57 protein-coding genes and 1 tRNA gene (2 of these 58 cut by a window edge) are annotated in these 54908 nt (G+C 66.0%); 23 read left to right on the top strand and 35 right to left on the bottom strand.

What is annotated here, in order from left to right:
• The 3 genes in view from ACV22V_RS23355 to ACV22V_RS23345 are tightly spaced (at most 13 nt apart) and all read left to right on the top strand, a layout consistent with a single transcriptional unit that may run on beyond the window.
• A protein-coding gene (locus tag ACV22V_RS23355; RefSeq protein WP_448015680.1) for a sugar ABC transporter crosses the window boundary here: on the top strand, window positions 1-137 show its final stretch. 394 nt of this gene lie to the left of the window's left edge; only the last 137 of its 531 coding nucleotides appear in the window; its start codon lies beyond the left edge, outside the window; the stop codon is at window positions 135-137.
• Window positions 138-150: 13 nt separating this feature from the next.
• A complete protein-coding gene (locus ACV22V_RS23350) occupies window positions 151-477 on the top strand; it encodes a hypothetical protein (protein ID WP_448015679.1) in 327 nt (108 codons plus the stop codon).
• Window positions 478-480: 3 nt separating this feature from the next.
• Entirely contained in the window at window positions 481-1347 is an 867-nt protein-coding gene (locus ACV22V_RS23345) for an MBL fold metallo-hydrolase (protein ID WP_448015678.1), read from the top strand.
• A gap of 161 nt (window positions 1348-1508) precedes the next feature.
• On the opposite strand, the gene ACV22V_RS23340 is transcribed toward ACV22V_RS23345, so the two are convergent.
• Complete coding sequence (locus tag ACV22V_RS23340) at window positions 1509-1796, bottom strand: DUF1488 family protein (protein ID WP_014898618.1); 288 nt, start codon at window positions 1794-1796, stop codon at window positions 1509-1511.
• Between the two features lie 243 nt (window positions 1797-2039).
• Window positions 2040-2231 (bottom strand): DUF2964 family protein, encoded by a 192-nt coding sequence (locus tag ACV22V_RS23335; protein WP_059527249.1) that lies wholly within the window; start codon window positions 2229-2231, stop codon window positions 2040-2042.
• A gap of 428 nt (window positions 2232-2659) precedes the next feature.
• Between ACV22V_RS23335 and ACV22V_RS23330 the strand changes: the two genes are divergently transcribed.
• The 9 genes from ACV22V_RS23330 (at window position 2660) to ACV22V_RS23290 (ending at window position 8006) form a co-directional block, all read left to right on the top strand.
• The gene (locus ACV22V_RS23330; RefSeq protein ID WP_448015677.1) at window positions 2660-4549 is read left to right on the top strand and encodes a sigma-54-dependent Fis family transcriptional regulator; all 1890 of its coding nucleotides are present in this window, start codon (window positions 2660-2662) and stop codon (window positions 4547-4549) included.
• Between the two features lie 99 nt (window positions 4550-4648).
• Window positions 4649-4951, top strand: coding sequence for a 2Fe-2S iron-sulfur cluster-binding protein (locus tag ACV22V_RS23325; RefSeq protein WP_059527056.1), 303 nt, complete (start codon window positions 4649-4651; stop codon window positions 4949-4951).
• Window positions 4952-5007: 56 nt separating this feature from the next.
• Window positions 5008-5502 (top strand): SRPBCC family protein, encoded by a 495-nt coding sequence (locus tag ACV22V_RS23320; protein ID WP_059527059.1) that lies wholly within the window; start codon window positions 5008-5010, stop codon window positions 5500-5502.
• Window positions 5503-5606: 104 nt separating this feature from the next.
• The gene (locus ACV22V_RS23315; protein ID WP_175915974.1) at window positions 5607-5984 is read left to right on the top strand and encodes a DUF2946 domain-containing protein; all 378 of its coding nucleotides are present in this window, start codon (window positions 5607-5609) and stop codon (window positions 5982-5984) included.
• A 92-nt stretch (window positions 5985-6076) separates the two neighbouring features.
• Window positions 6077-6214 carry a hypothetical protein gene (locus ACV22V_RS23310; RefSeq protein WP_448015676.1) on the top strand — a complete coding sequence of 46 codons (138 nt, stop codon included), beginning with the start codon at window positions 6077-6079 and terminating at the stop codon, window positions 6212-6214.
• Window positions 6211-6576, top strand: a complete 366-nt coding sequence (gene copC, locus ACV22V_RS23305; protein WP_448015675.1) for a copper homeostasis periplasmic binding protein CopC — start codon at window positions 6211-6213, stop codon at window positions 6574-6576. The genes ACV22V_RS23310 and copC overlap by 4 nt, the downstream gene beginning before the upstream one ends.
• Window positions 6577-6628: 52 nt before the next feature.
• Entirely contained in the window at window positions 6629-7075 is a 447-nt protein-coding gene (locus tag ACV22V_RS23300; protein WP_448015674.1) for a copper chaperone PCu(A)C, read from the top strand.
• Window positions 7076-7107: 32 nt separating this feature from the next.
• A complete protein-coding gene (locus ACV22V_RS23295; RefSeq protein WP_179949258.1) occupies window positions 7108-7284 on the top strand; it encodes a hypothetical protein in 177 nt (58 codons plus the stop codon).
• A gap of 92 nt (window positions 7285-7376) precedes the next feature.
• Entirely contained in the window at window positions 7377-8006 is a 630-nt protein-coding gene (locus ACV22V_RS23290) for a LysE family translocator (RefSeq protein WP_448015673.1), read from the top strand.
• 44 nt (window positions 8007-8050) lie between these two features.
• Here the strand turns inward: ACV22V_RS23290 and ACV22V_RS23285 are convergent, their stop codons facing one another.
• Window positions 8051-9376 carry a leucine-rich repeat-containing protein kinase family protein gene (locus ACV22V_RS23285; RefSeq protein WP_448015672.1) on the bottom strand — a complete coding sequence of 442 codons (1326 nt, stop codon included), beginning with the start codon at window positions 9374-9376 and terminating at the stop codon, window positions 8051-8053.
• A gap of 140 nt (window positions 9377-9516) precedes the next feature.
• Here ACV22V_RS23285 and ACV22V_RS23280 point away from each other — a divergent pair.
• Window positions 9517-9601 (top strand) — tRNA-Leu (locus ACV22V_RS23280).
• A 264-nt stretch (window positions 9602-9865) separates the two neighbouring features.
• On the opposite strand, the gene ACV22V_RS23275 is transcribed toward ACV22V_RS23280, so the two are convergent.
• From ACV22V_RS23275 to ACV22V_RS23235, 9 genes are all read right to left on the bottom strand, one after another.
• The gene (locus ACV22V_RS23275; protein ID WP_082722022.1) at window positions 9866-10807 is read right to left on the bottom strand and encodes a fimbrial protein; all 942 of its coding nucleotides are present in this window, start codon (window positions 10805-10807) and stop codon (window positions 9866-9868) included.
• Between the two features lie 8 nt (window positions 10808-10815).
• Entirely contained in the window at window positions 10816-13377 is a 2562-nt protein-coding gene (locus tag ACV22V_RS23270) for a fimbria/pilus outer membrane usher protein (RefSeq protein WP_448015671.1), read from the bottom strand.
• Between the two features lie 162 nt (window positions 13378-13539).
• Complete coding sequence (locus ACV22V_RS23265) at window positions 13540-14268, bottom strand: fimbrial biogenesis chaperone (protein ID WP_448015697.1); 729 nt, start codon at window positions 14266-14268, stop codon at window positions 13540-13542.
• 154 nt (window positions 14269-14422) lie between these two features.
• Window positions 14423-14977 (bottom strand): fimbrial protein, encoded by a 555-nt coding sequence (locus tag ACV22V_RS23260; RefSeq protein ID WP_448015670.1) that lies wholly within the window; start codon window positions 14975-14977, stop codon window positions 14423-14425.
• 1110 nt (window positions 14978-16087) lie between these two features.
• Window positions 16088-16789, bottom strand: coding sequence for an ABC transporter ATP-binding protein (locus tag ACV22V_RS23255; RefSeq protein WP_006484776.1), 702 nt, complete (start codon window positions 16787-16789; stop codon window positions 16088-16090).
• On the bottom strand, window positions 16789-17562 hold the full coding sequence (livG, locus tag ACV22V_RS23250; RefSeq protein ID WP_059534291.1) for a high-affinity branched-chain amino acid ABC transporter ATP-binding protein LivG: 774 nt from the start codon (window positions 17560-17562) through the stop codon (window positions 16789-16791). The genes ACV22V_RS23255 and livG overlap by 1 nt, the downstream gene beginning before the upstream one ends.
• Window positions 17559-18830, bottom strand: a complete 1272-nt coding sequence (locus ACV22V_RS23245; RefSeq protein WP_448015669.1) for a high-affinity branched-chain amino acid ABC transporter permease LivM — start codon at window positions 18828-18830, stop codon at window positions 17559-17561. The genes livG and ACV22V_RS23245 overlap by 4 nt, the downstream gene beginning before the upstream one ends.
• Before the next feature lie 11 nt (window positions 18831-18841).
• The gene (gene livH, locus ACV22V_RS23240) at window positions 18842-19768 is read right to left on the bottom strand and encodes a high-affinity branched-chain amino acid ABC transporter permease LivH (RefSeq protein ID WP_006484734.1); all 927 of its coding nucleotides are present in this window, start codon (window positions 19766-19768) and stop codon (window positions 18842-18844) included.
• A 173-nt stretch (window positions 19769-19941) separates the two neighbouring features.
• The gene (locus tag ACV22V_RS23235) at window positions 19942-21066 is read right to left on the bottom strand and encodes a branched-chain amino acid ABC transporter substrate-binding protein (protein WP_448015668.1); all 1125 of its coding nucleotides are present in this window, start codon (window positions 21064-21066) and stop codon (window positions 19942-19944) included.
• An 812-nt stretch (window positions 21067-21878) separates the two neighbouring features.
• On the opposite strand from ACV22V_RS23235, the gene ACV22V_RS23230 reads away from it, so the two are divergent.
• Window positions 21879-22499 (top strand): hypothetical protein, encoded by a 621-nt coding sequence (locus ACV22V_RS23230; protein WP_448015667.1) that lies wholly within the window; start codon window positions 21879-21881, stop codon window positions 22497-22499.
• 56 nt (window positions 22500-22555) lie between these two features.
• On the opposite strand, the gene ACV22V_RS23225 is transcribed toward ACV22V_RS23230, so the two are convergent.
• The 3 genes from ACV22V_RS23225 to ACV22V_RS23215 form a co-directional block, all read right to left on the bottom strand.
• Window positions 22556-23065 carry an OmpA family protein gene (locus ACV22V_RS23225; protein ID WP_059534279.1) on the bottom strand — a complete coding sequence of 170 codons (510 nt, stop codon included), beginning with the start codon at window positions 23063-23065 and terminating at the stop codon, window positions 22556-22558.
• 84 nt (window positions 23066-23149) lie between these two features.
• Window positions 23150-24418, bottom strand: a complete 1269-nt coding sequence (locus ACV22V_RS23220) for a diguanylate cyclase domain-containing protein (RefSeq protein WP_448015666.1) — start codon at window positions 24416-24418, stop codon at window positions 23150-23152.
• Window positions 24415-25122, bottom strand: a complete 708-nt coding sequence (locus ACV22V_RS23215; protein ID WP_059702297.1) for a YfiR family protein — start codon at window positions 25120-25122, stop codon at window positions 24415-24417. The genes ACV22V_RS23220 and ACV22V_RS23215 overlap by 4 nt, the downstream gene beginning before the upstream one ends.
• Before the next feature lie 427 nt (window positions 25123-25549).
• Between ACV22V_RS23215 and ACV22V_RS23210 the strand changes: the two genes are divergently transcribed.
• Window positions 25550-26791 carry an NAD(P)/FAD-dependent oxidoreductase gene (locus ACV22V_RS23210; protein ID WP_448015665.1) on the top strand — a complete coding sequence of 414 codons (1242 nt, stop codon included), beginning with the start codon at window positions 25550-25552 and terminating at the stop codon, window positions 26789-26791.
• Window positions 26792-26807: 16 nt separating this feature from the next.
• On the opposite strand, the gene ACV22V_RS23205 is transcribed toward ACV22V_RS23210, so the two are convergent.
• The 9 genes from ACV22V_RS23205 to ACV22V_RS23165 all read right to left on the bottom strand — a co-directional run bounded on the left by ACV22V_RS23205 (window position 26808) and on the right by ACV22V_RS23165 (window position 36113).
• Window positions 26808-27569 carry a FadR/GntR family transcriptional regulator gene (locus ACV22V_RS23205; protein ID WP_448015664.1) on the bottom strand — a complete coding sequence of 254 codons (762 nt, stop codon included), beginning with the start codon at window positions 27567-27569 and terminating at the stop codon, window positions 26808-26810.
• 74 nt (window positions 27570-27643) lie between these two features.
• Window positions 27644-28534, bottom strand: a complete 891-nt coding sequence (locus tag ACV22V_RS23200) for an amidohydrolase family protein (RefSeq protein WP_448015663.1) — start codon at window positions 28532-28534, stop codon at window positions 27644-27646.
• Window positions 28535-28577: 43 nt separating this feature from the next.
• Window positions 28578-29519: an ABC transporter substrate-binding protein gene (locus ACV22V_RS23195; protein WP_059534259.1), complete on the bottom strand. Its 942-nt coding sequence runs from the start codon at window positions 29517-29519 to the stop codon at window positions 28578-28580.
• A 76-nt stretch (window positions 29520-29595) separates the two neighbouring features.
• Entirely contained in the window at window positions 29596-30633 is a 1038-nt protein-coding gene (locus ACV22V_RS23190) for an ABC transporter permease (protein WP_223964866.1), read from the bottom strand.
• Between the two features lie 30 nt (window positions 30634-30663).
• Window positions 30664-32205, bottom strand: coding sequence for a sugar ABC transporter ATP-binding protein (locus tag ACV22V_RS23185; RefSeq protein WP_448015662.1), 1542 nt, complete (start codon window positions 32203-32205; stop codon window positions 30664-30666).
• 12 nt (window positions 32206-32217) lie between these two features.
• Window positions 32218-32994 (bottom strand): SDR family oxidoreductase, encoded by a 777-nt coding sequence (locus tag ACV22V_RS23180; RefSeq protein ID WP_223964867.1) that lies wholly within the window; start codon window positions 32992-32994, stop codon window positions 32218-32220.
• Between the two features lie 88 nt (window positions 32995-33082).
• A complete protein-coding gene (locus ACV22V_RS23175) occupies window positions 33083-34360 on the bottom strand; it encodes an L-fuconate dehydratase (RefSeq protein ID WP_059819518.1) in 1278 nt (425 codons plus the stop codon).
• A gap of 23 nt (window positions 34361-34383) precedes the next feature.
• Window positions 34384-35226 (bottom strand): ureidoglycolate lyase, encoded by an 843-nt coding sequence (locus tag ACV22V_RS23170; protein WP_059534249.1) that lies wholly within the window; start codon window positions 35224-35226, stop codon window positions 34384-34386.
• 122 nt (window positions 35227-35348) lie between these two features.
• Complete coding sequence (locus ACV22V_RS23165; protein WP_448015661.1) at window positions 35349-36113, bottom strand: SDR family oxidoreductase; 765 nt, start codon at window positions 36111-36113, stop codon at window positions 35349-35351.
• A 677-nt stretch (window positions 36114-36790) separates the two neighbouring features.
• Between ACV22V_RS23165 and ACV22V_RS23160 the strand changes: the two genes are divergently transcribed.
• The 3 genes from ACV22V_RS23160 (at window position 36791) to ACV22V_RS23150 (ending at window position 38722) form a co-directional block, all read left to right on the top strand.
• A complete protein-coding gene (locus ACV22V_RS23160; protein ID WP_044847789.1) occupies window positions 36791-37081 on the top strand; it encodes a DUF3331 domain-containing protein in 291 nt (96 codons plus the stop codon).
• Window positions 37082-37218: 137 nt separating this feature from the next.
• Window positions 37219-38205, top strand: a complete 987-nt coding sequence (locus tag ACV22V_RS23155) for an oxidoreductase (protein ID WP_059534355.1) — start codon at window positions 37219-37221, stop codon at window positions 38203-38205.
• Window positions 38206-38419: 214 nt separating this feature from the next.
• On the top strand, window positions 38420-38722 hold the full coding sequence (locus tag ACV22V_RS23150) for a DUF4148 domain-containing protein (protein WP_059534248.1): 303 nt from the start codon (window positions 38420-38422) through the stop codon (window positions 38720-38722).
• Between the two features lie 192 nt (window positions 38723-38914).
• Here the strand turns inward: ACV22V_RS23150 and ACV22V_RS23145 are convergent, their stop codons facing one another.
• The 7 genes from ACV22V_RS23145 to ACV22V_RS23115 form a co-directional block, all read right to left on the bottom strand.
• Entirely contained in the window at window positions 38915-40111 is a 1197-nt protein-coding gene (locus ACV22V_RS23145; protein ID WP_448015660.1) for a TauD/TfdA family dioxygenase, read from the bottom strand.
• A gap of 22 nt (window positions 40112-40133) precedes the next feature.
• Window positions 40134-41090, bottom strand: coding sequence for an alpha/beta hydrolase (locus tag ACV22V_RS23140; RefSeq protein WP_448015659.1), 957 nt, complete (start codon window positions 41088-41090; stop codon window positions 40134-40136).
• Window positions 41091-41147: 57 nt separating this feature from the next.
• Complete coding sequence (locus ACV22V_RS23135; RefSeq protein ID WP_059534242.1) at window positions 41148-41636, bottom strand: thioesterase family protein; 489 nt, start codon at window positions 41634-41636, stop codon at window positions 41148-41150.
• Between the two features lie 6 nt (window positions 41637-41642).
• Window positions 41643-42608: an L-carnitine dehydrogenase gene (locus tag ACV22V_RS23130; protein WP_448015658.1), complete on the bottom strand. Its 966-nt coding sequence runs from the start codon at window positions 42606-42608 to the stop codon at window positions 41643-41645.
• An 86-nt stretch (window positions 42609-42694) separates the two neighbouring features.
• Window positions 42695-43624: a BKACE family enzyme gene (locus ACV22V_RS23125; RefSeq protein ID WP_059534240.1), complete on the bottom strand. Its 930-nt coding sequence runs from the start codon at window positions 43622-43624 to the stop codon at window positions 42695-42697.
• Between the two features lie 100 nt (window positions 43625-43724).
• Window positions 43725-44678 (bottom strand): choline ABC transporter substrate-binding protein, encoded by a 954-nt coding sequence (locus tag ACV22V_RS23120; RefSeq protein ID WP_059534238.1) that lies wholly within the window; start codon window positions 44676-44678, stop codon window positions 43725-43727.
• 317 nt (window positions 44679-44995) lie between these two features.
• Window positions 44996-45967, bottom strand: coding sequence for a LysR substrate-binding domain-containing protein (locus ACV22V_RS23115; RefSeq protein ID WP_059534236.1), 972 nt, complete (start codon window positions 45965-45967; stop codon window positions 44996-44998).
• Between the two features lie 135 nt (window positions 45968-46102).
• On the opposite strand from ACV22V_RS23115, the gene ACV22V_RS23110 reads away from it, so the two are divergent.
• On the top strand, window positions 46103-48403 hold the full coding sequence (locus tag ACV22V_RS23110) for an NADP-dependent malic enzyme (RefSeq protein WP_448015657.1): 2301 nt from the start codon (window positions 46103-46105) through the stop codon (window positions 48401-48403).
• Between the two features lie 183 nt (window positions 48404-48586).
• Here ACV22V_RS23110 and ACV22V_RS23105 read toward each other — a convergent pair whose 3' ends face one another.
• The 3 genes from ACV22V_RS23105 to ACV22V_RS23095 form a co-directional block, all read right to left on the bottom strand.
• Window positions 48587-49156 carry a YdeI/OmpD-associated family protein gene (locus ACV22V_RS23105; RefSeq protein ID WP_448015656.1) on the bottom strand — a complete coding sequence of 190 codons (570 nt, stop codon included), beginning with the start codon at window positions 49154-49156 and terminating at the stop codon, window positions 48587-48589.
• Window positions 49157-49241: 85 nt separating this feature from the next.
• Window positions 49242-50369, bottom strand: coding sequence for an aminotransferase class V-fold PLP-dependent enzyme (locus ACV22V_RS23100; RefSeq protein WP_059534351.1), 1128 nt, complete (start codon window positions 50367-50369; stop codon window positions 49242-49244).
• A gap of 172 nt (window positions 50370-50541) precedes the next feature.
• Window positions 50542-51459: a LysR family transcriptional regulator gene (locus ACV22V_RS23095; protein WP_059692046.1), complete on the bottom strand. Its 918-nt coding sequence runs from the start codon at window positions 51457-51459 to the stop codon at window positions 50542-50544.
• 142 nt (window positions 51460-51601) lie between these two features.
• Here ACV22V_RS23095 and ACV22V_RS23090 point away from each other — a divergent pair, with 142 nt between their 5' ends.
• Window positions 51602-52366, top strand: a complete 765-nt coding sequence (locus ACV22V_RS23090) for an SDR family NAD(P)-dependent oxidoreductase (RefSeq protein WP_059702324.1) — start codon at window positions 51602-51604, stop codon at window positions 52364-52366.
• A gap of 167 nt (window positions 52367-52533) precedes the next feature.
• Here ACV22V_RS23090 and ACV22V_RS23085 read toward each other — a convergent pair whose 3' ends face one another.
• Window positions 52534-53571, bottom strand: a complete 1038-nt coding sequence (locus ACV22V_RS23085; protein ID WP_448015655.1) for a GlxA family transcriptional regulator — start codon at window positions 53569-53571, stop codon at window positions 52534-52536.
• 105 nt (window positions 53572-53676) lie between these two features.
• On the opposite strand from ACV22V_RS23085, the gene ACV22V_RS23080 reads away from it, so the two are divergent.
• The 3 genes in view from ACV22V_RS23080 to ACV22V_RS23070 are tightly spaced (at most 14 nt apart) and all read left to right on the top strand, a layout consistent with a single transcriptional unit that may run on beyond the window.
• The gene (locus ACV22V_RS23080; RefSeq protein ID WP_448015654.1) at window positions 53677-54213 is read left to right on the top strand and encodes a tautomerase family protein; all 537 of its coding nucleotides are present in this window, start codon (window positions 53677-53679) and stop codon (window positions 54211-54213) included.
• Between the two features lie 14 nt (window positions 54214-54227).
• On the top strand, window positions 54228-54704 hold the full coding sequence (locus tag ACV22V_RS23075) for a hypothetical protein (protein ID WP_448015653.1): 477 nt from the start codon (window positions 54228-54230) through the stop codon (window positions 54702-54704).
• Window positions 54685-54908: the 5' portion of a muconolactone Delta-isomerase family protein gene (locus tag ACV22V_RS23070; protein WP_448015652.1), read on the top strand. It continues 175 nt past the right edge of the window; 224 of the gene's 399 nt are visible here — the first part of the coding sequence; it begins with the start codon at window positions 54685-54687; its stop codon lies beyond the right edge, outside the window. The genes ACV22V_RS23075 and ACV22V_RS23070 overlap by 20 nt, the downstream gene beginning before the upstream one ends.

Genomic DNA, 54908 nt, shown 5'->3' with positions numbered 1-54908 from the left:
ATCGCCGGCCGGCGGCGCGCTGGCTGGCCGTACTCGCGCACGATCAGGCTCGACTCGCGTCCGATGCCGCGATCCGGCTCTATGCGCCGATGGGTGACCGACTCGTCAGCACGACGACGTCGGCAACCGCACGCTGACCGGAGCCCGATCATGCCCAGCGTCACGATTTCGATCCCCGAAGCGAGCATGCCGACCAGCGCGGCGCTCGACGCGTTGTCGTCGGCGTGCGAGAGGATTTGCACCGACGTGTTGAGCGCCGCACCCGGCACGGTCCATGTCGTATATGTGCCGGTCCGGCACGGCTGCGGACATCCGGTCAGCGCGGAGATCCGCTTTCGCGTCACATCATTTCGCACCACTGAACTGATGGACCGGTTCATGACGGAACTGGATCGCGAGATTCTTCGCCACACCGGATTCGTCGCACGGATCCGCTGCTTCGGCTATGACACCACCCACCTTCACGCCCGACATTGACCCATGAGCGCCTCGGTTCCCCGTCCTTCTTTCCCGTGCCGCCAGGTCGGCGATTTCACGGTGACCGCGATCAGCGACGGCACGCTGACGGCCGGCCTCGACCTGCTGTCGAACATCGACGTCGACGACGCGATCGGCATCATGCACAGGGCCGGCATACACGCGCCGTCCGACGTCAACATCAACTGCTACGTCATACGCGGGCACGGGCGCACCGTGCTCGTCGATACCGGCGCCGGCGGCATCCGGAACTGGGGCGGCTTGCTGCGTCCGTCGCTGTCGCGAGCCGGCATCGATGCACGCGACATCGACACGGTCCTGCTGACGCACGCCCATCCTGACCACATCGGCGGCCTGCTCGACACGGACGGACAGCCGGCCTTTCCGCAAGCGGAGGTGTTCATTCACGAACGGGAACGTGCGTTCTGGCTGGACGACGGCATGTACGAGCGGGCAAGCGAGCGCGCACGCGGCAATTTCCGGATCGCGCGGCGCACGTTCGACGTGTATCGCGCGCAGCTACGCACCATCGAGGCGGCAGGCGACGTGCTGCCCGGCATCGTCGCCGTGCCGCTGCCGGGGCACACGCCCGGCCACACCGGCTATCGCGTCGAATCGCACGGAGAGCGCCTGCTGATCTGGGGCGATCTCGTGCATTTCGCGCCGATTCAGGTTGCTCGCCCCGACGTGTCGATTGCGTTCGATCACGATCCGTCGCAGGCATCGTCGACGCGCGCGGCCACGCTCGACGAAGTCGCTTCGGATAACTTGCTGATTGCGGGCATGCACCTGGCCGACACGGGCTTCGCACGCATCGCGCGCGCGAACGGCGCAACCGGCGACGCGTACGTGCTGAGCGGCGCGGATTGAGCGAAACGGAACCCGGGAACGCACGCACGCCAGCGCGCTGGCACGACGTTCGAATCGTGCCGGGCACCGCCCCGCGCGGGCGCGCTACCGGACGAGCATGCGCCGATATGACACGGGCGCCGGTATCCGACGCCCGCTCCGTCGCTGCCCGGTCGTCCGGTTCAGCGCCAGTTCGCCTCGTAGAAGCGCACGTAGCCGCTGCGCAGCGTCACGCATTGCGCGCGCGTCTCGGACAGCAACCGCCGTGCGGCCGCCTCGATACGCTCGCGGTGCTGATCGTACGCACCGACCATGTCCTCGAAGCGCGGCGATGCCGCACCGAAATGATCCTCCAGCGCCTCGGCGGTGATCTGACATTGGACGCGCTCGCCATTGACCAGCGCCGTAAAACCAAGCATCAGGTCGCGCCCCGAATATTCGGGCTTCTCATTCGTGAAATGGATCTGCATGGGAGCCGCCTTGTCCGGTAGAAAGCAAATGACCGCGTCCGTCGTCCGCTACCGGCCGGACGAAAATTTACGCGGGCTCGCCGGCAGAGGCAGCATCCACGGGGGTATGGCGCAGACAATGCGTGCCGGTTGCATTCCACTGTAGACGGTTTCGCGCAGGAGGCAAAATTTACGATGTGCGTCGTTCCGACGCGCTTTTTCATCAGACCAGCGCGACATCCGGCACCGTTTTGCCGAGCGGCGTCAGTGGGGATCGGTGGGCCAGATGTTCAGTGCGATGGCGGCGGTCGTGGCACCTACCGCGATCGCGGCGGCCCCGTATTGCACCGCATCGCTCAGGTCGAACAGCAGACCGTGGATCGCGACGGCGATGCCGCCCAGCATGATGAAAGTGGCGATGGCCGCCAACACGACTCTCAGTTCCGTCCGAACCATGATGGGTCTCCCGAACGGATGCATGTCACGTCGCATGCATGTTGCGATGCGGAACACGGCGCGTGCGTGCTCCACTTTCATCATTGCAGGCGGACGCTTAAAAGCAAGGGGGTTTTGTACGCAGTCGCACAACGCGCGCGGCGCTTGTATGATGAGGCGATATCGATGGCGGCGGCCCGGGTGGCGGATGGTGCGGTGCAAAGCGTGAGCTGGGGGCGACCGCGGAGCATGGGGCCCTGGCAAGCGCTGAAGTGCTACCTCCGGCCGACCGCGAAGCATGGGACCAAAGTAAGCGCTAAAGCGCTAACTCCGGCCGACCGCGAAGCATGGGACCAGAGTAAGCGCTGAAGCGCTAACTCTGGCCGACCGCGAAGCATGGGACCAGAGTAAGCGCTAAAGCGCTAACTCTGGTCGACAGGAGACAAGACATGCCTCAACCTTTCGTGCTGCCCGCCACCGCGGGCCGCAACGACCTGCTCGCGCAGGCGCATGCCCGTTCGACCGCGGTCGGCCTGCGCGCAAACGAGCGCCCCGATTTCTCGCCGCTGTCGCGGCTCGCGCTGCGCGAACTGCTCGACACGAACCACGCATTGTTCGCGCACGCGCGCCCGGTGATGGAGAACCTCCACGCGCAGATCGCCGACACGCAAAGCCTCGTGCTGCTCACCGACGCCGACGGCGTGATCCTGCACAGCATCGGCGATGCGGACTTCATCGAAAAAGCAAACCGCGTCGCGCTGTGCACCGGCGTGTCGTGGGCCGAAGGCGCACGCGGCACCAACGCGATCGGCACCGCGCTCGCATCGGGCCAGGCGGTCGCCGTGCACGGGGCCGAACACTTCCTGCGCGCGAACCATATCCTCACCTGCTCGTGCGCGCCGATCATCGACCCGTTCGGCCGCACGCTCGGCACGCTCGACGTGAGCGGCGACCCGCGCGGCTTCAGCCCCCATACGCTCGCGCTCGTGCGGATGTCCGCGCAGTTGATCGAGAACCATCTGTTCGCGAACCAGTGCGCAGAAGCACTGCGGCTGCGCTTCCACGCCCACGAGGATTGCGTCGACTCGCTGTTCGCCGGGCTCGTCGCGTTCGGCCCCGACGGCGGGCTGATCGCCGCGAACCGCAGCGCGCAATTCCAGCTCGGCGCGACCTTCGATGCGTTGCAGCATCAAGGCTGCGATGCGCTGTTCGGCATGCACTTCGGACAGCTCGCGCAGCAGGCGGCCCGCGCACCCGGCGCACCGTTCCGCCTCACGCTGTCGACCGGCGTGCGCGTGCTCGCGCGCTGCGAATTCGCGGAAGCGCACAAGACGGCCGTCGCCGTCACGCCACCCGCGCCCGCCGCGCGCACACGGGCGCCGGACCCCGACGCGATCACGTTCGCGACGCTCGACACCGGCGATGCGCGGATGGCCGCCGTGCTCGAACGCGTCGCGAAGATTCGTGGGCGCGACCTGCCGTTGCTGATCCTCGGCCAGACCGGCACCGGCAAGGAATGGCTCGCGCGTGCGCTGCACCAGGCATCGCCGCGCGCGGACGGCCCGTTCGTCGCGGTCAACTGCGCGGCGCTGCCGGATTCGCTGATCGAAGCCGAACTGTTCGGCTACGAGGACGGCGCCTTCACCGGTGCGCGCAAGCGCGGCAGCCCCGGCAAGATCGCGCAGGCCGACGGCGGCACGCTGTTTCTCGACGAAATCGGCGACATGCCGCTCGCGCAGCAGGTCAGGCTGATGCGCGTGCTGCAGGAGCGCGCGGTGATGCCGCTTGGCGGCGCACGCGCGGTGCCGGTCGACGTGCGCGTGGTCTGCGCGACCCACCGCGACCTGCGTGCGATGATCGCCGAAGGCACGTTCCGCGAAGACCTGTTCTACCGGATCAACGGCCTTGCCGTCACGCTGCCGCCGCTCGCCGCGCGCACCGACCTGCCGGCACTGGTCGAGCGGATCCTCGCGCGGCTCGGTCGCAGCGAGCCGATGCCGAACCGCCTCGCGACCGACGTGCTCGACGCGTTCATGCGGCACCGCTGGCCCGGCAACCTGCGGCAAATGACCAACGTGCTGCGCACGGCCGGCATGCTCGCCGAAGACGAAGCCGAAATCACGCTCGCGCACCTGCCCGACGATTTCTGGCTCGACTGCGACGACGCGCCCGTGGCGCAGGCCGCGCCGTCCGACACGCGCGAAGCAACGACCCTGCAGAGCCACCAGGCCGCGGTGATCGACGCGGTGCTCGCGCGGCACGGCGGCAACGTATCGGCCGCCGCGCGGGAGCTCGGGCTCGCGCGCAATACCGTGTACCGCTACCTGCGCCGACACTGACGTCCCGGGCCGGCTGCCCGACGGGCGCCGGCCGCACCGCCTTCGGGTATGCTTGGCGCTTGCCTTGTCTTGCCGCCGCGCCGCCGCCCGCTTCGCCCCATGACCGATCCCGACCACCCGCCTCTCGTACGCATCGAGCCGCTCGGCGCGACGTTCGACGCCCCCGATTCGCTGACGCTCCTCGAGGCCGCCGCGTTCGCGCACGTCAGGCTGCCGCGCTCGTGCCGCAACGGCACGTGCCGAAGCTGCCTGTGCAGGATCGTCAGCGGCAGCGTACGCTATACGATCGAATGGCCGGGCCTGAGCCGCGAGGAAAAGGCCGACGGCTATACGCTGCCGTGCGTGGCCGTCGCGACCTCGGATGTCGTGCTCGACGTGCCCGACGCGGTGATGATCGACTGAACGCGGCGCGCGGCCGTGCGCCGTCCCGCATCAAGCATGCCCGCCAGGAGAACGCGATGACTCAGTCCACCGATCGCATCGAGAAACAAGCCTTGCTCGCCGCGCCGCTGGCGCGCGTCTGGGAAGCCGTCAGCAATGCCGGGGAATTCGGCACCTGGTTCGGCGTGACGTTCGACGGACCGTTCGTCGCCGATCGGCCACTGTTCGGCCGCATCACGCCGACGCGCGTCGACGACGACGTCGCCAGGGCACAGGAGCCGTATGCCGGCACCGTGTTCGAAATCGTCGTCGATCGCGTCGAGCCGAAGCAACGGTTTTCCTTTCGCTGGCACCCGTTCGCGATCGATCCGAACGTCGATTACGCGTCCGAGCCGATGACGCTCGTCACGTTCGCACTCGCCGAAGCGAACGGCGGCACGCTGCTGACGATCACCGAAACGGGTTTCGACCAGTTGATCGCAACGCGTCGCGCGAAGGCGCGCGAGATGAACGATCAGGGCTGGGCCGCGCAGATGATGCTGATCACGAAATATCTCGCGAAGCACGCGTAAGCGTGCCGCGCATCATTCCCGGAATCCGCGTGCCCGCATGCCCTCGCGGCGGGTGCGTGGCATAATCCGCTCCATCGTCGTTCATACGCCGCCCCGCGCATCGCATGCTGAGTCGTCGTTTCCGGAAGATCGTCAGTCTGATCGGGATGCTCGCCATCCTGATGACGGCGCTCGCGCCGACGATCTCGCAAGCGCTGACGACGCAAGACCGCGTCGATTCGCTGCTTGCCGGTTACTGCACGGCCGGGCCGGCGGGCGGCAACCATGCCGGCGATGCGTCGTCGAAAAGCCTGCAGGCCCATCTGCAGGCTTGCGGCTATTGCAGCTTGCTCGCCCATACACCCGCCCTGCCCGCGCCCGAACTGACGTTCGCGGCCAACTTCCAACCGCTCCGGCATCGCGAAGCAACCCGCTTCGAAAGCCTGCGCCGCACGCAGCCGCTTACGGCCGCGCAACCGCGCGCGCCGCCGCTCGCGTCCTGATTCGTCGTCACCGCGCGTGATGCCGTCGCGCATCACGCCGTCCGCACGCGCGCTGCGCGTGCATGCCGTGTCACGTTTCGAAGGACGATCTCATGTTCGACCGTATCGCTCGCGGCGTCGCGCCGTGCGTGCGCTCGCCCGCCTCCGGCGGTTGCGTGTGCACGAACGCGCGGCCGTTCGTCGAATGCATCGTTCTCCTTGTCATTTCCAACCGGATCATCCTGTCATGAAAATCACTGCTTTCGTCCGCGGCGCACTCGTCGCACTCGGCTTCGTCGTCGCCCAGGCCGCTCACGCGCACGCACACGCGAAAAACCTCGAACCGGCCGCCGACGCCACGCTGTCGAGCGCGCCGCACGCGGTCACGATCGACTTCAGCGAAACGCTCGAACCCGCATTCAGTTCGATCGCCGTCACCGACAGCCATGGACAATCGGTCGCCGACGGGAAATCCGCCATCGACGCCGGCAACCGGAAGCGGATGCATGTGGCGCTGGCGAACCTGACGCCTGGTACGTACACGGTCGCATGGGTTGCGGTGGCGAGCGACGGGCACCGCACGCAGGGCCGCTACACGTTCACGGTGAAATAACGCGCACGACGCCCGCGCGGCGACCTTCCCTACCCGATCAGGAACACACTCGATGAAACGCTCGATTCCGACCAGCCTGCTGTTTGCACTGCTGGCGCTGCAGGAGCCCGCCACGTTCGCCGCATCGGCCGTCCAGGCCGATGCATGCTGGATCCGCACGATGCCGGCGACGGTACCGTCGTCCGGTTATTTCACGCTGACGAACGACGGCGACAAGCCCGTCACGCTCACGGGCATCGATACGCCCGCGTTCGGGATGGCGATGATGCACGAAACCCAGACGGCCGGCAGCACCGCGAAGATGGTTCACGTCGAAGCGGTCGACGTGCCCGCGCACGGCACGGTGACGTTCAGGCCGAAGGGCTATCACGTGATGCTGGAGGAACCGCGCCAGCCCGTCGCGCCCGGCGCGAAGGTGCCGCTCCGGCTGCATTTCGCCGACGGCGCGACGGTGTCCGTGACCTGCGACGCGAAAGCGCCCTCCTACACCGGCCAGTAACGCCGCATCCGCAACGACCGAAGGAGATGCACATGAGCAAGGAACGCGTGCCGCTGGCCAATCTGATCGTCCGCTACCGGACGCCGCTGAACGTCGCCGTGCTGATCGCCTGCGGGTTATGGGCGGCGTGGATCGCGTGGATGACGCGGCCGTCCGCGATCGATTCGCCGTCGTCGATCGCCGCATACTGCGCGCGCGACGCACGCTGACGCGCCGCGCCGGTTCCGGCGGCGGTCCGCGTCATTTTGGCGTGGCATCATCGCTTCATCCCGACCGCCGGAACCGCCTCTCGGAGCAACGCATGTCCATTCAGACTTGGATGCTGTTTGCCGCTGCCTATCTCGCGACGACGCTGTCGCCGGGCCCCAACGTGCTGCTCGTCATCCGCAACACGGTGCGCTACGGCTCGCGCGGCACCGCCGCGACGATCGCGGGCAACCTCGTCGCGCAAGGCGCGGTGGTCATGCTCGTCGCGTTCGGCGTCGGCGCGGTGCTGGCCGCGATGCCGCCGCTGTTCGTCGCGATGAAGGTCGTCGGCGCCGCGTACCTGATCTTTCTGGGCATCCGGCAACTGCGCGGCGACCGCAACGCGCCCTCGCCCGAAGGCCGGGCCGCGATCGTCGAGCCCGACCGCAGGAAGCTGTTCCGCGAAGCACTGTTCGTGTCGGGCAGCAACCCGAAGACGATGATCTTCCTGTCGGCGTTCATGCCGCAGTTCATTGCACATGGTCGCCCGCTCGCGATGCAGTTCGTCGTGATGTACATGACGATCGCATGCACCGTCGTCGTCGTGCACAGCGTCTATTCGTTCGGCGTGCACCGGCTCCATCGCGGCATCGGCGTCGGCCCGTGGGTACGCGCGGCCAAGCGCGCCAGCGGGCTGCTGTTCGTCGGCCTCGGGATCAAGCTGCTGACTGCGCGGCAGGCGTAAGCATTCCTGCGGCGACGGCCGGCGCCACGGCGCGGGCGGAACCGTCAGCCCTTCGATGCGGCCAGCACGGCCGCAATCTCGCCGAACGACGGCCGCGCGTCGATCTCCTCGTTCAAGCAGGCGGCCGCCAGCGCATCGAGTGCATGCGAACCTTCCCACGCACGCGGCTCGCATCGCGCCAGCAACTCGCCGAGCAGATAACCGAACGCCCTGACTTCCAGCCGTTCGAGCCGTGCCGCGCGCACGCGGTCGTTCACATCGTAGACCGACGCCGCGCCGAAATCGCCGAGCAGCGCGCCGCCGTTGCCGTCGTGCAGGATGTTGTGCGCGTACAGGTCGCCGTGCATGATGCCGCGCGCGTGCAGATGCGCTGCAACCGACGCGATGCCGAGCGCGATCCGCGATGCCTCGGCCGGCGCGAATCGCGCATCGGCCCCATATACATCGCGCGTGCAGGACGCGAAGCTCGGCGGCCCGGCGAGGTTCGTCAGCGCCGGATCGACCAGTTCCATCACGAGGCCGTGCGCGCCCTCCGGATGGCCGTGCACCTTGCCGATCACCGGAATCATGTTCGGATGACGCCCGGCGTGCAGGCACGCGGCCATTTCGCAATCGGGCAGGCCGTCGCTCGTCACGGCCCCCTTGAACAGCTTGACCGCGACCGCGCGCGGCACCTGGCCGTCCGCCCGCCACTGCGCGCGATAAATGACACCCGATGCGCCTTCGCCGAGCTTCTGTTCGAACGTGAGCGACGTCCAGTCGATGTCCGCGACGCCCGGCTCGGCCGACGCCGCTGCTTCCGGCGCGGCGCCGAACGGATTGCCCGCGGACGCGAGCCACGCAAGGCGCGGCAGGCGCAACAGCCAATCCGGCAGCGCGTCGAGCCGGTTCGCCGACAGCCGCACCAGTTCGAGCGCACGGCACGCGGCCATTTCGGGCGGCAACGCGCGCAGCCGGTTGCCCGCCAGCATCAGCTTCTGCAAGCGCGAACAATCGCCGATCCCGGCGGGCAGCTCATCGATTTCGTTGTCGGTCAGGATCAGCCAGCGCAGCGCGCGCGGCAGCGACCCGCGCGGCACCGTGCGGATCCGATTCGCCTTGAAGCCGATCATGTCGAGCTGCGCGCACGTGCCGAGCACGTCCGGAAATTCGGTGAAGCGATTGCCCGACGCGAACAGGATGCGCAGCCGATGCAGCCGCGACAGGTCGTCCGGCAGCGCCGACAGCGCATTGCCGGACAGGTCGAGCACTTCGAGCGTGTCCGCCAGATCGAAGATCTCGCGCGGAAATTCGGTCAGCCCGCATGCGAGCTTGAGTTGCCGGGCGCCCGACAGCTGGCCGGCCTGCAGTTGTTCGAGGGTGGTGGTCACGGTGGAAAACGGGTAGCCATGGCGATGGTCGTCGGACCGGTCGCCCGAATTCTACCGGGATCGCTTTCGCGTATCCGCTCGCCGTGTCACACCCCCTTCACAAACGCGCAATGTAACGCTACAATTTGCCCCCTTGCAGTGCCGACGTGGTGAAATTGGTAGACACGCTATCTTGAGGGGGTAGTGGCGAAAGCTGTGCGAGTTCGAGTCTCGCCGTCGGCACCAAATACGGGTTTTCCGTGTTTCGTGCATCTGTAAAAAACCCGCGACAGCGCATGGCTTCGCGGGTTTTTTGTTGCCTGCGGCAATACCGTTGCGATCCGGCGATGCGCCGCGATAGTCCGGACGTCCAAGGAGATATCCACGTCGTCGCACGGGGACATCGCCACCGCCACCTCAGACGCGAGTCCCGACTTCCGCTTCCTCAGCCGTCCACCCGGCGCCGCGCTCGCTACTTCCCGGCTTTCCGGGCGCGCGACCGGAAAGCCGTCAGCGATAATCCATCAGCACCTCGACGACGCCCGTCACGGCGCCCACGCCGATTGTCTCGGCTGTCTGGATATATCGTGCAACCAGCGGAACCGTGTACGACCCGCCCGTCGCCGTGTCATACGAGGTGAGGTTCATCGGCGTGTTGAACTGAACCGGCGTGCCGCCCGGGTCCGTCAACTGGATCGCGACACCGGAAGCCGTCGTCCCGGGGCCGTTCGGCAGCACGCCATTGGCGGAAGCCGGAGCCCCACCGGCCGGCGCCAACGTGTAGCCAACATGGTTGTAACCGGCCGGGCACGCTTCCATCTGCAAGTCGAACGGCACTTCGACATTCGTTGTCGTACCAACGCCACCAAATTGATACACGACCGTTTGCGGCAAATTCACTGTCTTGTCCGGAACATTGCACGTTCCGACGATCGGTGTAACCGGCGCCTGACCGGCATTCACGCTGAACGATGATCCGCCGCCGACGCCGAACACCGTCATGCCGGTCGTCGTCAGGTATGAGAGGCCAGTCGTGTACACGGCACTCGAAGTCCTGATCGCGATCAACTCCACACGCGATGGTTTGACGCCGACCGAGCTCGACGTAACCGGCTGACCATCGAACAGCACCTGCATTTTCAAACCCGGGTTTCGCGAACTGATGTCAGGGCCGGCGATCGGAGGGTTGGTGGCAAGACCCTTGTCGTAAAGCGTGACGCTGGTGATCTCGCATGATGGTTGACCGCATAAGGCCATCCAGTCGACCGGTATGAGCGCGCGCAGCACGACGGTCCCTGGCGGCGCGGTGGTCGGAATGGAAAGAGGGGAACCCCACGGGGAATACCACAGCTTGACTGGCGTGACCGTTTGTCCGACACCTGACGGCGAATAGACGAACGCGCCCAACGCGAAAAGCCAGACACAGGCGACCACGCCTCGAATTGTCCTCATACGTTTCCTCACGAGGGTTGAGCCGAATCGCCCGTCGAGAGATTCGGCCGGTAATCCGCGTGCTCCACCGATACACACGGCAACTCGACGCGCTGCGGCAGCCCGCCGGCGCCCCGACCCCGCCTGGCGCGCCGTTCAGGAAGCGCATACGAGACTTTGCAGAGCGACTTTTCGCCACTGCCATTCCACTCCACGAACAGATCGCCGCGCTCCGACAATCCGCGTGCGAAGAGCTTGCCGCCCTGCCCCACCACACCGATATCCGCGCCATCCTGATCGACGACCGACGCGCCGAACGGCACCGGCGCGCCATCCGGCCGATGCATGCGGATCACCGCCGAGCGACCGAACGTCGTCCTGAACTCGAGCAGCGGCACGGCGCCCGCGAGCGGCGCGACGCGCTGGCTCGTTTCCTGCAATTCGACATCCGTCGACAACCCCTTCGGATCGAGCGTGATCTCGTTCATCCTGAACGGCGACAGAAACGGCACGACCGCATAGCCGTTGCGTCCGACGCGCACGCCCGACATGTTCGTGACGCGCGCCCCTTCCGCATGGGGCGCCTTGACGATCGCGAATGTCTCCGACAACGGCTGAGACAACGTGACACCGCCCGGATGCGCGACCATCGCGCCGCGCAAGCCCAGCGAGAATTGCTGAAAATCCGTGCTGACACCGAAACTGCCGCTGACGTCCGCAATCGAGCCGCGATACATCGCGTTCGCGCCGCCGGCGGTTTGTGATCGACCACGACTTGCATCGTGATCGACGTTCACGCCATACGAGAAATTGCCTTCGCGCCCAAGCGCGCCGGACAGACTCGTTTGCGCCCGCGTCGACCCTTGCGTGTCGCGATTGAAGTTGAGCGACAGCATCGCAGGCCGCTTCGATCCGAGCGGAATGGTCAGGCCTGCGTACAGCAACGTGCTCGATCGCCCCCACGCGTCGCGCTGGCGGGTCGCCGACAGGTTGTACGACACATCGCGGAAGCTGTTGTTGTAGCCGATCGTATAGTCGACGTCCGACCCGCCGCGATTCCAGTACGTCATCGCGGACGCGGTCACGTTGAGGCTGCCGCCCTTGCTGCCGAGCTGTTGACTCATCGTGAACGACATGCGATTGCGCTGCCGGTATATTCCCGCCGAGCCCATGAAAACCTTGGCCTGGTCGCGCGCGGACATCGCATCGTTCAGACCGAAAAAACCATCCGTCGAATAGCGGTAAGCCGCAATGGCGATGTTCGTGCCGGTCGCATCGATCTGTTTCGCGTAGTTGATGCGGACGCTTTGTCCCGAATAGCGCCGCTCGCGCGGAATCGACGTCACGGCATGGGTGACGTCCACGCCGAATGCGCCCCAGGACGTGTTGAGCACGCCGCCGAGCATCGCGGCCGCGTAGCCCTCCGCGACCGTCGCGCCGCCATAGCCCGTCAGCATGTTGGTGAAACCGTGCTGCCAGGTTGCCTGCGTGAAGAAAGGCGTCGTCTCGGGAAGGTTGCGCACGAAACCGGCCGTGAAGCTGTAGCGGTTTTGCCCGGGACGCAACGACAACGGAACCGCGGCATACGGCACCGTAAACGAATGCACCGAGCCGTCGGCCTCCATCACGGAGACGTGCAGATCGCCGCCGTAACCGGTCGGATAAAGATCGTCGATGATGAACGCGCCCGGCGCAACGGTCGTTTCGTACAGCTTCACGCCGTTCTGCATGACGGTCACCTTCGCGTTGGTGTTGGCGACACCCCGCACGACCGGTGCATAACCGCGCTGCGACTCCGGCAGCATTCGGTCGTCCGTGTAGACGCGCACGCCGCGAAACGACGTCGAATCGAACAGATCGCCCGACGTGTACGATTCGCCGATCACCAGTTGCGACATCCAGGACGTCAGGTCGCGCTGCGCATAGGTCGAAACCGCTTCGTAGCGCGTCCGACCGCGGTTGTCCACGTTCATCGAGCCGCTGTGACGAAAATGCCAGCGCTGGAAATTGAAGCCGCCGTCAAGACCCACGTAGCCCTGCGTGTTGCTTGCTGCGCCCTTGACGTGCGAATTGTAGACGTTGACGTTGTACCCCAGCATCGCGACCGGCGCGCCGGCGCTCCACTGGTCCGGATTCACCGCGTCACGCGCGTGCCGCCGCAGCGACGCTTGCGGGATACTCAGATCGACGCGCTGGTTGCCGAAGTCGAATTCAACCGATGCCTCCGGAAGCGCTTCGCCAACGCGCATGCATGCACCGGGCCGGCCGAGCGTCGTCCGGACCTCCTCGGACAGTTGCTCGACGTCGATGCCGACCGTCTCGAGCATCGACTGATCGAAGCACGGTTGCGCATCGGCGACGCCGGGCGCCGACTTGAACGTCAATTCGAACCGCCCGATCCAACGGCCGTCGACATACACGTCCGGAATGTACTTTCCGGCACGCACGACGTTGCCGCGCGCGTAGCGCGATACATCGATCCCGCCGCTCGCGTTGTTCAGGAATCCCCCCTGAAACTCAACCTGGGCAAATTCCGTTTGCGCGAGTTGTTGCGTCGTCGCATATGCAGACTCTGCCTGCCATCCCGCCATCGCGATCAGGCACGCCGCGCAAATCGATTTCAGCTTGGGCCGATTCTCTTGCGGCAAACTGGTACGCCGACGCACTATGATTTCCCTCTCTGAAGAGCATCGCTTTTCTTTTTTCACGCCGACATCGTCGGTGGGGCGACTGCGGTCCTTCTTCTCCCGACATCAGTGCGCGACAGCCGCCTCATGCGCACGACCGCTTCCCCAGTCGTCGACACTGCTGTACGTCACGGTCGCATCGCCAACGTCACGGGTGCCGAGCCCCTTGACCGGGAACGTTGCCGTCTCGCCCGGAAGGATGTGGCCGATTCCTGCCGTGAACGGCTTGCCGCGCACATTCAGCGTGACGCTGCCCAGATTGACGACGTAGGACGTCGGGTTTTCCGCCTTCAGAACGATTTGCTGCTTGTCGTCGCGGACGAGGCTCCATCTGAGCGCCTTCGGCGCCTCGGCAGAATCCCCGGACAGACCGGCCGGCCGGTACATCAGCTTGATGCGCGACCGAAAGGCAACCTGCAATACGTTTCGGTCTTCAGTAGCCGCCGCCTTCGGCGGCACGTCGAGCACGTTCAGCCAGAACAGCGACTCCTTGTCGGCCGGCAAGGGTTCGCCGCTGTAAATGATCCGCAGCGCCTGGCCCTTCCCGGGCTCCACGCGGAACACGGTCGGTGTCACCACAAACGGAACGTCGATTTCATCGACCGACGCACGCATGTCTCCATCGTCGATCCATGCCTGCACGAGCGACGGCTGTTTCCCTTCGTTCACCAGTTGAATCGTGGCTTCCTTGTCCTTGGCCTCGAAGACGATCCGCGTAGCGGAGAGCACCACGCTGGCGGACGCTTCGGTCAACGGCAACATCAGCGTCAGAATCGCCAGCGTGCCGAATGCCATCGTCGAAAACGCTTTTTTGTATGGATTCCTCAATTTCACTCTGCCTATCCTCTGGGAATTGTTCCGATGCGCGGCCAATCTGACAGCCTGTCGATCCGAACCTCGGCTGGCCACTGCGGAGGATGGCCAGCCGCCAATTCAGCTCATTTCCGGATCAGGGGTACACGAGCGAATACGTGACATAGGTGCTCGCGTCACCGGCCGTCGCCACGCCAGTCGCCACGTACTCCGCTGCGTATTGCAGCGTCGCGCCGCCGTCGACGATCTTCACTACCTGCGAGCTCTGATCCTCGAAAGCCGCACCGACCTTGATCGGCTGATACGTGTCGTTCAGCAGCCCGATTTCGACATTGGCCGCCGGATTCGCCGTACCGGTCGGCTTCAGCCGGCCCGTTGCCAGGTTCACGGCAGGACCGGGCTCGAACGCAACCGCGACTTGCGTCGGCGCATAAGCCGCCGTGCTGCACCCCGTCAACTGGAAGCTGAACGGTGTGCGGCCTGCGGTCTTGCCCGCCGCGGAAAGCTGCGCGGTGCCGACATTGGGCAGCATGACCGTGACATTGCCGTTGGCTGAGACGTTGCTGATCTTGCACGTCGAGGCAATGACCGCGCCCTGGAAAAGGACCGAGCCGTCCGATGCGTGTGCGACATTCGCGCCGAACGCGGCTGCCAGGCCGACAGCGGACATCAACATGGTGATTTTTTTCATTTGAGATTCCCTCAGGTTACACAAACAAACGAATAAAAAAATCCAGACTTATCTCCCACAGCGCCGATAAAGTCCAATCGATTTATTTATCCGGATAAGCGCCCACATTTACAAAGATCTTTTTTATCAATGGAGCGCGACGCCTATGCCACTACACAATCCTGGCCGGCCGGCCATTCCAGAGCGAATCGCGCCGATATACATCTTTCGGGTTTCGTTACAAGTCAGCGACCAAGTCAACGGCTTACCGATACACCCGCAAGACACCAGCGTCCGCCCCAAACCCGCGTCGATCTCGGCGCCTGCAGGAAAGCGCCCCGGGCCCACTGCCCGGAAAACCGGCAAAAGATGTGATGAGCCGATGCCCGAACTGCGCGCTTGATCAGTTCGAGATCGCGCTTCACTCCGGTTTTTATCGGCCCGGCCTTCTGCGCATTGCACGCTTGCCTTTGCTCGGATACCCGGCGGCCTCCGTTGACAGACGAGCCGAACGGGTGTGGAAGCGCAACCGCGTTCTCTCTCGAAGCTCATTCCAGCCGGCATCTGCCCTTATTATTTTTCTTGACGGCCGCGCTGCCGGCAGCGGCTTGACCGTGGGCGACAGGTATTCGCCATTGCAATACGCGGATTGCATTGCGATGACGATCTGGTTATCGGCGCTTGGCACACCTCGCGAAAATTCGAGAAAACGCCGGCGAATTCAGAATTACCCCATCGCAAACAACCGACCAAGGCAACCCTTCATACTTCCATTTTCTTGCATTGCGCAGCAGTAAAATTTCCCGTCGGCAACTAAACTATTTAAATGATACTTTTCTGGAATCCGCGCACGATATAAGAATCATCCTAATTTCATCCCATAAAATTTGGGATAAGCGCGGTTTGACAATGATTAACGGTTGGGGAGAGCGGATCGCTCCCAGAGCTGGCGGGGATGTTGAGCACGCATAATCCGAAGGGGAAACGCGCTCACTGATATGAATGGCCCGGCGGCACGCGATCGGGCCGCAAATGACCGGCCGGGCGATGGATTGCGACTGTTCCTGACGTCGGTGTCGCGCGGACAGTACCGAGTACCGCCGGCCCGTTGCAGGCCGGCGGCATCCAGCATCAACCGCCGAGATACGCCTGCTTGATCCGGTCGTTCGCGAGCAGGTTCGCGCCCGTATCGGCGAGCACCACGCGCCCCGTTTCGAGCACGTAGCCGCGATCGGCCACGCCGAGCGCCTTGTTAGCGTTCTGCTCGACGAGAAACACCGTGACGCCCTCGTCACGAATCGTCCGGATGATGTCGAAGATCTGCGCGATCACGAGCGGCGCGAGACCGAGCGTCGGCTCATCGAGCAGCAGCAGGCGCGGCTTGCTCATCAGCGCACGGCCGATCGCCAGCATCTGCTGCTCGCCGCCCGACATCGTGCCGGCCCGCTGCGCCGCGCGCTCCTTCAGGCGCGGAAACAGCTTGAAGACGTGCTCGATGCCGTCGTCGATCTCGTGACGGCTCGCGAAAAACCCGCCCATCTTCAGGTTTTCGAGCACCGTCAGGCTCGGGAACACGCGCCGCCCTTCCGGCGAGATCGCCATCCCCTGCCGCATGATCTGGTGCGTCGACATCGCGGTGATGTCGTTGCCCTCGAACAGCACGCGGCCCGACGATGCGCGCGGCGTGCCGCATACGGTCATCATCAGCGTCGTCTTGCCGGCGCCGTTGCTGCCGATCAGCGTGACGATCTCGCCCTTGTTCACCTCGATCGACACGCCCGCGAGCGCCTCGACCGCGCCGTAGTGCGTATGGACCTGTTCCAGCTTCAGCATCACTCTTCCCCCAGATACGCCTTGATCACGCGCGGGTCGTTGCGAACCGCTTCCGGCGTGCCGATCACGATCGGCCGGCCGTGCTCCATCACGAGGATGCGGTCCGACACGCCCATCACGAGGCTCATGTCGTGTTCGATCAGCAGCACCGATACGCCGAACTCGCGGCGCAGCTTGTCGATCAGGTGCTGCAGTTCGATCTTCTCCTGCGGGTTGAGACCGGCCGCCGGCTCGTCCAGCATCAACAGCCGCGGCTCGGTGATCATGCAGCGCGCGATCTCCAGGCGCCGCTGGTGCCCGTACGACAGCGTGCCGGCCTGCCGGTTGGCGACCGCCGTCAGCCCCATCCGGTCGAGCCACACGGCCGCGCGCTCGAGTGCTTCCTTCTCCGCGCGCCGATACGCGGGCGTCGCGAACAGGCCGTGCAGCATCCCCGACTTCACCTTGCGATGCTGCGCGACGAGCAGGTTCTCGACGACCGTCAGCGACTTGAACAGGCGGATGTTCTGGAACGTGCGCACGAGACCCTTCAACGCGATCTTGTGGCTCGGCAGCCCGGCGATCGCGTGGCCGTCGAGCACGACGTCGCCGCCGGTCGGCTTGTAGAAGCCGCCGACGCAGTTGAACACCGTGGTCTTGCCCGCGCCGTTCGGCCCGATGATCGCGAACACCTCGTTGCGGCGCACGTCGAAATCGATACCGTCCACCGCGAGCAACCCGCCGAAGCGCATCTGCAGCCCGGCGACCTTCAACAGTTCCGTATTCGCGCTCATTGCGGCAGCTCCACGTGGGGACGGCTCGCGGGCAGCAGGCCCTGCGGACGCCACATCATCATCAACACCATCACCAGACCGAAGATCAGCATCCGGTACTCGGCGAAGCCGCGCGCGACTTCCGGCAGCACGGTCAGCAGGATCGCCGCGAGAATCACGCCGAGCTGCGAACCCATCCCGCCGAGCACGACGATCGCGAGGATCAGTGCCGATTCGATGAAGGTGAACGATTCAGGATTCACGAGGCCCTGACGCGCGGCGAAGAACGCGCCGCCGATGCCCGCGAACGCCGCGCCGAGCGTGAACGCCGACAGCTTGATGCGCGTCGGGTTGAGACCCAGCGAGCGGCAGGCGATCTCGTCGTCGCGCAGCGCTTCCCACGCACGACCCATCGGCATGCGGATCAGGCGGCTCGTCACGAACAGCGTGAAGCCGACCAGCACCAGCGCGATCAGGTACAGGAAGATCACCATGTGCTCGCCGCTGTATTCCAGCCCGATCAGCTCATGGAAGGTCTTCGCGCCCTCGACGCTCGCCGAGCGCGCCATCTCGAAGCCGAACACCGTCGGCTTCGGAATGCTCGAGATGCCGTCCGGGCCACCCGTGAGGCTCGTCAGGTTGTTGGCGAGCAGGCGGATGATTTCGCCGAAGCCGAGCGTGACGATCGCGAGATAGTCGCCGCGCAGACGCAACACCGGGAAACCGAGCAGGAAGCCGAACGTCGCCGAGGCGATCGCCGCGATCGGCAGGCACTCCCAGAACGACAGCCCGAAATACTGGTTCAGCATCGCGTACGTATAGCCGCCGACCGCGTAGAACCCGACATAGCCGAGATCGAGCAGCCCCGCGAAACCGACCACGATGTTCAGCCCGAGGCCGAGGATCACGTAGATCAGCGCGAGCGTCGCGACGTCCACGGCGCCGCGCGAACCGAAGAACGGCCACACGAGGCCGACCGCGAGCAGCACCCAGATGATCGCGCGCTGCTGCTGCGCGCCCATCGCGGGCATCGCCGGCAGCTTCACGACGGATTTCGCGCGCACGAGCCACGGCTTGAACAACTGGAACAGGAACACGGCCGCGACCGCGATCCACACCGGACGCCAGTGCGGCGTCAGCACGACCTGATAGCCGTCGAGCTTCAACTGCAGGCCGAGCACCGGAATCGTGAGGATCGCCGTCAGCAGCGCGGCGGCCGCGGCATTCTTCAGCGCCTGGCCGACCGAAGCGTCGGCGGCCGGGCGGCGAACGGAAATGACTTGACTCATCTGCGTCTCCCTCAAACCTTTTCGATGTCCGACTTGCCGAGCAGGCCGGTCGGGCGGAAGAGCAGGATCAGCACGAGCAGGCCGAACGCGACGACGTCCTTGTACTCGGCCGGCATGTAGCCTGCGGCGAAGGTTTCGGCGAGGCCCAGCAGCACGCCGCCGAGCATCGCGCCCGGGATGCTGCCGATCCCGCCCAGCACCGCGGCGGTGAACGCCTTGATGCCCGCGACGAAGCCGATGTACGGATTCAGCTTGCCGATCGTCAGCCCGATCAGCACGCCGCCGACGGCCGCCAGCATCGCGCCGAGCACGAACGTGAACGAGATCACGCGGTTCGTGTCGATGCCGAGCAGGTTCGCCATCTTCATGTCTTCAGCGCATGCGCGGCAGGCACGGCCCATCCGCGAATGCGAGATGAACAGCGTCAGCGCGATCATCAGCACGATCGTCACGCAGACGATCAACAGACGCGCATACGGAATCGTCACGTCGTAGTCGCCGCCGAGGTGGATGTCGAATGCGCCGGAGATCAGCACCGGCACGGACACGTCGCGCGCGCCCTGGCCAATCTGCACGTAGTTCTGCAGGAAGATCGACATGCCGATCGCGGAGATCAGCGGCACGAGGCGCGGGCCGCCGCGCAGCGGGCGATACGCGACGCGCTCGACCGCGAAGCCGTACAGGCCGGTGACGATCACCGACACGATCAGCGCGGCGCCGAGCACGAGCGGCAGCGGATAGCCGGCGGAGATGCCGATGGCGGTGAGGGTCACGAGGCCCACGTATGCGCCGATCATGTAGATCTCGCCGTGGGCGAAGTTGATCATGCCGATGATGCCGTAGACCATCGAATAGCCGATGGCGATCAGCGCATAGATCGCACCCAGCGTCAGGCCGTTGACCAGCTGCTGGGCGAATTGAGGAAAGAAGTCAGTCATGTGCGGGAAGCTCCCGTTGGCGCTGGGTCGCATGCCGTCGCCGGATCACGGCGTTCGGCCGCGCGCAACGCACGGTGTCGTCTCGGGCCGCCCGTCGGCCGCGGAACGGCCAAATGCGCACGCGCTCCGCCCGGGTTACGGGCAGAGCGGGCGCGCGGGCGGATACTCCGTTGTTACTTGGCGGCGGTCTTCGTCGCGTCCTTGTGCCACGTGTAGACGACGAACTTGAACGCCTTCAGGTCGCCCTGGGCGTCATACGCGACCTTGCCGATCGGCGTGTCGAACGTCGTCTTGTGCATGTACGCGGCGACCTTCGTCGGGTCGGTCGTCTTCGCGCCGGCGATCGCGTCGGCGATGATCTTCACCGCTGCGTACGACGGCATCTGGAACGGGCCGTTCGGGTCGCGCTTCTTGTCCGCGAACGCCTTCACGAGCGCCGCGTTGGCCGGGTCGGCCGAGAAGTCGGCCGGCAGCGTGACCAGCATGCCTTCCGAAGCCGGGCCGGCGATTGCCGTCACGTCCTTGTTGCCCACGCCTTCAGGGCCCATGAACGTGGCCTTCACGCCCTGCTCGCGCGCCTGGCGCATCAGCAGGCCCATTTCCGGGTGGTAGCCGCCGAAGTAGACGAAATCGACGCCTTGCGACTTCAGCTTCGTGATGATCGCGGAGTAGTCCGAATCGCCGGCGTTGATGCCTTCGAACAGCACGACCGGGATCTTCGCGGCTTCGAGGTCCTTCTTCACCGACGACGCGATGCCCTGGCCGTACGACTGCTTGTCGTGCAGGACCGCGACCTTCTTCGGCTTCACGTTGTTGATGATGTAGTGCGCGGCGGCCGGGCCTTGCTGGTCGTCGCGGCCGATCGTGCGGAAGATGAAGTGGCGCTTCTTGCCTTCCGTCAGCTGCGGCGCGGTGGCCGACGGCGTGACCATCACGATGCCTTCGTTTTCGTAGATGTCGGATGCGGGGATCGTCGAACCCGAGCACACGTGGCCGATCACGTACTTGATCTTCTGGCTGACGATCTTGTTGGCGACGGCGACGGCCTGCTTCGGTTCGCATGCGTCGTCCATCTGCACGACTTCGAACTTGTTGCCGCCCGCGCCGCCGGCCGCGTTGATCTGTTCGATCGCGGTCAGCGCGCCGGCCTTCACCATGTCGCCGTACTGGGCGACCGAGCCGCTCATCGGACCAGCGATGGCGATCTTCACGGTTTCCGCTTGCGCGGCGGCGGCGGCGGCGCCGGCGGCGAACAGCACGGCGGCGGCGGAAATGGACGTAAGACGGGACAGCGTCATCTGGGAGCTCCTCGATGTTGTTTAGTCATACGGGCAAAGGCGGCATGACTTGCGCAATCGAACAGCACCCGGGGCGAGGACATGGAACACGCCCGAGACACATGAAGACGGACCTGCGGATGGATGTTGCGTAGCGGGGCCCGGCTCTTGCAGTCCCCCAAGGGGGACGTCTGGTTCGGAAAGACATCGTGATGCGTCTTGCATTGCGCAAGCGTTTCGCCTGCCCCGCTTGCCAACTGCTCGTCCGGAGGGATGGTCCGACAGCCGTTGGCAAGGCAGTCGAAATTATATGGGGGTTTTCAAATCGTCTGTCAAAAATGCCGCCTCCATGAGGGAAAACACGGAGAAACTTGACTCGCGCAAGGTGGCGATGCGGGAGCAACTGAGGTGGGCGGCGAATGTTTGCGGCGGGTGCAATTGGGTTGCGATTTTGGGTGGGCCTGTCGACGGATTCCTTGCCGGGTTTAGGTTTCGGCGATTTGTCGTCGTGCGTCGTGTGCACTTTTGGATGCTTAGGGTCCGATCGTCGACGATCAATCAACTGATGATTGTGTCGGCGTGCACCGTGTCGGGGCGATGCGACTGTGCCGCCAATCCTTCCGTTTGCCGACATTTACCCGTCATGCGAAAGCTGTTTGTGATTTTTATGAAATAATGCGGCCTCGCTTCTGCAATCCAGCCAGCCTTCCTGTGAGTCGCCCCTTCCGCGATTCGCAGTCGCTTCAGGGCCGCTTCGACGCCCATACGTCGCCGAGCCGCCAGCCAGTGATCTGCCGTTTTTTCTCATTGCACATCACCTGGTTCGGATCCCGATGAATCATCCTCTCCGTTTTTCTTCCGCCGCCGCGCTCGCTTGTGCGCTTTCTGTTTCGACTGCCGACGCCTCGAGCCACGATTCGCTGGTCGATCGTTCCGGCGGGGCCAATATGTTTCGCTCGGAACGCCGGGCTGTCGCCAGGGATGACGCGCGTGCCGCGCTAACGACGCGGCGCGCGAAGTACGCGGCGCGGGCTGAACGTAGTCCGTTCGATACGCCGGATACGCGGCCGTTGCGGGTTTCGGGCGATACGCTCGAGCCGCAGCCTTCGGTTGAACACGGGGCCGGCGATTCTGCATGGCCTTCGAATCGCGTTGCGCTTGGCGCGGGCGGAAGCGATAGCTTCGGTCGCGCGTTACCCCAATACGAACAGCGCGCGCAGAACTGGACTGATTATCTGAGGGCCAACGGGTCGCAAGCGCCTGGCGGCAGGATTTCGTATCCGCCCACGCGACCTTTCAATGCCGCGCGCGGTCCGCACGGTGCGCCTAATCCGTACGATCCATCGGTGCCGCAGCCGGTGACGCGGACGTTCTACGACAACGGCGCGGGTTCGCATTGCACGGCTACGGGTGGTGCGGGAGCGTCGCGGTCGTCTTGCAATATCGCTTGGTGATGTTTGGTGGCGGGTCGTGACTGCTGACGTCGCTGATCATCCGGACGTGACGCCCCTCACCTCGGCGAAACCACGATCGCCGCCCGCCGATTCTGCATTCTCCCGGCCGGTGTCCGGTTATCGCCCACCGGATCGCTCTTCCCCTTCGGGACAACCGCAATCCGCTTCCCGTCGAGCCCCACGTCCACCAGCTCGATCGCCACCACCTCCGCCCGCCGCCGCGACAACTCGAGATCGTAAGCAGCCTCCCCTTCCTCATCGGAGTATCCATAAACCCGCACGCCGTTGATCCCCGCCGACCTCAACGTCCTGCCGATCCGCTCGACGATCCGCCTGACATCCGGCTTGAGGTTGTACCGATCGAAATCGAACAGAATCGGCCCCGTCGACCCGAACTCGAACCCCTGCTCGGTCTCCTGGAAGCCGGCCGACTTCAGCGCCGTGACCTGCGTCTGCGTGAGCCCCCGATGAAGCGGCGGCGTCTTGCATCCGCCGAGCAGCAGGCACAGAAGCACCGCGCTCGCGACGCACATCCTCCCAATGCTCACAGGCAACGAGTCATCCATGATCGACCCCTTCGTACGCGCCCGCTTCGCGCGCGCTTATTATCCCGCCACCGCGGCCTCGCCCGCGGCGCGAAACGATAGACATCAAACCCGTCCCGCCATGCCCTCCGCCAGTTGCCACGACCCCGGCCGCGCACGCTTGGCGCGGTACATCGCGGCATCCGACGCGCGCAGCAAGCCGCTCGCGTCGGACGCATGATCGGGATACAGCGCAATACCGGCACTCATCATGGTGGCCACCATGCGTCCGTCGGGCAGTTCGATCGACGGCACCATGCCGGACAAGATCTCATCGGCGATCCGGCACACGCTGTCCGTATCGCGCACAGCGGTCAGCATCACCGCGAATTCATCGCCGCCCAGCCGGGCGACGAGATCGGTCTCGCGCACCTGCGCGCGCAACCGCGCCGCCACGCCGATCAGCACCGCGTCGCCGGCATCGTGGCCGAGGCCGTCGTTGATTTCCTTGAAGCGGTCGCAGTCGAGATACAGAATGGCGACACGCTGCCCCGTCACGACGGCGTCGCAGAGTGCAAGCGACAGACGCGACTCGAACTGCACGCGGTTGGGCAGCCCCGTGAGCGCATCGTGCGTGGCCTTGTGTTCGAGCGACGCGTTTTCGTCGCGCAGCGTGTTCTGCCAGTCTTCGAATTCGTCGAGCAACGCGTTGAAGTCGTCGCCGAGCTGATTCAGTTCGGCGATCGCCACGGGCTCGACGCGACGCGCGAACGCACGCTCGCGCCGCACGGCGTGCGCGACGCCGGCCAGCGCGCGCAGCGGGGCGACGATGTTGCGCAGCAAACGCTTCGAGCTGACATACGCGCCGAGCACGCTGACGGCCAGGCCGCCGAGAATGCCGCCGATACCGCCGAGCAGGAATCCGAAGAACTGATGCCCGCGACCGCGCACGATGACCTGGCCGACGACGATGCCGTCGTGCGTCACCGGGGCGCTCACGGGCCCGGGCAGCGCCAGCGCGGCGACGCCGCGCTCGAGCCGGGCGATCCGCCCTTCGGCGGGCAGCTTCCACGTCGCGAACAACTGGCCTTTGCCATCTGTGACCACCACCTGCGCGACGTCCTCGTCGGTGGCGATCATCGCGATCGCCTCGTTCGCCGCGACGCGGTCGCCGAACACGAGCGCCGCCTCGACCGTGTAACCGAGCGAGCGCGCCAGCAGGTTCAGGTTGTTGCCGGCGTACGCGCGCAGCGCGATCACGGCGACGACGATCAGCGACACGGCGGCCATCGCGACCGCGACGAACGCGAGGCGCAAATGCGCGCGGCGCAACACGCTTTGCAGCGTCGGGCGCGACACACGCGAAGGCGAAATGGAGGGCGCGGAACGTGTCATGGCGTCAGCGTCCGCCGCGCGAGATTGAGCACGTTCGGATGCACGCGCACGCCACTGCGCGCGACGGCGTCGAGATTGATGTCGAACGTGACGTGTTCGCCTTCGACCGCGAGACAGAACATGCTGCCCGCGGTGCATGACGGATCGTGTTCGGCGATGGTCAGCACCGGACGGCCGACCAGCGCGGTTCGCACCCGCTTTCGCTCGTCGCTTCCGAGCGCGCCGAGATACACCACGTCGCATGCGACACCGAGCGCGGGGTCGTCGAAGCGGACCCGCTGCACGTCGAGCACGGTCGAGCCGGCCTGCATCGAGTCGGTGAGGTCGCCCGCGTAGTCGGGCCTGCCCGTCACGCACAGATGCAGGCGAACGGGCGTCGTCGGCCAGCGCGTGAAACTGACGATGCCGAGCACGACCTGGCGTACGGCGGAGTCGTGTGACGAAAAGGCGGGACTCGTGGGATTGACGGGTGTCGTGGTGCCGACGAGCCGCACCGTGTCGTTCGGCTCGTCGGCATCGCCAGGCGCCCCGGCAAGAACGGCCGGGGCAACGCTCAGAACGCAAACGATTGCGATGAACGCGTGGCGCAACCCGGCGACTCGGCCCGACCGGCCGGACGCCGTCCGCGCGGCGATTGCCGCCGCGCCCGCTGGCGTCGATGCGGCCGCATGACTCGCGGCCGTCGCGCACACACTCGCATCCATGATGGAAACATCTGCTGCAGTCGTTCCCGGCCCTGCCTCCTGCCTGCCGTGCGCGCGCAGGCACCGTGTCGCGCGCACGAGTGCTTCCATCTTAGGTAAAAATTCGTATCCCAAACCAGTGGGATACACCCGCGATTCATGTCGGAAAGTATGCGGAATCGGCGCCGTTCGTGGCGATGCGATGCCGGGGATTGATCAGTTGACGGGGCGACCGTGCGACGCAAACTTCATACGTTCCGCAGTGGCGCGCCGGACCGGTTTCCCCCACGCGCCGATGCGAAGCCGGGGGAAGTCGCAGCGCAATTCGCACATCACCGCGTTCCCGAGTATCCTTGCTGATCATTCGATTGCAGTTCCGCGCACCGGACCGTCGCGCGCGTCGCCGACGCCGAGTGTCGATCATCAACCGTCTATCTCGTCTTCCCTCATGGACTTCGACGTAATCGTTCTGGGCGCGGGCATCGTCGGCGTCTCCGCCGCGCTGCACCTGCAGGATCGCGGCCGCAAGGTCGCCCTCGTCGACCGCGGCGCGCCCGGCGAAGGCACGAGCTTCGGCAACGCGGGGCTGATCGAGCGCTCGTCGATCGAACCGTATCCGTTCCCGCGCAGCCCGTTCACGCTGATGCGCTATGCGCTCAACCGCTCCACCGATCTCTATTGGCACAGCGCGTCGCTGCCCGCGTTCGCGCCGTGGCTCGCGCGCTTCTGGTGGGAATCGGCGCCGCTGCGTCACGCGGCAGCCTCGCGCGACATGCTGCCGCTGATCGAGCGCTGCATCGTCGAGCACGACGCGCTGATCGCGCGCGCCGGCGCCGGCGAACTGGTGCGCGCCAGCGGCTGGATGGAAGCGTTCCGCACGCCGGCCGCGTTCGACCGCGCGGTCGCCGATGCGGGACTCACCGCGCGCCGCCACGGGCTCGGCATCACGCCGCTCGATGCCGCGGCACTTCGCGCACAAGAACCGAACCTCGCCGCGGGCTTCTGCGGCGCGCTGCACTGGCTCGATCCGAAAAGCGTCGTCGATCCGTCCGCGCTCGTCAAAACCTACGCGCAACTCTTCGTGCAAGGCGGCGGCACGCTGCTCACCGGCGATGCCGCGAGCCTCGACGCGCTGTCGCCCGGCTGGCAGGTCGCGACGGACGACGGCAGGATCGCCGCGCCGGCCGTCGTCGTCGCGCTCGGCCCGTGGTCCGACACGGTGTTCGGCAAGTTCGGCTACAAGATTCCGCTGCGCGAGAAGCGCGGCTATCACATGCACTACGCGCCGTCCGAACGCGGCGCGCCGTCGGCGCCGATCGTCGATCGCGAATACGGCTACGTGATCGCGCCAATGCGGCGCGGATTGCGGTTGACCACCGGCGTCGAGATCGCCCGGCGCGGCCTGCCGCCGACGGGCGTGCAGCTCGATCGCGCGGAACGCGTCGCGCGCCCGGTGTTCGGCTTCGGCGAGCGGCTCGACCCGCACCCGTGGCTCGGCTTCCGGCCGTGCACGCCCGACATGCGGCCGGTGATCGGCCCCGCGCCCGCGCATCGCGGGTTGTGGTTCTCGTTCGGGCACAACCATCACGGGTTGACGCTCGGCCCCGTCTCCGGCCGCCTGCTGGCGGAGATGATGACCGGCGAGACGCCGTTCACCGATCCGACGCCCTACCGCGCCGACCGCTTCTGATGCCGATCGCCCGCGCTCAGTCGAGCGCGCGGCCGAAGATCCGGATCACTTCGTCGAGATGCTCGGCCATCGCGCGGCGCGCGGCCTCCGGGTCGCGCGCGCGGATCGCGTCGAGGATCGCGCGGTGTTCGAGCTCCGATCGATGCGGCATGTCGTTCGGCATGTACAGCGACTGCAGCCGCTGGAACATCAGGTCGTACTTGTGCGCGAGCAGTTGCTTGATCATCAGCGCATACGCGGGGTTGTCGCTCGCTTCCGCGATACGGATATGGAACAGCCGGTCGCCCGGATGCGTGAGCGAGCCGCTGCGGTTGTCTTCCTGGTTGCGCAGGAACGCCTCGTGAATCCCCTCGATCTGCGCGTCCGAGCCATGTTTCGCGGCGAGCGACGCGGCTTCCGGCTCGATCAGCCGGCGCGCCTGCAGCAGCGCGAACGGCGGGATTTCGGTATCGAGGTCGACTGCGATGCCGAGCTCCGGATCGATTTCGACGATCGAGAACGGCGCGACCGTCGTGTCGATCTGCGGTTGCGGTGCGGTGGCCGCCTCGAGCTGGCGCACCTTCACGCCGTCGCCGACCCGCACGCTGACGAGACCGTTCACCTCGAGCGCGATCAGCGCCTCGCGCACCGACGTGCGCGACACGCCGAACTGCTCGGCCAGTTCGCGCTCGGGCGGCAGGTAGCTGCCCGGCGGGAAGTCGCCTGACTCGATCATCGCGCTGAGCTTGTCGGCGATCTGCTGGTAGAGGCGGCGGTTCTGAATCGGCTGGATGGACATACGTTGATACAGGTAAGCGGTTGCGTGGCGGACGGTCTGACGAATGCGGGAGCGTCAGGCCGTTCGCGCCTATTCTATATGCCGGGCTTCGTATCGCCCGGCACCGCATAGCACCGCGCGGCCGTACCGCCCCACAACGCGTCGCGCTCGGCCGCCGACAACCGCGCTTCGGCCCAGCGTTCGACCAGCGACGCCACTTCGTCGTACGACGCCGCGAGCAGGCACACGGGCCAGTCCGAACCGAACATCAGCCGCTGCGGGCCGAACGCGTCGAGCGCCGCGTCGAGGCATTGCTCGATGTGGCGGATGTCCTGCCCGCGCAGGCCGCGCCGCCAGTCCGCTTCGGTCACGAGCCCCGACAGCTTGCACACGACGTGCGGCAGCGCGCCCAGCTCGCGCAGCCCGGCGCGCCAGCGGGCGAGCGCGGTGTCGTCGCGGTCGAACTCGGCGAGCGCGGGCTTGCCCGCGTGATCGAGCACGAGCCAGTGCGCATCGTGCCGCGCGCAGAACGCGCGCACGTCGCGCAACTGACGTTCGAACACGAGCACGTCGTACACGTAGCCGTTCGCCTGCAGCCACGCGACGCCGCGATTGAACGCGGGATCCGCGACGAACGCGCCGACGTCGGCTTCGTCCTGCAGCAGGTGACGAAAGCCGCGCAGCTTCGGGCTGTGCCATTCAGCGATACGGTCGGCGAGCGCCGGCGCACCGAGGTCCTCCCAGCCGACCACGGCCGCGATGCGCGCTTCGTCGCGGGCGAGATCGAGCAGGAACGCCGTCTCGTCGCGTCCGACACGCGCCTGCACCGCGATCGACGCGCCGAGCGCCTGCGCATGCATCTGCGGCCACAGCGCGTCGGGCATGTAATCGCGGGCAAGCACGCCCATCCCGGCGCCGATCCACGGGAATTCGGCCGCGCGATAACGCCAGAAGTGCTGATGAGAATCGATGCGCACTGCGCCCATGATGTCCTCGCGTTTCGCCGTCGTTCGCCGTGTCACGTCACGTTCAGTCGTACAACACCGCCGTGATCTTCGGGTCGTCGATGTTGGTCTTGTCGTACCAGTAGAAACCGGTATCGATGACCTTCGGCAGCTTCTCGCCCTTGATCGCCTTCACGGCCGCCTCGACGGTCTTGTAGCCGATCCCGACCGGATTCTGCGTGATCGCGCCGGCCATCATCCCGCTGCGGATCGCGTCCTTCTGCTGCTTGCCGGAATCGTAACCGATGATCACGACCTTGCGCTTCATCTCGCGCACGCCGTTCACCACGCCGATCGCCGAGCCTTCGTTGGTGCCGAACAAGCCCTTGAGCTTCGGGTATGCCTGCAGGATCGACTTCGTCACTTCGGTCGACTTCAGTTGGTCGCCTTCGCCGTACTGCACGGTCACGATCCGCACCTTCGGGTGCGCCGATTTCATCCGTTCGAGAAAGCCGTCGCGGCGATCGATGCCGGTGCGGCTCGTCTGGTCGTGCGCGACCACGGCCACCTCGCCCTCGTCGCCGATCAGCGCGGCGAGCTTGTCGGCGGCAAGCGCGGCGGCGGCCTTGTTGTTGGTCGCGGCGGTCGTCACCGGGATATCGCTGTCGACGCCGGAGTCGAACGCGATGACCGGGATCTTCTCGGCCTGCGCCTTCTTCAGGAGCGGCAGCGCGGCCTTGCTGTCGAGCGCCGCGAAGCCGAGCGCCGCCGGCTTCTTCGCGATCGCGGCGGACAGCATGTCGATCTGCTTGTCGACCATCGCCTCGGTTTCGGGGCCTTCGAACGTCACCTTCACCTTGTAGTCCTTCGCCGCCTGCATCGCGCCCGCCTTCACGGCCTGCCAGAACTGATGCTGGAAGCCCTTCGAAATCAGCGGGATGTAGGTTTCCTGCGCCTGCGCGCCGGCCGTCACGCCCACGGCGAACGTCAGTCCGACGATCGCGTTCAACACCTTGCTCCTGATCACTTCGCGTCTCCTTGGTTGGTATCGACTGAAATGCCGGACGGGCCGGCGGTGAAGCACATGTGCGTTCGTGCGTGCGTCAGCGGCGGCGCCGGCGCAGGATGTCCACGTAGACGGCGAGGATGATGATCACGCCCGTGACGACCGTCTGCCATTCCTGCGCGACCGACATGATGCGCAGGCCGTTGGTCAGCACGCTCATGATGAACGCGCCGATGATGGTGCCGACGATGCTGCCCGCGCCGCCCGACAGCGACGTGCCGCCGATCACGACGGCCGCGATCGCATCGAGCTCGTAGCCCTGCCCGAGCGCGGGCTGCGCGGAATTCAGCCGCGACGCGATCAGGAGCCCGGCGATCCCGCACACCGCGCCGCTGAACGTGTAGACGGCGATCTTCCACGCGTCGACGTTCACGCCGGACAGCCGCAGCGCTTCCTCGTTGCTGCCGAGCGCGAACGTGTAGCGGCCGAAGATTGTCCGGTTCAGCACGATCGACGCGCCGACCGCGACGAGGAACAGGATCAGCACGGCGTTCGGAATCGGCAACGCGGGAATCAGGCTGCCGATCAGCGAATCCTGCGCGATCGACGTGAAGCCCGGCGTGTCGTTGAAGTAGATCGGCCGCGTGCCCGAAATCACGAGCGACAGCCCCTTGAGCAGCATCATCATCCCGAGCGTCGCGATGAACGGCGGCACCTTCATCTTCGCGATCACGAAGCCCGACACGCTGCCCGACAGCGCGCCGAAGCACAGCGCGGCCAGGATGCCGAGCGGCAGCGGCATGCCCCAGTTCGTCAGCACGACGCCGGCCATCACCGCGCAGAACGTCATCAGCGTGCCGACCGACAGGTCGATGCCCGACGTGATGATCACGTAGGTACACGCGACGGCCAGCACGCCGTTCACGGCGGTGGCCTGCAGGATCGCCACGAGGTTGTCGACTTCGAGGAAGTTCGACGACGCGAAGCTGAAGAACACGATCAGCAGCACGAGGCTCGCGAACGCGAGCAGCTTCTGCCGCGCGGCCGGGTTGAAGAAGCGCGACTTCAGGCTCGATGCGGCGGCCGGCGTGTCGCCGGTGGCAAGGGGCGGGACGGGATGCGTATCGTTGGACATGGTCGGTAGGCCTAAGGATCGGCGTCTGAATCAGGACAATACGGTCGACTCGCGCTGCGTCGCGAGCTGCATGATCTTTTCCTGCGTGGCGTCGGCCGCGCGCAATTCGCCGGTCACGCGCCCTTCGCACATCACGAGAATCCGGTGGCTCATGCGCAGCACCTCGGGCAACTCCGACGAGATCATCACGATCGCCTTGCCGTCGGCGGCGAGCGCGTCGAGCAGCTTGTAGATCTCGCTTTTCGCGCCGACGTCGATGCCGCGCGTCGGCTCGTCGAAGAACAGGATGTCGCAGTCGCGCAGCAGCCACTTCGCGATCACGATCTTCTGCTGGTTGCCGCCCGACAGGAGGCGCGCCGGCTGCGCGACCGACGGCGTGCGGATCGCGAGCTGCCGCACGTACGACTGCGCGGTGTCGCGCATCCGGCGCGCATCGAGGAACATGCCGCGGCGCACGAAGCGCTGCATGCTCGACAGCGCGATGTTGTTCTGCACGTCCATCCCGACCGCGAGCCCGAAGTGCTTGCGGTCCTCCGACAGATAACCGATCCCGTGCGCGACCGCGTCGGCCGGCGTGCGGATCGTCACGGTCTTGCCGTGCACGCGAATCTCGCCCGCGTCGACCGGGTCCGCGCCGAACACCGCGCGCGCGACCTCGGTGCGGCCCGCGCCCATCAACCCCGCGAAGCCGAGAATCTCGCCGCGCCGCACCGTGAAGCCGACGTCGCGGATCGCGCGGCCGCGCGACAGCCCGCGCACTTCGAGCGCGACCTCGTTGGCCGACGTATCGGGCGGCGTGCGGAACGTCGTATCGAGCTGGCGGCCGACCATCATCGCGATGATCGCGTCCATCGACGTGTCCGCCATCGGCACGGTCGCGACGTACTTGCCGTCACGCATCACCGTCACGCGGTCGGCGATCTGGCGCAGTTCGTCCATCTTGTGCGAGATGTAGACGATGCCGACGCCGTGCGCGCGCAGGTCGCCGATGATGCGAAACAGCTCGGCGATCTCCGCGTTGTTCAGCGCGGCGGTCGGCTCGTCCATGATCAGCACGCGCGAGTCGAACGACAGCGCCTTCGCGATCTCGACCATCTGCTGCTTCGCGACCGTCAGCCGGCCGACCGGCGTGCGCGGATCGAGATCGAGCCGCATCCGCGCGAAGATCGCGGCCGCGTCGCGGTTGAGCTGGTCCTCGTCGACGAACACGCCGAAGCGGCCGCGCGGCTCGCGCCCGATGAAGATGTTCTGCGCGACGCTCAGGTGGTTCATCAGGTTCAGTTCCTGATGGATGATGCCGATGCCGAGCGCCTGCGCGGCGCGCGGATCGTCGATCTCCACCGCGCGGCCGTCCATCCGGATCTCGCCTTCATCCTTCTGATAGACACCGGCGAGAATCTTCATCAGCGTCGACTTGCCGGCGCCGTTCTCGCCCATCAGCGCGTGGACTTCGCCGGCATGCAGGTCGAACCGGCAATCGTCGAGCGCCTGCACGCCCGGAAAGCGCTTGCCGATGCCGGTCAGCGCAATCAGCGCGGCGGGTGCGGCGGTCGGGTTCAGATCGGGTTGCATGGCTCGATGCCCTCAGCCGATCGCGCGATCGAGATGCGTATAGCCGCCGTCGACGAACAGCCACTGGCCCGTCGTGTGCGACGCGCGGTCCGACAGCAGGAACACGGCCGTGTCGGCGATCTCGTCGGCGGTCGTGAAGCGCTTGCCGAGCGGCACCTTGCCGGCGATTTCCGCGAGCTTCGCTTCGGGATCGTCGAAACCGGCGATCCAGGTCTGGTAGAGCGGCGTCATCACCTCGGCCGGAATCACGGCGTTCACGCGCACGCCGTCGTCGCGCAATGCGACGGCCCATTCGCGCGTCAGCGCGAGTTGCGCGCCCTTCGATGCGCAATAGCCGCTCGTGTTGCCCTGCCCGGTGACGGCCGTCTTCGACGAGATGTTGACGATCGCGCCGCGCGTCGCCTTCAGATGCGGCACGCAGTAATGCGCCATCACGTAGTAGTGGACCAGGTTGCGTTCGAGCGATGCGACGAACGCGTCGCGCCCGGCATCGAGCCCAACGCTGTCGTTGATGCCCGCGTTGTTGACGAGGCCGTCGATGCGGCCGAAGCGCGCGATGGTTTGCGCAACCGCATCGCGGCACTGCGCGTCGTCCTGAAGTTCGACGGACATGCACGCGGCGCGCGGCTGCTTGCGCGTGAGTTCGCGCCAGAAGCCGTCGTCCGGCGTGTGGCGCGCGAATACCACCGGAATCGCGCCTTCGCCGGCCAGCCGCATCGAGATCGCGGCGCCGATGCCCGACGCGCCGCCCGTCACGATCACGATCTTGTCTTGCAGATTCAAATCCACTTCGCGTCTCCGTCGTTCATGTTGTCGCCGCGCGGGCCGCGCGCGGTGCATCGTGCGTTCTCGTGCCGCATGCCGCGTGCCACGTGCTTCAGCCGCGGAATCGATACCGTTCCAGCGATTCGGGCTTCATCTCGATCGAAAAGCCGGGCGCCGTCGGCGGCATATACGCCGCGCCGCGCACGACGCACGGTTCGACGAAATGCTCGTGCAGGTGATCGACGTACTCGGTCACGCGCCCTTCCTTCGTGCCGGAAATGCACACGTAGTCGATCATCGACAGATGCTGCACGTATTCGCACAGCCCGACGCCGCCCGCATGCGGACACACCGCCAGCCCGTACTTCGCGGCCAGCAGCATCACCGCGAGAATCTCGTTCACGCCGCCGAGCCGGCATGCGTCGATCTGCACGACGTCGATCGCGCCGCGCGCGATGAACTGCTTGAACAGCACGCGGTTCTGGCACATCTCGCCGGTCGCGACCTGCACCGGCGCGATCGCCTCGCGGATCTTGCGATGTCCTTCGACGTCGTCGGGGCTCGTCGGCTCCTCGATGAACCATGGTTTCGCGAAGGCCAGCTCGCGCACCCAGTCGATCGCCTCATCGACTTCCCACACCTGGTTCGCGTCGATCATCAGCTTGCGGTCCGGACCGATCACCTCGCGCGCGATCGTCACGCGACGGATGTCGTCCTCCAGGTTCGCGCCCACCTTCAGCTTCACGTAGTCGAAACCGGCGTCAACCGCCTCGCGGCACAACCGGCGCAGCTTGTCGTCGCTGTAGCCGAGCCAGCCCGCCGACGTCGTGTAGCACGGGTAGCCTTCGCGCTCGAGCGTCGCGATCCGCGCGGCCTTGCCCGGCGCCTGCCGACGCAGCAGATCGAGCGCCTCGTCCTGCGTCAGGCAGTCGGTCAGGTAGCGGAAATCGATCGCACGCACGATTTCCTCGGGGCTCATGTCCGCGACGAGCCGCCAGAGCGGCTTGCCGACCGCCTTCGCCCACAGGTCCCACACCGCGTTGACGACGGCGCCCGTCGCCAGATGGATCGCGCCCTTGTCGGGGCCGATCCAGCGCAACTGGCTGTCCGACGTCACGTGCCGCCAGAAGCGGCCCATGTCCTCGCGGATCCAGTCGAGGTCGAGGCCGACGACGAGGTGACGCATCGCGTCGATCGCCGCGCAGCAGATTTCGTTGCCGCGCCCGATGGTGAACGTGAGCCCGTGGCCTTCGAGCCCGTCGTGGTCGGTTTCCAGCACGACGTACGCGGCCGAATAGTCGGGGTCCGGGTTCATCGCATCGGAGCCGTCGAGCTGCTGCGAGGTCGGGAAGCGCACGTCGAGGACGCGCATCGATCGAATGATAGGCATGACGAACGGTCCGTAAAAGGAAATCAGGCCTGCACGGTGCGCTGGCGCTGCTCGCCGAGCCCGTCGATGCCGAGCGTGATCACCTGCCCGGCGCGCAGATAGACCGGCGGCTTCTGCCCGAGGCCGACGCCCGGCGGCGTGCCGGTCGAGATCACGTCGCCCGGCTGCAGGCTCATGAAGCGGCTCAGATAGCTGATCAGATGCGGCACGCGGAACACCATCGTCGCGGTCGTGCCGTTCTGGTAGCGGTGGCCGTCCACCTCGAGCCACAGCCGCAGCGCGTGCGGATCGGGCACTTCGTCGGCCGTCACGAGCCAGGGCCCAAGCGGGCCGAACGTGTCGTTGCCCTTGCCCTTGTCCCACGTGCCGCCGCGCTCGAGCTGGTATTCGCGCTCCGACACGTCGTTCACCACGCAGTAGCCGGCGACGTGCGACAGCGCGTCGGCCTCGTCGATGTAGCGGCCGCCCTGGCCGATCACCACGCCGAGCTCGACTTCCCAGTCGGTCTTCTCCGAGCCGCGCGGAATCTCGACGTCGTCGTTCGGGCCCGAGATCGCGCTCGTCCATTTGCCGAACACGACCGGCTCCTTCGGGACTTCCATGCCCGATTCGGCCGCGTGGTCGGAATAGTTGAGCCCGATGCAGATGAACTTGCCGACGCGGCCGACGCACGCGCCGAGTCGCGGCGTGCCTTCGACGAGCGGCAGCGACGACGGGTCGATGTCACGCAGCCGCGCGAGCGACGCGGGTGTGAGCGCATCGCCGGCGATGTCGTCGATCACGCCCGACAGGTCGCGGATCTTTCCCTGCGCATCGAGCAGGCCGGGCTTTTCGTGGTGTTTGTCGCCAAATCTCAGCAGTTTCATGTTGTGTGAGGAAACGGAAAGTGAATGGAACGGCGCGGTTCGCTAGACGCGGTCAGCTAGACGCGGTCGGCTAGACGCGGTCGGCCAGACGCGGTCGGCCAGACGCGGTCGGCCAGACGCGGTCAGTTCGACCAGCCGCCGTCGATCAGGTGAATCGCGCCGGTCGTGAACGACGCTTCGTCCGACGCGAGATACAACGCGAGCGCGGCCACTTCGTCCGCGGTGCCGATGCGGCCCATCGGCTGGCGCGCGACGAACGCCTCGCGCACGGTGTCGGTCGACACCTGACGCGTGCGCGCCTGCTCGGCGATCCGCTGTTCCAGCGACGGCGACTCGATCGTGCCCGGGCAGATCGCGTTGCAGCGGATGCGCTGCTCGACGAAATCGGCGGCCACGGACTTGGTCAGGCCGATCACGGCCGCCTTGGTGGTGCCGTAGACGAAGCGGTTCGGCACGCCCTTCACGCTCGACGCAGCCGACGCCATGTTGATGATCGACGCGCCGCCCGCTACCAGCATCGCCGGCAGCAGCGCGCGGATCAGCCGGTACATCGACGTGACGTTGAGGTTCAGCGAGAACGCCCACGCGGCATCGTCGCAATCGAGGATCGAGCCGTGGTGCACGAACCCCGCGCAGTTGAACAGCACCTCGAACGCACGCTCCTGCGCGGCGAGTGCCGACACGTCGCCCGCATCGGTCACGTCGAGCCGCCGCGTGGCCAGCCTGCCGCCCGCGCGTTCGGCGTCGGCCGCGAGTTGCGCGAGCGCGGCTTCGTTGATGTCGGTCGCCAGCACGTCGGCGCCCTCGCTTGCGAACCGCAGCGCGGTCGCGCGGCCGATACCCTGCCCGGCCGCCGTCACCAGCGCGCGCTTGCCCTGCAATCTCATGAGCACCACTCCTGTAGAAGCCGGCCGAGCCGACCAATTGGCACAAAGGACTAAAGGTCCAACCAATCATAGGAACAGATTCCGGATTTGTCACGATCGCGTGATTCAGTATTTTCCCGAACGGCAAAATCGGGCCGGCGGGCGGTGCGAGGTACTTCGGTTACCGTCTTTTTCCGATTCCGGAGCGCAATCACTTGCCCCGCAAAGCCAATGCCGGCGTGGGTTTGCGCCGGCCTCGGGTGCCTGTGTCGCGCCTCCGTCGCGGCGAAACTGACAAAAACGTCATGTTCCCGTCAGGGTGTCAACGGGGGACGCGCGCGATCATGGCGTTGCCGGACCGCGCTGCCCGGACCACCGCACCCCGCCCGTCGCAGATCCCTGACGGGCACCTCCGTCCCCCGCGGTGTCCACGTGACTGAGCGAGCAGACACGGTGGCGCGGGCCGATTTTCCGCCCCGGGCGTTCGCGTCCGGGGCGCTTTTGTCGTTGGTTTTTCAAGAAAATGCGCGTCGATTGTTTCTAAATCGGCAAAAGGTAATTTGAGCCAGACAGGATGTTTTTTCCGGTCACAGACGCTTACATTTAGCGCACCACTCATGGAAACCGCTACGGAATCGCCGTTGGGTAGTGACATCCACTGCCACGGCCGAAACCGCACGAGCTTTAGGAAACGGCAAATGAAGGCCTCCAAATCCCTGCCTGTGCTCGATCCCGCCGACGTCCACGTCGAAATTCTGGAACGCTCCGATACGCTGCTCGTCGTCCGCTGGGTCGAACCCGGCCGCTGTCACTACGGCGAACAGCGCTGGCGCCGCCGCTTCGCGCAGCGCACCGGCACCTGCGCGCTGTCGCGCCAGGTCATCCAGCGCGGCGACGAAGTCTTCCGCCCGGCCGAGCGCCCGGCACCGGCAAACGCGGCCGCGATGATCTCCGCCGCCGAAGTGCTCGCCCTGGCCGGCAGCCGGTAACGCGCGACGCGCAAGCCGGCCTAGAACCGCCGGTCTAGTTCCTCCGCTTGTCTGCCCCGCCCGCGCGGACTATCGTTACAGCATTCAATGTAACGATTACACGTCGTGGCGCACCGGCCACGCCGATGGAGGCAGACATGCATGCATGGAGCGCGCGCCACGTCCCGGCGCAAGGCGGCAAAGTCGCGGTCGTGACCGGCGCCAACAGCGGGCTCGGCTGGCAGATCGCGGAAACGCTGGCCGCCAAGGGCGCGACGGTCGTGATGGGCTGCCGCGATGCCACGCGCGGCGCGCAGGCCGCCGATGCGATCCGCCGATTCCATCCCGCCGCCCGGGTCGAAGTCGATCCGCTCGACCTCGCCGATCTCGCGTCGATCCAGCGCTTCGCCGCCGACGTCTCCGACCGCCACGGCCGCGTCGACATCCTCTGCAACAACGCCGGCGTGATGTTCCTGCCGCTGCGACACACGCAAGACGGCTTCGAGATGCAGTTCGGCACCAATCACCTCGGCCATTTCGCGTTGACCGGGCATCTGCTGCCCGCGCTGCGCGCCGCGCGGCGCGCGCGGGTCGTGACGATGTCGAGCGGCTTCAACCGCGGCGGCCGGATCCGCGTCGACGACCTGCGGGCCGAGCGCGGTTACAACCGTTATCTCGCCTACTGCGACAGCAAGCTCGCGAACCTCGTGTTCGCGATCGAACTGCAGCGCCGCTTCCAGCGCGCGGCGTTCGCGGGCATCAGCGTCGCCGCGCATCCCGGCTATGCGGCGACCAATCTGCAGTTCGCGGGCCCTGCGATGGACAGTTCGCCCACGCGCGCCGCGTTGATGCGCGCGGCGAACCGTTATCTCGCGCAACCGGCCGACCAGGGCGCACTTCCCGCGATTCACGCGGCGACGTCGCCCGACCTCACCGGCGGCTCGTACATCGGACCGTCCGGCTGGTTCGAGTCGCGCGGCCTGCCGGCGCCGGCGAGCGTGCCGCGCGCGGCGCGCGATGTGGCGACCGCCGCGCTGCTGTGGGAGGCCTCCGAAGCCGCGACGGGCGTGCATTTCCTGAGCTCGGGCATGGCCGCGGGTCGCCCGCCCGCCACGCCGTTCGACACGGCGACCGAGGTGCGTTGAATCACGCGCAGTTCTCCTCAACATTTGCCATGCTTATTACACTCGCAGAAATGAAAGCTTGATGAAAGCATGATTGAACGGCTGACTGTTACCAGTCCGGAAACAATCTATCGTCAAAATCAGCGTTTACCCTGCACGACCCGGTGACTAAGATTTAGTCAATCGCTGCAGACATGGTGTCGAAAGCGAACCCAATAAAACACCGGAGGTCATCATGAAATCGCTCGTTTCCGCAGTCGTTGCCGCTGTCGCCCTGTCCGCTTCGTTCGGCGCTTTCGCACAAAGCACCGTGACCCGCGCGCAAGTCCGCAACGAACTGGTCCAGCTCGAACAAGCCGGCTACAAGCCGGGCGTGTCGAGCCCGTACTACCCGAACGACATCCAGTCGGCGGAAGCGCGTGTTCATGGTGCCGACGCCAGCGGCTACGGCGCGCAACCGGTTCCGGTCGTCCACTCGGGCGCCCCGGTCGCCGCAGCGTCGTCGAACGCGCGCGACTCGATCTTCTTCGGCCAGTAAGCCGACGCGCCCCTGGCGGGCGCATCGCGCATCGCGCGACGAAGCCGTACCCGGACGAGCCCCTGATGCGGGCTCGTCTTGTTTTGTGAAACACATACCTCTGCCGCCCGGCAGCGGGTGGCTTCGCCCGGGCGCGCTGCGTCCGGGCGCTTTTTCGCGGCGAGGTATGCGTGGCGTTGCGGTATGCGTCGGTCAACGCCCCGCGGCGGCGGCAGGGGCCGCACGCGACAGCACACGCCAGCGCGACAGCAGTTCGTCGCGATCGACGTAGCAGCCCTGCAGATGCCGGCGGCCCGTCGACGGATCGAACTCGGTGCGCGCATGCAGCACGCGCCGGTTGTCGAACGCCCACATGTCGCCCGCCCGCAATCGGCGCTGCACCCGGAAACGCGGCTCGCGCGCGAGCGCGAGAAACCGCCGGTATGCGCGATAGACGGACGCGACCGATCCGGCCGGCGCATCGAGCGGCCCGCGCAGGAAGTTCGCGACGCGCACTTCCGTCACGTTGCCGTGTGCATCGAGGCCGATCACCGGCGCCGAGCAGCGGTAGTCGCTGTTCGCACTCTTGTTCCAGAACTCGAACGGCGTCGAGGCAAGGTATTCGAAATCGACGGGATAGTCGCGCCGCAGCGCTTGCGCGAGCGCAAAGCCGTCGAGGAAGATGCTGTCTCCGCCCGTTGCGTCGTTCGCGAGGCAATGCAGGAACTGCACGCCCGGCTGCAATTCACGCGTCGGCAGGTCGGTGTGCGGCGGCAGGTTGAGCGACGTATAGGCATTGCTGTCCGGTCGCGGCTTCGATTCGACATCGAACAGCACGCCAAAATTGCTTTCGCGGATCAGGCCGACACGACGCGCGATCTGGTCGACCCGGCCGCGTTCGGCCGGCACGCCCTCGACGAGCGTCAACCCCGTGCGCTGCAACGCGGCGAGCCACGCGCGCAACGCGCCGTCGTCCTCCATCACGTCACGCCACGCGAACACGCCGATCGCCGTCGCATCGTCGCCGGCCCATACGTGCCGCCCGTGCGCGGCCTGGCGTTCCGCGCGCGACGCATCGTCGTATGCATGCGCGCGCAACCATCCCGGCGACCAGGTGCTGCGATGCCCGTCGTTCCACTCGACGTGCAGCGCGCCGTCGGTTTCGACATGCACGGCGAGCGCCGACAGATCCTCGCGCGCGTCGGCGATCTCGAACACCTGTTCGCGCGTGAGCGCGTGCACGCACGCCGAACACGCGCAGTTGTCGCGCAGCCAGTCGAAGTGAAACGGCGATCGTCGCGTGTCGCTCCACTCGACGTCCACCGTTCCATCGCCGATCGTCGCCGCCGCAATGGCCGCGTCGGCGGAAAAGGTCCGCCAGTCCTCGATACGGTGTTGCGCTGCCTGCATCGTTGCCTCCCGGAAACGCCCGCTACGCGTGTGGTGCGAGCAGAAACCCGCCGATCATCCGGTGCATCCGCGCCGCCTGCGGGCTCGTTCCGAGCGCGCGCCAGCAGCCGTGCACCAGCCCCTCTCCCCTCCAGTAACGCGCGGCGCCGCCGGCCGCAAGGATCCGTTCGACGTAGACGCGCGCATCGTCGCGCAGCGGATCGTGTTCCGCGCCGATCGCGAGCACGGGCGGCAGCCCGTCGAAGCGCGACGCCGCGAGCGGCGCCGATGCGCGCAGCAGCGGATCGTCGTTCAGCGCGGTTTCATCCGCATCGCCCCAGTACAGCGCGCGATAGCGATGAACGTCGTCGAGCGTCAGCATCGGCGCGTGTGCTTCCGTCTCGCGCGCCGGCGCTTGCGGTTCGATGCCGAGCATCGGATACACGAGTGCGATCCCGTCGATGCCGCCTTCGCCCGCGTCGCGCAGCGCGGTCGCGACGGCCGCCGCGAGATTGCCGCCCGCACTGTCGCCCGCGAGCGTCAGCGGTCGTGCGTACGAGCCGAACGGCCAGCGGGTTGCGTCGCGCGCGGCGCGCGTGACGGCCAGGCAATCCTCGAGCGCGGCCGGCGCACGATGCTCGGGCGCGAGCCGGTAGTCGACCGCGATCACGGCCAGCCCCGTGTCGGCCGCTAGTTGCGCGGTGATCAACGCGTGACTGTCGAGCGAGCCGACGACGAAGCCGCCGCCATGAAAGAACAGCACGGTACCGCGCGGCTCGCCGTGCGCAGGCGCGTAGCGCCGGAGTGCGATGGCGCGTCCGTCCGGCGCGTGCCACGCGGCGTCCTGCTGCACGATGCCGGGCGGCAGTTCGGCGGGCGTCCATGCGGCCGCGAAGCGGTCGTAGACGCGGCGTTGCTCGACGGGCGAGCGCGCCGCCGCGTCGGCCGGATACCACGCGTCGACGGCTGCAACGAACGCCGCGATTTCCGGTTCGAGCATTGTGTGCGCTCCGCGGTCGAAAATTGAACGTTGAAACTTGAACGTTGAACGTCGACGCTAGCGACGCGGCGGCAGTCCGATCACGCGCCCCGCATACGCGGGCGCCGCGCAATCGCGCTGCAACGCATGCAGTTCGGCCACGCGCGCGGCGACGTCGTCGTCGAACGGCGCCGATTTCGCGCCGTCGCGCGTATCGACGTGCAGCAGCATCTGCTCGCTCGCCGACACCGCGCCGTCATGGCCGTCCGCGAACAGCTCGAGATACAGGTGCAGCCGCTTCGCGTCATGCGCGAACACCCGCGCATCGACGCGCACGCGCGTGCCTTCCTTGATCTCCTGCAGATAGTTCACGTGCGCTTCGAGCGTATAGACCGAGCGGCACCGCTCGCGACGCGCGGCGTCGTCGAGACCGATGCGGTCGAGCAGCGCATCGGTCGCGAAGCTGAAGATCAGCAGATAGAACGCGTCGCGCAAATGGCCGTTGTAGTCGACCCACTCGGGCCGCACGACGTCGTGGTAAATCGTCAGCGGGGTATCGCCGGTCATGTTCGTTCAGTCCTCGAATCGCATCCCGTGCCGCGCCTTCACCGCGGCGATCGCCTTCAGCACCTCGGTGATGCACTCGTCGCGATAGCGTTCGAGTTCCTTGATGCTGCGCGTGCCCTGCTGCTCGCGCGTGCCTTCGACGACGCTGTCGATCAGTTCGTCGGTCAGTTTCGGCGCGACCAGCTTCGTCCATGGCAGTTCGAGCGCGGGGCCAAACTGCTGCATGAAGTGTCGCATGCCGGCATCGCCGCCGGCCAGCGTGTAGGTCAGGAACGTGCCCATGAACGACCAGCGGATGCCCGCGCCGAAGCGGATCGCATCGTCGATCTCGCCGGTCGTCGCGACGCCTTCGTTGACGAGATGCAACGCCTCGCGCCACAGCGCTTCGAGCAGCCGGTCCGCGATGAAGCCCGGCACCTCCTTGCGCACGTGCAGCGGCCGCATGCCAAGCTTGCGATAGATCGCCATCGCGGCCTCGACCGCTTCCGGCGACGTGCGCGCGCCGCCGAGCACCTCGACGAGCGGCAGCAGGTAGACCGGATTGAACGGATGGCCGACCACGCAGCGCTCCGGGTGCGTCGCACGCGCGTAGAAGTCGGTCGGCAGCAGCCCCGACGTCGACGACGCGATGATCGCGTCGGGCTTCGCCGCGCGGCTGATCTGTTCGTGCAGTTCGAGCTTCAGCGTCTCGCGCTCGGGCGCGCTTTCCTGGATGAAGTCCGCGTCGGCGACGCAGGCCTCGATCGTCGACTCGAAGCGCAGCCGCGCGGGATCGGCGCCCGGCGCGAGGCCGACGCGTTCGAGCGCGGGCCACGCATTCGCGACGTTCGCGCGCAACCGCTCCTCGGCGCCCGGCGCGGGGTCCCACACGACCACGTCGAGACCGTGCGCGAGCGCACGGCAAATCCATCCGCTGCCGATCACGCCGGTGCCGATCGCGGCGAACGTCTTGATGTCGGTCTTCACTGCCATGTCACGCATCCTTCAAATCGGGGGAAATCGGACGGCGACCGCGCCCGTGCGCGCCGCCGCATTGAATCGGAATCAGCCTTGCAAACTCACGCGAATTCGGTCACCGCGCGGCGTTCGAGCGGACGCTCGCCGCGCGCCGGCAGGCCGAGCTTGCGACGCCCTTCGGCCGGCGTCAGCACGCGGCCGCCGAGGCGTTCGACGATTTCCCGCGCACGCTCGACGAGCGTGCCGTTGGTCGCGTGCACGCCGCGATCGAGCCAGATGTTGTCTTCGAGGCCGACGCGCACGTGACCGCCGAGCAGCATCGCCTGCGCGACCATCGGCATCTGCATGCGGCCGATCCCGAAGCCGGCCCAGTGCGCGCCCGGCGGCAGGTTGTCGACCATCGCCTTCATCGTGCCGGTGTCGGCCGGCGCGCCCCACGGAATGCCCAGGCACAGCTGGAACAGCGGCGGATCGTCGAGCAGCCCTTCCTTCAGCAACTGCTTCGCGAACCACAGATGGCCCGTATCGAAGATTTCCAGTTCCGGCTTCACGCCGAGTTCCTGGATGCGTTTCGCGCCGGCGCGCAGTTGCGCGGGCGTCGATACGTAGATGTAGTCGCCGTCGCCGAAATTCAGCGTGCCGCAGTCGAGCGTGCAGATTTCCGGCAGCAGTTCCTCGACGTGCGCGAGGCGCGTGAGGCCGCCGACGAGATCGGTGCCCTTGCCGAAGCGCATCGGGTCCTCGCCCGGGCCGATCTCCAGATCGCCGCCCATGCCGGCCGTCAGGTTGATGATGACGTCGACGTCCGCCGAGCGGATCCGGTCGACCACTTCGCGGTACAGGTTCGGGTCGCGGCTGCCGCGGCCCGTCTGCGGGTCGCGCACGTGGCAGTGCGCAACCGTCGCGCCGGCCTTCGCCGCTTCGATCGCGGCGGCCGCGATTTCCTTCGGCGTGACCGGAATCGCCGGATGCTTGCCGACCGTGTCGCCCGCGCCGGTGACCGCGCAGGTGATGATGACTTCGTGGTTCATGCTGAATGCCCTCGCTTGATGCTGTTCGTGTCGCTCGTTTTCCGTCGTACTGCAGATTATTTGTCGCTGCGCGCCGTCCGCTTGCGGCGCGCGCGGGCCGTTACAGGCCGAGATACGCCTTCACGGCAGGCAGGCCGTCCTTGCCGTCGAACGTCTTGACGCCGGCGAGCCAGGCATCGAGCACCTGCGGATTCTTCTTCAGGTATGCCTTCGCGGCGTCGGCCGGCTTCGTCTTGTTCATCACCGACTGCATCAGCTGGTTCTCGAGCTGCGTCGTGAAGCGCAGGTTCTCGACGAGCTTGCCCGCGTTCGGGCAGCGCGAGATGAAGTCGGGCGCCGTCAGCGTGTACACGCGGGCTTCGCCGTAGTTCGGGCCGAAACTCGCATCGCCGCCGGACAGGTAGTTCATGCTGATCTGGATGTTCATCGGATGCGGTTCCCAGCCGAGGAACACGACCCACTTCTTCTCGCGGATCGCGCGCTCGACCGTCACGAGCATCCCGGCCTCGCTCGATTCGACCAGCTTGAAGCCGCCCAGGCCGTACTGGTTCGTGTCGATCATCTTCTGGATCGTCGCGTTCGCGCTGCTGCCCGGCTCGATCCCGTAGATCTTGCCGTCGAGTTCCGCGCGGTGTTTCGCGATGTCATCGAAGGTCTTCAGGCCGGCCTGGTATTCATAGCTCGGCACCGCGAGCGTCGCCTTCGCGCCCGACAAATTCGGCGTCTCGACCACGTTGATCGACTTGCTGTCGAGGAACGGCTGGAGCTGCTTTTGCTGCACCGGCCACCAGTAGCCGAGCGAGATGTCGAGCTGCTTGCTCTTCAGGCCGGCGAACGAGATCGGCACCGATGCGATCGTCGTCGTCGGCTTGTAGCCGAGCCCTTCGAACACCGTCGACGCGAGCGCCGTGGTGGACGTGATGTCGGTCCAGCCGATGTCCGCGAAGCGTACGTTGCGGCAGGTCGCTGCTTCCGTTTCGGCGTGCGCCGCGGTCGCGAATGCGCCGGTCGCCAGCACGGCCGCGACGAACGCGGCGATCTTTGTCGACTTCATGGTTTCTCTCCCGATTGGACCGATGTCCGACGGGTTCGCGGAGTGCGTCCCGGCCTGCATCGTGGGAGTAAAAGTAACGAGCCATATTGGTCGAAAGACGACCGGCGGCGACCTTTTCTTGACTATTTGCGACTATGAGTGGAAACCACTATGCGCGAGCAATGGCTTGTGCGGCGGGGGTTTGAGGCGAATTTCGGCGAAGCGGGGGTTGCCCGGATGCGGCGTGATGGATGCCGACGGAGCGTGCTTCGGCGGTGGCGCCGGAACGCGCGTGATGTCGATTCCGGCCGGGCCGGTGCGGGCCGGCGCCCGACACGTTATCGCGGTACCTCGACGTAGGTTTCCCTGCAGATCTCGCGCAACGCCTGGACCAGCAGATCCCGCGTCGGCGCATGCGATTCGGCGGCGCGCGTAAACAGCGCGATGGGCGGCAGCGTCCAGACCAGCGAGTAAGGCACGATCGCCACGCCGGCGATGCGCACCATTTCTTCGGCGATATCGGCCGGCACGATCGATACGGCGTCGTCGCTCGACGCGATCATTTCGCCGATCAGCTTCGACGAGTAGCTTTCGACGATCGGCACGGGCGGCGCGATGCCGGCCGACAGGAACAGGTCCGTCACCTGCTCCCGCATCGGCGTATGCGGCGCGCCGAGAATCCAGTCCAGTTCGCGCAGCTTCTCCCAGTCGAGCTTCATGCGAGCCAGTTTCGCGGCGAGGCGCCGGCTCGCGATCATCCGCGGCTGCTGCTGGTACAGAACTTCGAAGGAAACCTGCCCCAGATCGACCGCCGACGACGCCCGCCCGATCACGAGATCGACGCTGTGGTCCTTGAGCTGGAGCAGCAACTGGTCGCTGGTGCCTTCGTGGATCGTCACGGTCAGGCGGCGCTCCATCCGGGATTGCAGCCGCTTGAGCGCCGCCGACAGCATCTGGCCCGAAATAAACGGAATCACGCCGATATGCAGGTGGGCCGCGTGGCCGGCGGCGACCGCCTCCATCTCGCGGGCGAGATGGTCGAGGTCCTTCAGCATCGCCCGGGCGCGCTCGAGCACCACCGAGCCGAGCGCGGTCGGCCGCATCCCGCGCGACGAGCGCTCGAACAGCGGCGTGCCGAACATGCTTTCCAGCTCGGACAGCGCGTTCGTCACGGCAGGCTGGCTGCTGGCCATGTGCTCCGCGACGCGCGTCAGCGACCCGTGCTGCTGGATCTGCAGCAACAGCATCAGGTGCCGCATCTTCAGGCGCGCACCGAGCCGCCGGACCACGTCGTTCGCGTCGAATGTCATTGCCGAACCGCCATACCATCATGAAAAAGTGATGGACCGATATTAAAACAGAATCATCTCCTTATGGCCGATCCCTAGAATCACCTCATGGATCGCGTCGGGACTGGCCTGGCGCGCACGCCCGGACCCAAAAACATGAAACAGACAGAGACTCAGCAGCAGGCCGCGTACGACTATCACGAGTTTCCGACCCCGGGGAAAATCTCCGTCGTCGCCAGCAAGCCGCTCGTGACGCAGCGCGATCTCGCGCTCGCCTACACGCCGGGCGTCGCCAGCGTGTGCGAATCGATCGCCGCCGAGCCGCTGAACGCGCATCGCTTCACGAGCCGCGGGAATCTGGTGGGCGTCATCACCAACGGCACCGCCGTGCTGGGTCTGGGCAACATCGGCGCGCTCGCGTCGAAGCCGGTCATGGAAGGCAAGGCCGTGCTGTTCAAGAAGTTCGCGGGGATCGACGTGTTCGACATCGAGATCAACGAGACCGATCCGGACAAGCTCGTCGACATCATCGCCGGCCTCGAGCCCACCTTCGGCGGGATCAACCTCGAGGACATCAAGGCGCCCGAGTGCTTCACCGTCGAGCGCAAGCTGCGCGAGCGCATGAAGATTCCAGTCTTCCACGACGACCAGCACGGCACCGCCATTACCGTGGCCGCCGCATTCATCAACGGGCTGAAGGTGGTCGGGAAGTCGATTTCCGAGGTGAAGGTCGTGACCTCGGGCGCCGGTGCCGCAGCGCTGGCTTGCCTGGACCTGCTCGTCGACCTCGGGCTGCCGGTCGCGAACATCTGGGCGACGGATATCGAAGGCGTCGTCTACCGCGGCCGCACCGCGCTGATGGATCCCGCCAAGGAACGCTTCGCGCAGGAAACCGACGCGCGCACGCTGTCCGAAGTGATCGGCGACGCCGACGTGTTCCTCGGGCTGTCGGTCGGCGGCATTCTGAAACCGGAAATGCTGAAGGCGATGGCCGCGCGCCCGCTGATTCTCGCGCTCGCCAATCCGACGCCGGAAATCTTCCCGGAACTCGCGCATGCGACGCGCGACGACGTCGTGATCGCGACGGGCCGCTCGGATTTCCCGAACCAGGTCAACAACGTTCTCTGCTTCCCGTACATTTTCCGCGGCGCGCTGGATGTGGGCGCAACGACGATCACCCGCGAAATGGAAATCGCCGCGGTTCACGCGATTGCCGGCCTCGCGCAGGAAGAGCAGAACGACATCGTCGCGGCGGCCTATGGCGGCGATGAAGTGTCCTTCGGTCCGCAATACCTGATTCCGAAGCCGTTCGATCCGCGCCTGATCGTTCGCATCGCGCCGGCCGTGGCCAAGGCCGCGATCGAGGGCGGCGTGGCGACGCGCCCGCTCGCGGATCTCGACGCGTATGTCGAGCAGCTGCAGCAGTTCGTCTACCACTCGGGCGCGTTCATGAAGCCGCTGTTCGCGACCGCGCGTCAGCTCGTGCGTGATGGCGGCAAGGCACGCATCGTGTTCACCGAGGGCGAGGACGAGCGCGTGCTGCGCGCGGTGCAGGTCATCGTCGACGAGAAGCTCGCGCGTCCGATCCTGGTTGGGCGTCCGGAAGTGCTGCTCGCGCGTATCGAGCGGTTCGGCCTGCGCCTGCGTCTCGGTCAGGATGTCGAAGTGACCAATCCGGAATATGACGAGCGTTTCCCGCAATACTGGACGACGTATTGGGAATTGCGCTGCCGCGACGGCATCTCGAAGGAAATGGCGCGCGTCGAAATGCGGCGCCGCCTGACGCTGATCGGCGCGATGATGGTGCGGCTCGGCGATGCGGACGGGATGATCTGCGGGACGGTCGGCGAGTACCACAATCACCTGCGATTCGTGGACGAAGTGATCGGCAGGAAGCCCGATGCGTCGACCTACGCCGCGATGAACATCCTGCTGCTGAATCAGCGGACGGTCGCGCTGGTCGATACGCACGTCAACGACAACCCGGATGCGGAGCAGATCGCGGAATTCACGATCGCGGCCGCGCGGCAGATGGAGTGGCTGAATCTCTCGCCGAAGGTTGCCCTGCTGTCGCGGTCGAACTTCGGGTCGGGGAGCGCGGCTTCGGGCGTGAAGATGCGCCGGGCGCTGGAAATCATTCGCGCGCATGCGCCGGATATCGAGGCGGATGGCGAGATGCACGGCGACTGCGCGCTCGACGAGGCGCTGCGTGCGCGGCTGCTGCCGATGTCGCCGCTGAAGGGTGCGGCGAACCTGCTCGTGTGTCCGAACGTCGATGCGGGGAATATCGCCTATAACCTGCTCAAGACCGAGGCCGGCAGTAACGTTGCGGTCGGGCCGTTCCTGCTGGGCGTCAACGGGCCGGTGAACATCCTCACGTCCAGTGCGACCGTGCGACGGATCGTGAACATGACGGCGTTGACGGTGATCGAGGCTAATCGCAACGCGGCCGTGTAATAGCGGTTGATGCGGGGTCGGCTATGGCCGACCCCGTCGGTCAGCGGGTTGTGGTCTGCACCGCAACCGGCGCGGACATCGCGCTGGCCGACGAAATTACCGCGCATGACGGCTGCCGGAACGAAGCGGCCATCACGGATTCGATGCACGCGTTTCGCCAGAGCTCCATCAGAAGCACAAGATTTACGGATGGAAGGTTTCACCGCGGTTCAGCATGTCGACGAATTCCGCGATTTTACGCGCCCGTGTTTCCGGCTTTTTCGCATTCTGTATCCGGAACAGGATGGCGTAGCGGTTGCGGCTATTCAGCGTTGCAAAGAACGCCTTGGCTTTCGAATTTGCGTCCAACGCCACCTGCAGGTCGTCCGGCACGGTCGAGTTGCTGGCCGACGTATAAGCAGCCTTCCAGCGGCCGTCCTGCCGCGCCTTCTCGATCTCGCGCATGCCGGACGCACGCATTCTGCCTGCGGCGATCAGCGCTTCGGCCCGGTCCTTGTTGAGTTTGGACCAGATGCTTTTTGCGGAGCGCGGCGTGAAGCGTTGTAACCAGTACGTCTCGCTCTCAGCCCGTTTCTGGCCATCGATCCAGCCATGGCAGAGCGCGCCTTCCAACGCCTGGTCGTAGGTGACGGTTCGGTGCGTGGCGCCCTTTTTCGCCAGACGCAGCCATACTCCGCTCGAAGTGCCGCCGTTTTGCGCCAACCAGCTTTCCCATTCGGTTTGACTGGCAAATGTCAGAGCGCATTCGGTCATGTCGCTGTCCAAAATCCGGCTTGTTTGGGTCGGAAGCCGCCGCCGGGTTTGGCGGCTTCCGACCTCGGCCGATCGAAAATGCGCGCTACAGAACGCGTTCCAACGCGTCAGCAAATCGCCCGACCGCCGCATCGACATCATGCAGCTTGTCGAGCCCGAACAAGCCGATCCGGAACGTCTTGAAATCCGCCGGCTCATCGCATTGCAACGGCACGCCGGCCGCGATCTGCATGCCGACGTCGACGAATTTCTTGCCGGACCGGATGTCGTCATCGTCCGTGTAGCTCACGACGACGCCCGGCGCCTCGAAGCCTTCCGCCGCCACGCTCCGGAATCCCTTCTCGGCCAGCAACGCGCGAATCCGCGTGCCGAGCTCGAGCTGTTCCGCCCTCACCTTGTCGAAGCCGTATGCTTCCGTTTCCTTGATGACGTCGCGCAGCGTCGCGAGGCTGTCCGTCGGCATCGTCGCGTGGTACGCGAACCCGCCGTTCTCGTACGCTTCCATGATCTGCAGCCACTTGCGCAGATCGCACGCAAAACTGGTGCTGGTCGTCGCGTCGATTCGCTCGCGCGCAAGCGGACTCATCATCACCAGCGCACAGCCAGGCGATGCGCTCCAGCCCTTCTGCGGCGCGCTGATCAGCACGTCGACGCCGCTCGCCTCCATGTCGACCCAGATCGTCCCGGACGCAATGCAATCGAGCACGAACATGCCGCCGACCGCGTGCACGGCGTCGGCCACCGCGCGCAGATACGCGTCGGGCAACATCATCCCGGAGGCGGTTTCGACATGCGGAGCAAAGACCAGATCCGGCTTGTGTTCGCGAATCGCGGCGACGACCTCCTCGATCGGGGCCGGCGCGAACGCCGCCTGCCTGCCCGGCTCGACCGGACGCGCCTTCAACACGATCGACTCGGACGGAATGCGGCCCATGTCGAAAATCTGCGACCAGCGGAAGCTGAACCAGCCGTTGCGGATCACCAGACACTTCTTGTCCGTCGCGAATTGGCGCGCAACGGCTTCCATGCCGAACGTCCCGCTGCCCGGAACGATCGCCACCGCCTTCGCGTTGTAGACCTTCTTCAGCGCCGCGGAAATATCGCGCATGACGCCCTGAAAGCGCTGCGACATGTGATTGATCGACCGGTCGGTGTACACCACCGAATATTCGAGAAGCCCGTCGCGGTCGACATCGGGAAGTAAGCCTGGCACGTTCGCCTCCGGTAAAGGATGAACCATGGGATGAGCGCGAGCGGCATTCGCGTAGTGGATACCGCCGCACCGATGCATTTCTGCGCTTGTACCTGAACGATGATCGATTCTAGCGAAAGCCGTCTGACGTCAGGGGATTTTGGTGTGTCGTATGGCGCACTGCGGCAATCGATCACTTCGGCCATCGCCAGGACGGATCCGACAGATGTTCGGCGAAGTAGTCGGACAGCGCGGCAACCTTCGCGGGCCGTGCGCGCGCGGACGGCGTAACGAAGTAGAGGCCGCCCCGCGTCAACGACCAGTCGGTCAGGATCGCTTCGAGGCGGCCATCGGCCAGATATTCGCCGGCGATGAATTCAGGCAGCTCCGCAATCGCGAGACCGGCGAGCAACGTCGGCAACAGCGCATCGGCATTCGTCACGCGCAGCGGACCATTCGGCATGACCGCCTCCTCGTCACCCGCGTCGTTCGTGAAACGCCACACATCGCTATGCGCCCGATACGCGTACGAGAGACATGGCCGCCCCGCCAGTTCGCGCGGATGCGCGGGCCGTCCTTCGCGCTTCAGGTATGCAGGCGACGCCACCACGTATTGCGTCACCGCACACAACCGCCGGGCCACCAGCGACGAATCCGGCAGCGCGGCGATACGCAATGCAGCATCGAAACCGTCTGCGATCAGGTCGACCGACGCATCCGACAGATGCAGGTCGATCGACACGTCCGGATAGGCACGAAAGAAACCGGGCAGCAGCGGCGCGACCCAGCGCAACCCGAACGACATCGGCACCGCGAGGCGCACCAGCCCGCGCGGCTGCACGGCCATCTCGCGCGCGGCACTTTCCGCTTCTTCGGCATGGCGATACACCTCGCCGGCCTTTTCGCAGATCGTCCGGCCGAACTCGGTGAGCGCCAGTTGACGGGACGTCCGGTTGAAAAGTCGTCCGCCCAAACGGTCTTCCAGACGGGCGACGCCGCGCGAAACGGTCGCCACGGATACGCCCATCGCGCGCGCCGCCGCCGCGAACGATCCTTCCTCGGCGACCTTGGCGAACATCGCGAGCCCTTCGAAGTCAGGCAGCCTGGCCATTTCCCCTCATCATTTCATTTATGCAACGTTGACTTGCTATCAATTCTATTTCGAAACGAATGGCGCGTCGATATTCTCCTTACATCGCAGCACGCAACACCGAAACGCAGTCACCCACTCACTGAACGAAAGGAGAAACACCATGGCACGCAAGCTCGACAACAAGATCGCACTCGTCACCGGCGGCACCAGCGGCATCGGCCTCGCCACCGCGCAGCGCTTCGCGGCGGAAGGCGCGCACGTCTACCTGACCGGCCGCCGCCAGGCCGAACTCGATGCCGCGGTCAACGCGATCCGCGAAGGCGGCGGCAACGCGACGGGCGTACGCGTCGACTCCACGAAGCTCGACGAACTCGACGCGCTCTATGCGCAAATCAACGAAGAACACGGGCGCCTCGACGTGCTGTTCGCGAACGCCGGTGGCGGTTCGATGCTGCCGTTCGGCAGCATCACGGAAGAACACTTCGACGACACCTTCAATCGCAACGTGAAAGGCGTGCTGTTCACGGTGCAAAAGGCGTTGCCGCTGCTCGCCGACGGCGCATCGGTGATCCTTACCGGCTCGACGGCCGGCAGCGCGGGCACCGCTGCATTCAGCGTGTATTCGGCTTCGAAGGCAGCGGTGCGCGCGTTTGCTCGCAGCTGGATTCTCGATCTGAAGGAGCGCCGCATCCGCGTGAACACGATCAGCCCGGGCGCAACCCGCACGCCGGGCCTGCTCGACCTCGCCGGCCAGGACGCCGCGCAACGGCAAGGTCTCGCCGATTACCTGGCCGCGCAGATTCCGATGGGGCGTCTGGGCGAGCCGGAAGAGATCGCGGGCGCCGCACTGTTCCTCGCGTCGGACGACGCGAGCTTCGTGAACGGCATCGAATTGTTCGTCGATGGCGGCCAGCAGCAGATCTGAGCGTGGTGCAGGGTGCACGGGGGCGGGGAAACGTATCCCGCTCGCGTCCGAAAGTCCGGTATGTGCATGCACGTGCATCCCCGAACATCGCCAATACTTCGGGATACAGAATGAATATGAAGCGCGGCCGGAAAGTGATGAGAGCGGTCGCGTGACGTGGCGAGGCTTCAGCCGCCCCGGTTGCCTGGGGCGGCTTCCTTGCGCTTCGCCGCCGTACGCGAAAACTGCATCTGATATTCGCTTGGCGACAATCCGGTCTTGCGCTTGAACAGCTGCCGAAAGGTGCTGACGTCGCCGTAACCGACGCGCTGACTTACGGCCTCGAGCCCGATCGGCCGCGTTTCCAGCGGACGTTTCGCCACCTCGACCCGCAGATTCTGCAGATACGTCAACGGCGCCAACCCGACCGCTTCCTTGAAACGGCGATTGAGCGTGCGTTCGCTGACTGCCAGCGATGCCGCCAGATCGCTCAGCCGGAACCCTTGCTGCAACGTCGCCTCCATCCGCTGTTGGGCACGCGCGACCAGCGTATCGGCATGCCCGTGCTCGTCGAGGAGCGTGGCAAAGGACGCCTGTGAAGTCCGGTTCATGTCGATCAGCAGCGCCTTCGCGGTCATCGCGGCAAGCGCTTCGCCGGCAAATGCCTCCACCAGGCGTACGGCGAGATTCAGATAGGACGTCACGGAGCCGCTCGAGATGATGCCGTCCTGCTCGAGCAGCAGTTCGTGCGCGCGAACTTCGACACGCGGATAGCGACGCGCGAAATCCCCCGCCCTCGCCCAGTGCGTCGTTGCGGCACGGCCATCGAGCAGGCCCGCCTCGGCAAGCAGGTAATTAGCCGTGCAATATGCCGCCAGCATGGCGCCCGCCTTGCGTTGGCGCCGCAGCGCGGAAGTCAGTTCGTTCAACTGTTCGCGGCTGCCGATGAACTCCTCGATATGCGCAAAAAAAGGAGCGGTCAGCAGAACGGCGTCCGCCCGTTTGCGCGGATCGATCCTGCCGTCGACCGGAACGATCTGGCCCGAGGCAGCCGTGACGGGCTGCCCGTCGAGGGACTCCACACGCCATGTGAACAACGGCGCGGATCGCGCGCCCGGCGCAGCCCTGCGTGCATGGAACTGGTTGGCGGCACTGAAAACATCGACCGGCCCCGCGACGCCGGACGCGAGAATGCCGTCATAGACCCAGATGCGGATGATTGCCATTGGATGTCCGAATTTCCCTGCATAGTGGCGATACTGCCACTTTCCGGCACAGGCGTAAACCGCGACCATGGCGCCATCCGATCAACTGAAAGCAGGAGTTTCGCCATGCCGATGATCGACGCACTGTGGCCTGAACACGCGTTGACGCCCGACGCCGAGGCGCGCCTCGTCCGGGAACTGACCGACATCCTCATCCGCACGGAAGGGTACGATCCCGCCAGCCCGGCGGTTCAGCGGGTGACCGTATTTCATCTGCACCGGCCCGCCGCGATCTACGTCGGCGGCGAACGTACCGAAACGGTACGCTACCGGGTCATTCCCTCCGTGCCCGAAGGGCAATACACCGACGAATCGCGTCGGTCGCTCGTCAAGAACGTGACGGAAGCGGTGGCGCGCGCGGAGGGCCGGCCCTTCGACGAGGTCGCACCGCGCGTGTGGGTCTTTCCGACCGAGATACCGGACGGCGCATGGGGCACGCGCGGCGCGATCTGGACACTGCCTGACATCCATGCACTTCTGGCGGGCGAATCCGAGCGCGGCGCCGGCGTCGAACGCCTTGCGCGACGACGCCGGGAAAAAGCGCGCATTGCACTCGCGGCAGCGCTCGATGCCGCCAACGCGGGCGCCACGCGTCATTCATGAAAGGAGCGATCGACATGAAATTCAACGACACGGCCGCCGTGATGAAACCCGCCGACGGTCCGCCGCGATGGCTGGCGAACCTCGCCGAAAACGCGACGCTGGAAGCCACCGTCCTGAAGCGCCCGATCGAGGGACGCGCCGATATTCTCAGCGTGATCAAACACGCGGTCTCGCTCTACGAATTCCAGCAGCATGCGTACAAGGGCATGGTCGGCGACGGTCTGTATCTGGAATCCTATCGATCACGGATTCACGGCGTGCCGATCGAGACCGTGGTCGTCGCACACATGAACGAACGGGGCGAAACGGACGCCGTGGTCATCAATCACCGTCCGCTCGGCGCCGCGCTTCTGTTCTCGCAACTGATGCGGGAGCGCGTCGACGAGCGATTCCGTGCGTGCTATCTGTCGGAGCCGGAAGCCGCCGCGCTGAATGCGGCCTCCGTATCGCCGCAATGTTCGGGGCCGCATGATGAAACGCTTCCTGCTTGACCTGGCGACAGCTTTCCTGCTGCTCGCTTTTGCTGGAGTTTCCATGGCACAACCGACTCCGATGCCGACCACGCCCACCACGAAGATTCTGGCGGTCGGCACCTTCCCGCCGGGCACGGACATGCAGCGCGTCCAGACCATTCTTCCGACTGAAGTGCGCGAAACGGCGCAGCTGTACCTCGATGGCAAGATCGACCAGTGGTA

The sequence above is a fragment of the Burkholderia sp. AW33-5 genome (genome assembly GCF_053427615.1).
Note: the sequence above shows the minus strand (reverse complement) of the source record. Positions and strands in the feature narration are given on the sequence as shown.

What these genes read in the sequence shown, in the direction of transcription:
- ACV22V_RS23350 (WP_448015679.1), top strand. Translation starts at nt 151, where the DNA reads ATGCCCAGCGTCACGATTTCGATCCCCGAAGCGAGCATGCCGACCAGC.
- ACV22V_RS23345 (WP_448015678.1), top strand. Translation starts at nt 481, where the DNA reads ATGAGCGCCTCGGTTCCCCGTCCTTCTTTCCCGTGCCGCCAGGTCGGC.
- ACV22V_RS23340 (WP_014898618.1), bottom strand. Translation starts at nt 1,796, where the DNA reads ATGCAGATCCATTTCACGAATGAGAAGCCCGAATATTCGGGGCGCGAC.
- ACV22V_RS23335 (WP_059527249.1), bottom strand. Translation starts at nt 2,231, where the DNA reads ATGGTTCGGACGGAACTGAGAGTCGTGTTGGCGGCCATCGCCACTTTC.
- ACV22V_RS23330 (WP_448015677.1), top strand. Translation starts at nt 2,660, where the DNA reads ATGCCTCAACCTTTCGTGCTGCCCGCCACCGCGGGCCGCAACGACCTG.
- ACV22V_RS23325 (WP_059527056.1), top strand. Translation starts at nt 4,649, where the DNA reads ATGACCGATCCCGACCACCCGCCTCTCGTACGCATCGAGCCGCTCGGC.
- ACV22V_RS23320 (WP_059527059.1), top strand. Translation starts at nt 5,008, where the DNA reads ATGACTCAGTCCACCGATCGCATCGAGAAACAAGCCTTGCTCGCCGCG.
- ACV22V_RS23315 (WP_175915974.1), top strand. Translation starts at nt 5,607, where the DNA reads ATGCTGAGTCGTCGTTTCCGGAAGATCGTCAGTCTGATCGGGATGCTC.
- ACV22V_RS23310 (WP_448015676.1), top strand. Translation starts at nt 6,077, where the DNA reads ATGTTCGACCGTATCGCTCGCGGCGTCGCGCCGTGCGTGCGCTCGCCC.
- copC (WP_448015675.1), top strand. Translation starts at nt 6,211, where the DNA reads ATGAAAATCACTGCTTTCGTCCGCGGCGCACTCGTCGCACTCGGCTTC.
- ACV22V_RS23300 (WP_448015674.1), top strand. Translation starts at nt 6,629, where the DNA reads ATGAAACGCTCGATTCCGACCAGCCTGCTGTTTGCACTGCTGGCGCTG.
- ACV22V_RS23295 (WP_179949258.1), top strand. Translation starts at nt 7,108, where the DNA reads ATGAGCAAGGAACGCGTGCCGCTGGCCAATCTGATCGTCCGCTACCGG.
- ACV22V_RS23290 (WP_448015673.1), top strand. Translation starts at nt 7,377, where the DNA reads ATGTCCATTCAGACTTGGATGCTGTTTGCCGCTGCCTATCTCGCGACG.
- ACV22V_RS23275 (WP_082722022.1), bottom strand. Translation starts at nt 10,807, where the DNA reads ATGAGGACAATTCGAGGCGTGGTCGCCTGTGTCTGGCTTTTCGCGTTG.
- ACV22V_RS23270 (WP_448015671.1), bottom strand. Translation starts at nt 13,377, where the DNA reads ATGGCGGGATGGCAGGCAGAGTCTGCATATGCGACGACGCAACAACTC.
- ACV22V_RS23265 (WP_448015697.1), bottom strand. Translation starts at nt 14,268, where the DNA reads ATGGCATTCGGCACGCTGGCGATTCTGACGCTGATGTTGCCGTTGACC.
- ACV22V_RS23260 (WP_448015670.1), bottom strand. Translation starts at nt 14,977, where the DNA reads ATGAAAAAAATCACCATGTTGATGTCCGCTGTCGGCCTGGCAGCCGCG.
- ACV22V_RS23255 (WP_006484776.1), bottom strand. Translation starts at nt 16,789, where the DNA reads ATGCTGAAGCTGGAACAGGTCCATACGCACTACGGCGCGGTCGAGGCG.
- livG (WP_059534291.1), bottom strand. Translation starts at nt 17,562, where the DNA reads ATGAGCGCGAATACGGAACTGTTGAAGGTCGCCGGGCTGCAGATGCGC.
- ACV22V_RS23245 (WP_448015669.1), bottom strand. Translation starts at nt 18,830, where the DNA reads ATGAGTCAAGTCATTTCCGTTCGCCGCCCGGCCGCCGACGCTTCGGTC.
- livH (WP_006484734.1), bottom strand. Translation starts at nt 19,768, where the DNA reads ATGACTGACTTCTTTCCTCAATTCGCCCAGCAGCTGGTCAACGGCCTG.
- ACV22V_RS23235 (WP_448015668.1), bottom strand. Translation starts at nt 21,066, where the DNA reads ATGACGCTGTCCCGTCTTACGTCCATTTCCGCCGCCGCCGTGCTGTTC.
- ACV22V_RS23230 (WP_448015667.1), top strand. Translation starts at nt 21,879, where the DNA reads ATGAATCATCCTCTCCGTTTTTCTTCCGCCGCCGCGCTCGCTTGTGCG.
- ACV22V_RS23225 (WP_059534279.1), bottom strand. Translation starts at nt 23,065, where the DNA reads ATGGATGACTCGTTGCCTGTGAGCATTGGGAGGATGTGCGTCGCGAGC.
- ACV22V_RS23220 (WP_448015666.1), bottom strand. Translation starts at nt 24,418, where the DNA reads ATGACACGTTCCGCGCCCTCCATTTCGCCTTCGCGTGTGTCGCGCCCG.
- ACV22V_RS23215 (WP_059702297.1), bottom strand. Translation starts at nt 25,122, where the DNA reads ATGGATGCGAGTGTGTGCGCGACGGCCGCGAGTCATGCGGCCGCATCG.
- ACV22V_RS23210 (WP_448015665.1), top strand. Translation starts at nt 25,550, where the DNA reads ATGGACTTCGACGTAATCGTTCTGGGCGCGGGCATCGTCGGCGTCTCC.
- ACV22V_RS23205 (WP_448015664.1), bottom strand. Translation starts at nt 27,569, where the DNA reads ATGTCCATCCAGCCGATTCAGAACCGCCGCCTCTACCAGCAGATCGCC.
- ACV22V_RS23200 (WP_448015663.1), bottom strand. Translation starts at nt 28,534, where the DNA reads ATGGGCGCAGTGCGCATCGATTCTCATCAGCACTTCTGGCGTTATCGC.
- ACV22V_RS23190 (WP_223964866.1), bottom strand. Translation starts at nt 30,633, where the DNA reads ATGTCCAACGATACGCATCCCGTCCCGCCCCTTGCCACCGGCGACACG.
- ACV22V_RS23185 (WP_448015662.1), bottom strand. Translation starts at nt 32,205, where the DNA reads ATGCAACCCGATCTGAACCCGACCGCCGCACCCGCCGCGCTGATTGCG.
- ACV22V_RS23175 (WP_059819518.1), bottom strand. Translation starts at nt 34,360, where the DNA reads ATGCCTATCATTCGATCGATGCGCGTCCTCGACGTGCGCTTCCCGACC.
- ACV22V_RS23170 (WP_059534249.1), bottom strand. Translation starts at nt 35,226, where the DNA reads ATGAAACTGCTGAGATTTGGCGACAAACACCACGAAAAGCCCGGCCTG.
- ACV22V_RS23165 (WP_448015661.1), bottom strand. Translation starts at nt 36,113, where the DNA reads ATGAGATTGCAGGGCAAGCGCGCGCTGGTGACGGCGGCCGGGCAGGGT.
- ACV22V_RS23160 (WP_044847789.1), top strand. Translation starts at nt 36,791, where the DNA reads ATGAAGGCCTCCAAATCCCTGCCTGTGCTCGATCCCGCCGACGTCCAC.
- ACV22V_RS23155 (WP_059534355.1), top strand. Translation starts at nt 37,219, where the DNA reads ATGCATGCATGGAGCGCGCGCCACGTCCCGGCGCAAGGCGGCAAAGTC.
- ACV22V_RS23150 (WP_059534248.1), top strand. Translation starts at nt 38,420, where the DNA reads ATGAAATCGCTCGTTTCCGCAGTCGTTGCCGCTGTCGCCCTGTCCGCT.
- ACV22V_RS23145 (WP_448015660.1), bottom strand. Translation starts at nt 40,111, where the DNA reads ATGCAGGCAGCGCAACACCGTATCGAGGACTGGCGGACCTTTTCCGCC.
- ACV22V_RS23140 (WP_448015659.1), bottom strand. Translation starts at nt 41,090, where the DNA reads ATGCTCGAACCGGAAATCGCGGCGTTCGTTGCAGCCGTCGACGCGTGG.
- ACV22V_RS23135 (WP_059534242.1), bottom strand. Translation starts at nt 41,636, where the DNA reads ATGACCGGCGATACCCCGCTGACGATTTACCACGACGTCGTGCGGCCC.
- ACV22V_RS23130 (WP_448015658.1), bottom strand. Translation starts at nt 42,608, where the DNA reads ATGGCAGTGAAGACCGACATCAAGACGTTCGCCGCGATCGGCACCGGC.
- ACV22V_RS23125 (WP_059534240.1), bottom strand. Translation starts at nt 43,624, where the DNA reads ATGAACCACGAAGTCATCATCACCTGCGCGGTCACCGGCGCGGGCGAC.
- ACV22V_RS23120 (WP_059534238.1), bottom strand. Translation starts at nt 44,678, where the DNA reads ATGAAGTCGACAAAGATCGCCGCGTTCGTCGCGGCCGTGCTGGCGACC.
- ACV22V_RS23115 (WP_059534236.1), bottom strand. Translation starts at nt 45,967, where the DNA reads ATGACATTCGACGCGAACGACGTGGTCCGGCGGCTCGGTGCGCGCCTG.
- ACV22V_RS23110 (WP_448015657.1), top strand. Translation starts at nt 46,103, where the DNA reads ATGAAACAGACAGAGACTCAGCAGCAGGCCGCGTACGACTATCACGAG.
- ACV22V_RS23105 (WP_448015656.1), bottom strand. Translation starts at nt 49,156, where the DNA reads ATGACCGAATGCGCTCTGACATTTGCCAGTCAAACCGAATGGGAAAGC.
- ACV22V_RS23095 (WP_059692046.1), bottom strand. Translation starts at nt 51,459, where the DNA reads ATGGCCAGGCTGCCTGACTTCGAAGGGCTCGCGATGTTCGCCAAGGTC.
- ACV22V_RS23090 (WP_059702324.1), top strand. Translation starts at nt 51,602, where the DNA reads ATGGCACGCAAGCTCGACAACAAGATCGCACTCGTCACCGGCGGCACC.
- ACV22V_RS23085 (WP_448015655.1), bottom strand. Translation starts at nt 53,571, where the DNA reads ATGGCAATCATCCGCATCTGGGTCTATGACGGCATTCTCGCGTCCGGC.
- ACV22V_RS23080 (WP_448015654.1), top strand. Translation starts at nt 53,677, where the DNA reads ATGCCGATGATCGACGCACTGTGGCCTGAACACGCGTTGACGCCCGAC.
- ACV22V_RS23075 (WP_448015653.1), top strand. Translation starts at nt 54,228, where the DNA reads ATGAAATTCAACGACACGGCCGCCGTGATGAAACCCGCCGACGGTCCG.